General features: G+C 71.6%; 55 protein-coding genes and 1 tRNA gene (2 of these 56 cut by a window edge). 43 read left to right on the top strand and 13 right to left on the bottom strand.

Going from position 1 to position 56,995, the window contains the following annotated elements; translation table 11 throughout:
- The 3 genes in view from HD594_RS11860 to HD594_RS11850 are tightly spaced (each overlapping or abutting the next) and all read left to right on the top strand, a layout consistent with a single transcriptional unit that may run on beyond the window.
- Positions 1-299 carry the 3' end of an ArsR/SmtB family transcription factor gene (locus tag HD594_RS11860; protein ID WP_184752824.1) on the top strand. The gene continues 304 nt to the left of window position 1, outside the view, so only the last 299 of its 603 coding nucleotides appear in the window; the start codon falls outside the window, past its left edge; the stop codon is at positions 297-299.
- Positions 296-505, top strand: coding sequence for a hypothetical protein (locus HD594_RS11855; protein ID WP_184751149.1), 210 nt, complete (start codon positions 296-298; stop codon positions 503-505). Before HD594_RS11860 ends, HD594_RS11855 begins: the two co-directional genes overlap by 4 nt.
- Positions 502-1,833, top strand: coding sequence for an MFS transporter (locus tag HD594_RS11850; RefSeq protein ID WP_184751148.1), 1,332 nt, complete (start codon positions 502-504; stop codon positions 1,831-1,833). The genes HD594_RS11855 and HD594_RS11850 overlap by 4 nt, the downstream gene beginning before the upstream one ends.
- Before the next feature lie 2 nt (positions 1,834-1,835).
- Here the strand turns inward: HD594_RS11850 and HD594_RS11845 are convergent, their stop codons facing one another.
- The 4 genes from HD594_RS11845 to HD594_RS11830 form a co-directional block, all read right to left on the bottom strand.
- The gene (locus tag HD594_RS11845) at positions 1,836-2,084 is read right to left on the bottom strand and encodes a hypothetical protein (protein ID WP_184751147.1); all 249 of its coding nucleotides are present in this window, start codon (positions 2,082-2,084) and stop codon (positions 1,836-1,838) included.
- Position 2,085: 1 nt separating this feature from the next.
- Positions 2,086-4,662: a valine--tRNA ligase gene (gene valS, locus HD594_RS11840; protein ID WP_184751146.1), complete on the bottom strand. Its 2,577-nt coding sequence runs from the start codon at positions 4,660-4,662 to the stop codon at positions 2,086-2,088.
- Between the two features lie 118 nt (positions 4,663-4,780).
- Positions 4,781-5,440 carry a pentapeptide repeat-containing protein gene (locus tag HD594_RS11835; protein WP_184751145.1) on the bottom strand — a complete coding sequence of 220 codons (660 nt, stop codon included), beginning with the start codon at positions 5,438-5,440 and terminating at the stop codon, positions 4,781-4,783.
- A 9-nt stretch (positions 5,441-5,449) separates the two neighbouring features.
- Positions 5,450-6,718, bottom strand: coding sequence for an MFS transporter (locus HD594_RS11830; RefSeq protein ID WP_184751144.1), 1,269 nt, complete (start codon positions 6,716-6,718; stop codon positions 5,450-5,452).
- A 349-nt stretch (positions 6,719-7,067) separates the two neighbouring features.
- Here HD594_RS11830 and ileS point away from each other — a divergent pair, with 349 nt between their 5' ends.
- From ileS to ndk, 4 genes are read left to right on the top strand one after another with little or no spacing between them, the layout of a single operon-like run.
- The gene (gene ileS / locus HD594_RS11825; protein WP_184751143.1) at positions 7,068-10,454 is read left to right on the top strand and encodes an isoleucine--tRNA ligase; all 3,387 of its coding nucleotides are present in this window, start codon (positions 7,068-7,070) and stop codon (positions 10,452-10,454) included.
- On the top strand, positions 10,451-11,809 hold the full coding sequence (locus HD594_RS11820; protein WP_184751142.1) for a bifunctional folylpolyglutamate synthase/dihydrofolate synthase: 1,359 nt from the start codon (positions 10,451-10,453) through the stop codon (positions 11,807-11,809). Before ileS ends, HD594_RS11820 begins: the two co-directional genes overlap by 4 nt.
- Positions 11,806-12,207, top strand: a complete 402-nt coding sequence (locus HD594_RS11815) for a DUF4233 domain-containing protein (RefSeq protein ID WP_184751141.1) — start codon at positions 11,806-11,808, stop codon at positions 12,205-12,207. Before HD594_RS11820 ends, HD594_RS11815 begins: the two co-directional genes overlap by 4 nt.
- Before the next feature lies 1 nt (position 12,208).
- Positions 12,209-12,625, top strand: a complete 417-nt coding sequence (gene ndk / locus HD594_RS11810; protein ID WP_184751140.1) for a nucleoside-diphosphate kinase — start codon at positions 12,209-12,211, stop codon at positions 12,623-12,625.
- Between the two features lie 63 nt (positions 12,626-12,688).
- On the opposite strand, the gene HD594_RS11805 is transcribed toward ndk, so the two are convergent.
- Positions 12,689-13,306, bottom strand: coding sequence for a vitamin K epoxide reductase family protein (locus tag HD594_RS11805; RefSeq protein ID WP_184751139.1), 618 nt, complete (start codon positions 13,304-13,306; stop codon positions 12,689-12,691).
- A gap of 300 nt (positions 13,307-13,606) precedes the next feature.
- Between HD594_RS11805 and HD594_RS11800 the strand changes: the two genes are divergently transcribed.
- Entirely contained in the window at positions 13,607-16,138 is a 2,532-nt protein-coding gene (locus HD594_RS11800; RefSeq protein ID WP_221446615.1) for an Rne/Rng family ribonuclease, read from the top strand.
- A gap of 5 nt (positions 16,139-16,143) precedes the next feature.
- Here the strand turns inward: HD594_RS11800 and HD594_RS11795 are convergent, their stop codons facing one another.
- Positions 16,144-16,428 carry a DUF4031 domain-containing protein gene (locus tag HD594_RS11795; protein ID WP_184751138.1) on the bottom strand — a complete coding sequence of 95 codons (285 nt, stop codon included), beginning with the start codon at positions 16,426-16,428 and terminating at the stop codon, positions 16,144-16,146.
- A 237-nt stretch (positions 16,429-16,665) separates the two neighbouring features.
- Between HD594_RS11795 and rplU the strand changes: the two genes are divergently transcribed.
- The 11 genes from rplU (at position 16,666) to HD594_RS11740 (ending at position 24,749) form a co-directional block, all read left to right on the top strand.
- Positions 16,666-16,974, top strand: a complete 309-nt coding sequence (rplU, locus tag HD594_RS11790) for a 50S ribosomal protein L21 (RefSeq protein ID WP_184751137.1) — start codon at positions 16,666-16,668, stop codon at positions 16,972-16,974.
- Between the two features lie 18 nt (positions 16,975-16,992).
- Positions 16,993-17,250: a 50S ribosomal protein L27 gene (rpmA, locus tag HD594_RS11785; protein WP_184751136.1), complete on the top strand. Its 258-nt coding sequence runs from the start codon at positions 16,993-16,995 to the stop codon at positions 17,248-17,250.
- Positions 17,251-17,358: 108 nt separating this feature from the next.
- Positions 17,359-18,870: a GTPase ObgE gene (gene obgE, locus HD594_RS11780; RefSeq protein ID WP_184751135.1), complete on the top strand. Its 1,512-nt coding sequence runs from the start codon at positions 17,359-17,361 to the stop codon at positions 18,868-18,870.
- Positions 18,867-19,709, top strand: coding sequence for a glutamate 5-kinase (gene proB, locus HD594_RS11775; RefSeq protein WP_184751134.1), 843 nt, complete (start codon positions 18,867-18,869; stop codon positions 19,707-19,709). Before obgE ends, proB begins: the two co-directional genes overlap by 4 nt.
- Entirely contained in the window at positions 19,706-20,965 is a 1,260-nt protein-coding gene (locus tag HD594_RS11770) for a glutamate-5-semialdehyde dehydrogenase (protein ID WP_184751133.1), read from the top strand. The genes proB and HD594_RS11770 overlap by 4 nt, the downstream gene beginning before the upstream one ends.
- Before the next feature lie 54 nt (positions 20,966-21,019).
- Positions 21,020-21,244, top strand: a complete 225-nt coding sequence (locus tag HD594_RS11765) for a hypothetical protein (protein WP_184751132.1) — start codon at positions 21,020-21,022, stop codon at positions 21,242-21,244.
- 8 nt (positions 21,245-21,252) lie between these two features.
- A complete protein-coding gene (gene nadD, locus HD594_RS11760; RefSeq protein WP_184751131.1) occupies positions 21,253-21,849 on the top strand; it encodes a nicotinate-nucleotide adenylyltransferase in 597 nt (198 codons plus the stop codon).
- The gene (locus tag HD594_RS11755; protein WP_184751130.1) at positions 21,846-22,895 is read left to right on the top strand and encodes a hypothetical protein; all 1,050 of its coding nucleotides are present in this window, start codon (positions 21,846-21,848) and stop codon (positions 22,893-22,895) included. Before nadD ends, HD594_RS11755 begins: the two co-directional genes overlap by 4 nt.
- Positions 22,892-23,269: a ribosome silencing factor gene (gene rsfS, locus HD594_RS11750; protein ID WP_184751129.1), complete on the top strand. Its 378-nt coding sequence runs from the start codon at positions 22,892-22,894 to the stop codon at positions 23,267-23,269. Before HD594_RS11755 ends, rsfS begins: the two co-directional genes overlap by 4 nt.
- Positions 23,270-23,356: 87 nt before the next feature.
- Positions 23,357-23,429, top strand: a tRNA-Ala gene (locus HD594_RS11745).
- 114 nt (positions 23,430-23,543) lie between these two features.
- A complete protein-coding gene (locus HD594_RS11740) occupies positions 23,544-24,749 on the top strand; it encodes a glycoside hydrolase family 3 N-terminal domain-containing protein (RefSeq protein WP_184751128.1) in 1,206 nt (401 codons plus the stop codon).
- Here HD594_RS11740 and HD594_RS11735 read toward each other — a convergent pair whose 3' ends face one another.
- The 4 genes from HD594_RS11735 to HD594_RS11720 are packed head-to-tail and all read right to left on the bottom strand — an operon-like array spanning position 24,750 to position 28,124.
- Positions 24,750-25,625 (bottom strand): 3-methyladenine DNA glycosylase, encoded by an 876-nt coding sequence (locus tag HD594_RS11735; protein ID WP_373877197.1) that lies wholly within the window; start codon positions 25,623-25,625, stop codon positions 24,750-24,752.
- A 33-nt stretch (positions 25,626-25,658) separates the two neighbouring features.
- The gene (locus tag HD594_RS11730) at positions 25,659-26,372 is read right to left on the bottom strand and encodes an SOS response-associated peptidase (RefSeq protein ID WP_184751127.1); all 714 of its coding nucleotides are present in this window, start codon (positions 26,370-26,372) and stop codon (positions 25,659-25,661) included.
- Between the two features lie 31 nt (positions 26,373-26,403).
- The gene (locus tag HD594_RS11725; RefSeq protein WP_184751126.1) at positions 26,404-27,438 is read right to left on the bottom strand and encodes an App1 family protein; all 1,035 of its coding nucleotides are present in this window, start codon (positions 27,436-27,438) and stop codon (positions 26,404-26,406) included.
- 5 nt (positions 27,439-27,443) lie between these two features.
- The gene (locus HD594_RS11720; RefSeq protein ID WP_184751125.1) at positions 27,444-28,124 is read right to left on the bottom strand and encodes a DedA family protein; all 681 of its coding nucleotides are present in this window, start codon (positions 28,122-28,124) and stop codon (positions 27,444-27,446) included.
- 42 nt (positions 28,125-28,166) lie between these two features.
- On the opposite strand from HD594_RS11720, the gene HD594_RS11715 reads away from it, so the two are divergent.
- The 6 genes from HD594_RS11715 (at position 28,167) to HD594_RS11690 (ending at position 37,740) form a co-directional block, all read left to right on the top strand.
- Positions 28,167-29,507 (top strand): anthranilate synthase component I family protein, encoded by a 1,341-nt coding sequence (locus HD594_RS11715; RefSeq protein ID WP_184751124.1) that lies wholly within the window; start codon positions 28,167-28,169, stop codon positions 29,505-29,507.
- Positions 29,508-29,574: 67 nt separating this feature from the next.
- A complete protein-coding gene (gene leuS / locus HD594_RS11710; protein WP_184751123.1) occupies positions 29,575-32,142 on the top strand; it encodes a leucine--tRNA ligase in 2,568 nt (855 codons plus the stop codon).
- 90 nt (positions 32,143-32,232) lie between these two features.
- A complete protein-coding gene (locus HD594_RS11705; protein WP_184751122.1) occupies positions 32,233-32,853 on the top strand; it encodes a ComEA family DNA-binding protein in 621 nt (206 codons plus the stop codon).
- 7 nt (positions 32,854-32,860) lie between these two features.
- Entirely contained in the window at positions 32,861-35,197 is a 2,337-nt protein-coding gene (locus HD594_RS11700) for a ComEC/Rec2 family competence protein (protein WP_271171262.1), read from the top strand.
- Between the two features lie 9 nt (positions 35,198-35,206).
- Positions 35,207-36,262, top strand: a complete 1,056-nt coding sequence (gene holA, locus HD594_RS11695) for a DNA polymerase III subunit delta (protein ID WP_184751121.1) — start codon at positions 35,207-35,209, stop codon at positions 36,260-36,262.
- A 299-nt stretch (positions 36,263-36,561) separates the two neighbouring features.
- The gene (locus HD594_RS11690; protein WP_184752777.1) at positions 36,562-37,740 is read left to right on the top strand and encodes an IS30 family transposase; all 1,179 of its coding nucleotides are present in this window, start codon (positions 36,562-36,564) and stop codon (positions 37,738-37,740) included.
- A 68-nt stretch (positions 37,741-37,808) separates the two neighbouring features.
- On the opposite strand, the gene rpsT is transcribed toward HD594_RS11690, so the two are convergent.
- Both rpsT and HD594_RS11680 read right to left on the bottom strand, forming a co-directional pair.
- Positions 37,809-38,069 (bottom strand): 30S ribosomal protein S20, encoded by a 261-nt coding sequence (gene rpsT / locus HD594_RS11685; RefSeq protein WP_184751120.1) that lies wholly within the window; start codon positions 38,067-38,069, stop codon positions 37,809-37,811.
- Between the two features lie 114 nt (positions 38,070-38,183).
- Positions 38,184-38,903, bottom strand: coding sequence for an alpha/beta fold hydrolase (locus HD594_RS11680; protein WP_184751119.1), 720 nt, complete (start codon positions 38,901-38,903; stop codon positions 38,184-38,186).
- Between the two features lie 82 nt (positions 38,904-38,985).
- Here HD594_RS11680 and HD594_RS11675 point away from each other — a divergent pair, with 82 nt between their 5' ends.
- The 15 genes from HD594_RS11675 to era all read left to right on the top strand — a co-directional run bounded on the left by HD594_RS11675 (position 38,986) and on the right by era (position 53,061).
- Entirely contained in the window at positions 38,986-39,657 is a 672-nt protein-coding gene (locus HD594_RS11675; protein ID WP_184751118.1) for an LbetaH domain-containing protein, read from the top strand.
- Positions 39,654-40,064 carry a sugar 3,4-ketoisomerase gene (locus HD594_RS11670; RefSeq protein ID WP_184751117.1) on the top strand — a complete coding sequence of 137 codons (411 nt, stop codon included), beginning with the start codon at positions 39,654-39,656 and terminating at the stop codon, positions 40,062-40,064. The genes HD594_RS11675 and HD594_RS11670 overlap by 4 nt, the downstream gene beginning before the upstream one ends.
- Positions 40,061-41,146: a DegT/DnrJ/EryC1/StrS family aminotransferase gene (locus HD594_RS11665; RefSeq protein WP_221446613.1), complete on the top strand. Its 1,086-nt coding sequence runs from the start codon at positions 40,061-40,063 to the stop codon at positions 41,144-41,146. Before HD594_RS11670 ends, HD594_RS11665 begins: the two co-directional genes overlap by 4 nt.
- Positions 41,133-42,014: a glycosyltransferase family 2 protein gene (locus HD594_RS11660; RefSeq protein WP_184751116.1), complete on the top strand. Its 882-nt coding sequence runs from the start codon at positions 41,133-41,135 to the stop codon at positions 42,012-42,014. The genes HD594_RS11665 and HD594_RS11660 overlap by 14 nt, the downstream gene beginning before the upstream one ends.
- 12 nt (positions 42,015-42,026) lie before the next feature.
- On the top strand, positions 42,027-43,877 hold the full coding sequence (gene lepA, locus HD594_RS11655; RefSeq protein WP_184751115.1) for a translation elongation factor 4: 1,851 nt from the start codon (positions 42,027-42,029) through the stop codon (positions 43,875-43,877).
- Between the two features lie 61 nt (positions 43,878-43,938).
- Positions 43,939-44,589 carry a DUF1990 family protein gene (locus HD594_RS11650; protein WP_184751114.1) on the top strand — a complete coding sequence of 217 codons (651 nt, stop codon included), beginning with the start codon at positions 43,939-43,941 and terminating at the stop codon, positions 44,587-44,589.
- Positions 44,590-44,592: 3 nt separating this feature from the next.
- Positions 44,593-45,810 carry a radical SAM family heme chaperone HemW gene (gene hemW, locus HD594_RS11645; protein WP_184751113.1) on the top strand — a complete coding sequence of 406 codons (1,218 nt, stop codon included), beginning with the start codon at positions 44,593-44,595 and terminating at the stop codon, positions 45,808-45,810.
- A 97-nt stretch (positions 45,811-45,907) separates the two neighbouring features.
- On the top strand, positions 45,908-46,948 hold the full coding sequence (hrcA, locus tag HD594_RS11640) for a heat-inducible transcriptional repressor HrcA (RefSeq protein WP_184751112.1): 1,041 nt from the start codon (positions 45,908-45,910) through the stop codon (positions 46,946-46,948).
- A 51-nt stretch (positions 46,949-46,999) separates the two neighbouring features.
- Positions 47,000-48,121, top strand: a complete 1,122-nt coding sequence (dnaJ, locus tag HD594_RS11635) for a molecular chaperone DnaJ (RefSeq protein WP_184751111.1) — start codon at positions 47,000-47,002, stop codon at positions 48,119-48,121.
- A gap of 1 nt (position 48,122) precedes the next feature.
- Positions 48,123-48,854, top strand: coding sequence for a 16S rRNA (uracil(1498)-N(3))-methyltransferase (locus HD594_RS11630; protein WP_184751110.1), 732 nt, complete (start codon positions 48,123-48,125; stop codon positions 48,852-48,854).
- 24 nt (positions 48,855-48,878) lie between these two features.
- On the top strand, positions 48,879-49,226 hold the full coding sequence (locus HD594_RS11625; RefSeq protein WP_184751109.1) for an HIT domain-containing protein: 348 nt from the start codon (positions 48,879-48,881) through the stop codon (positions 49,224-49,226).
- Positions 49,227-49,269: 43 nt separating this feature from the next.
- Positions 49,270-50,298, top strand: coding sequence for a PhoH family protein (locus tag HD594_RS11620; RefSeq protein WP_221446928.1), 1,029 nt, complete (start codon positions 49,270-49,272; stop codon positions 50,296-50,298).
- Positions 50,295-50,765: an rRNA maturation RNase YbeY gene (gene ybeY, locus HD594_RS11615; RefSeq protein ID WP_184751108.1), complete on the top strand. Its 471-nt coding sequence runs from the start codon at positions 50,295-50,297 to the stop codon at positions 50,763-50,765. Before HD594_RS11620 ends, ybeY begins: the two co-directional genes overlap by 4 nt.
- The gene (locus HD594_RS11610) at positions 50,762-52,144 is read left to right on the top strand and encodes a hemolysin family protein (protein ID WP_184751107.1); all 1,383 of its coding nucleotides are present in this window, start codon (positions 50,762-50,764) and stop codon (positions 52,142-52,144) included. The genes ybeY and HD594_RS11610 overlap by 4 nt, the downstream gene beginning before the upstream one ends.
- On the top strand, positions 52,141-53,061 hold the full coding sequence (gene era / locus HD594_RS11605; protein ID WP_184751106.1) for a GTPase Era: 921 nt from the start codon (positions 52,141-52,143) through the stop codon (positions 53,059-53,061). The genes HD594_RS11610 and era overlap by 4 nt, the downstream gene beginning before the upstream one ends.
- A gap of 7 nt (positions 53,062-53,068) precedes the next feature.
- On the opposite strand, the gene HD594_RS11600 is transcribed toward era, so the two are convergent.
- Positions 53,069-53,707 (bottom strand): hypothetical protein, encoded by a 639-nt coding sequence (locus HD594_RS11600; RefSeq protein WP_184751105.1) that lies wholly within the window; start codon positions 53,705-53,707, stop codon positions 53,069-53,071.
- 213 nt (positions 53,708-53,920) lie between these two features.
- Here HD594_RS11600 and leuA point away from each other — a divergent pair, with 213 nt between their 5' ends.
- The 3 genes from leuA to HD594_RS11585 all read left to right on the top strand — a co-directional run.
- Positions 53,921-55,681 carry a 2-isopropylmalate synthase gene (gene leuA, locus HD594_RS11595; protein WP_184751104.1) on the top strand — a complete coding sequence of 587 codons (1,761 nt, stop codon included), beginning with the start codon at positions 53,921-53,923 and terminating at the stop codon, positions 55,679-55,681.
- A 171-nt stretch (positions 55,682-55,852) separates the two neighbouring features.
- Complete coding sequence (locus HD594_RS11590; protein ID WP_184751103.1) at positions 55,853-56,710, top strand: MTAP family purine nucleoside phosphorylase; 858 nt, start codon at positions 55,853-55,855, stop codon at positions 56,708-56,710.
- A protein-coding gene (locus HD594_RS11585; protein ID WP_184751102.1) for an NAD-dependent epimerase/dehydratase family protein crosses the window boundary here: on the top strand, positions 56,707-56,995 show its 5' portion. Its footprint extends 761 nt past the window's final position; only the first 289 of its 1,050 coding nucleotides appear in the window; it begins with the start codon at positions 56,707-56,709; its stop codon lies beyond the right edge, outside the window. Before HD594_RS11590 ends, HD594_RS11585 begins: the two co-directional genes overlap by 4 nt.

The following is a 56,995-nucleotide window of genomic DNA, read 5'->3' as shown; positions in this document are numbered from 1 at the left end:
CCGGTCGCGCCGCGAGCCAGATGATCATGAGCGAGTTCTTCCGCAACCGCAACGAGCAGCTCATGCGGTTCGTGGGCGCCGGCGTCCGGGATCTCAGCGACGCGTGGACGGAGAGCTCCATGATCTCCACGGCGACGGCCCGGCTCACGCCCGAGCAGACCGCCGAGCTGGCCCATCGCCTCATGGCGATCATCGACGAGACCGTCGACCGGTATCGGGACCAGCAGGGCGACGACGTGCGCCCCGTCACGATCCGCGGCGACGTCTTCCCGCTTCCAGAGATCGGAGACGAGTCATGAGCACCATCACCGGCACCGGCCACGCCTTCCGCGAGACCTCCCTCGACCGCGCTCTCCTGCGCGCCGCCGCCGCCGTCGACGCCTTCGTCGTCGCGCGCATCGCGCGGCGCGAGCGCTCCGTCGCGCGCACGCGCGCGCAGGAGCGGGCCGTCGCCCTGCGGCGCAGCGCAGAATCCCTCGGCGCGCTGGGCGTGATGCCGCGATGACCGGCACCGCCCAGCAGCCGGCGACCGAGACCGCCAAGCGGCCTCCGCTGGGCCCGGACTTCGGCAGACTCTGGACCGCCGCGGCGTTCAGCAACCTCGCGGACGGGATCGGCCGCACCGCCGTGCCGCTCATCGCGGCGACGCTCACGCGGGATCCGCTCGCGATCGCGGCGATCGGGGCTCTCGCATTCCTGCCGTGGCTGGTGTTCGGCCTGCCCGCCGGCATGCTGGTCGACCGCTTCGACCGGCGCCTGCTCATGGCGATCGCCAACACGCTGCGCGCCGGTGTCGCGCTGCTGCTGGCGGCTCTGACGGTGCTCGACGCCCTCACGATCTGGTGGCTGTTCGCCGCCGTCGTGGTCTTCGGCATCGGCGAGACCCTGTTCGACAACGCCACGAACGCGATCGTCCCCGCGCTCGTGGAACGCCGGTCGCTGGACCGCGCGAACGGGCGCCTCCAGGCGGCCCAGGTCACGGTCGACAACTTCATCGCCACCCCGATCGGCGGCGTGCTCTTCGCCGTCTCCCTCGCGCTGCCGCTGTGGGTGGGGGCGGCCGGCTACCTGATCCCCATCGGGCTCGCCGTGCTGCTTCCGCTGGCGGCCGCCCGGCCGCTGCGCGATCGGACGATGGATGCGGCCTCTGCACCGACCGCCGCGGGCGCCGTGACCGAGCCCGCGGGCAACATCGACGAGCCGGCCCCGGCGGCGCCCGCGCGAGCGTCGGCGCGCGAAGCGGCGGCGTACCTGTGGCGGCACCGGTTCCTGCGGTCGATGGTCGTGTTCACGGTGGTCGTCGGCTCGGCATTCGCGTTCGCGCAGGCGCCGACGATCCTGTACTTCCTCGACGAGCTCGAGGTCGTGCCGGCCGCGATCGGCGTCGTCACGGCGGGCATCGGGCTCGGGGCCCTCGTCGGCTCGATCATCGCGTCGAAGCTCGTCGAGCGGTTCGGCCGCGGCGCGGTCATGCTGGGCGCGAACATCGTCGCCGCGGCGGGGCTGGTCGGCGTGTGGGCCGCGCCCGGGATCGTCACGGGCATCGTCGCCTACGCGGTGCTCGCCGCCGCCGTGTCGTGCTGGAACGTCCCGTGGGGCGCGCTCCGCCAGGCGATCGTGCCGAACGAGCTGTTCGGACGCGTGCTCGGGATCATGCGCACCGTCACGTGGGGTCTGTTCCCCTTCGCGACGATGATCGGCGGGCTCGTGGCCCGCATCGATCTGCGCCTGCCGTTCGTGATCGCCGGAGGCATCACCCTCGCCGCCGCGCTGGTGGCCGCGCCGCTCCTGCTCGAAGCGAGCCGGCACACCGAGCAGGGCGACGTGGACTGAGGCTAGGAGAGCCCGGGCTCGCCGTCGTGCGACACGACGGCGGAGCCCTCGTCGCTGAGCGAGACGATCACCCCGTTGTCGAGCTCGGCGATCGGGCGGCCCTCGAGCCACGTCAGCGTCCACCGCGGTCGCGGCTGACCCAGAAGGTCGCCCGGGATGGCGGCATCGACGTCGCGGATGCCGTCGGCGAGGGCGGCGGGCACCGAGCGGGGCGGCTCGTCTCCGGACGTCCAGCGTGTACCGAGCTGCATGTCAGACCTCCTGCGTGGCCAGTTCGATCTCGGCGACGCGGAGGGCGTCGCCCGGGGCGAAGGCGATGTCGGCGATGCGTCCGACGGCCTTCAGGTCTCCTTCGGCGAGGCGCAGCGCCTCGATCGCCGCGGCGGGAGCCTCGATGGCCGCGTGGGCGACCGGCGTCTTCTGCGACGCCTTGGCCTCGGTCTTGGCACGGCGGATGCCGATGAGCGCCTCGCCGACCGTCGCGAGCACCGCCGGGTCGCCCTCGATTCCGAGGGGCTCCGGCCACGCGGCGGCGTGGATCGATCCCTCGTTGAACCACGACCACGCCTCCTCGGCCGCGAAGGCGAGGACCGGGGCCAGCAGCCGCAGCTGCGTCGACAGCGCGATGCGCAGCGCGAGGGCGGCCGAGGCCTGCCCGACGTCCGTGCGGTCGTACGCGCGCTCCTTGACGAGCTCGAGGTAGTCGTCGCAGAACGTCCAGAAGAACGACTCGGTCACCTCGAGCGCGCGGGCGTGGTCGTACGCCTCGAACGCCTTCGTCGCGTCGGCGACCACACGGTCGAGCGTGGCGAGCATCGACGCATCGAGGGCGTGGGTCACCTCGGCGCCCTCGGGCACCGGGAACGACAGCACGAACTTCGCGGCGTTGAGCACCTTGATCGCCAGGCGCCGGCCGATCTTGACCTGCGTCGGGTTCTGCGGATCGAACGCGGCGTCGGCGCCCAGCCGGCTCGAGGCCGACCAGTAGCGGACGGCATCCGTGCCGTGCTGCGCGAGGATGTCGGCGGGCGTGACGACATTGCCCTTGGACTTCGACATCTTCTTGCGGTCGGGGTCGACGATGAAGCCCGAGATGGCGGCATCCGTCCACGGCGCACGTCCGTCCTCGAGCGCGCTGCGCAGCATCGTCGAGAACAGCCACGTGCGGATGATGTCCTGGCCCTGCGGGCGCAGGTCGAACGGCGCGACCGTGTTCCACAGCTCGGGGTCGCGCTCCCAGCCGCCCGCGAGCTGCGGGGTCAGCGACGAGGTCGCCCACGTGTCGAAGATGTCCTTCTCGGCGTCGAAGCCGCCGGGGACGCCCCGCTGCTCCTCGGTGTAGCCCGGGGGCACATCCGTCGTGGGGTCGATCGGCAGCGCCGCGAGGTCGGGTGTGATCACGCGGTCGTAGTCGCGCTCGCCGTTTTCGTCCAGGGCGTACCAGACCGGGATCGGGACGCCGAAGAAGCGCTGCCGCGAGACGAGCCAGTCGCCGGTGAGCCCGCCCACCCAGTTCTCGTAGCGGACGCGCATGAAGTCGGGGTGCCAGTCCATGCCCGCACCGAGCGAGATCAGGGTGTCGCGCAGCTCCTCGTCGCGGGCGCCGTTGCGGATGTACCACTGGCGGGTCGACACGATCTCGAGCGGGCGGTCGCCCTTCTCGTAGAACTTCACGGGGTGCGTGAACGGCTTGGGGTCGCCCTCCATCTCGCCCGAGGCGCGCAGCAGCTCGACGACGGCCTTCTTGGCGCTGAACACGGTCTTGCCGGCGATCTCCGCATACGCGGCCTTGGCGGCATCCGTCACGATCACGTCGGGCGCCTCGGCCATCACACGGCCGTCCTTGCCCAGGATCGTGCGGTTGGGCAGCTGCAGCTCGCGCCACCACACGACGTCGGTCACGTCGCCGAAGGTGCAGATCATCGCGATGCCCGAGCCCTTGTCCTGCTGCGCGAGCGGGTGCGCGAGGACCGGAACCTCGACGTCGAACAGCGGCGTGCGCACGGTCGAGCCGAACAGGGGCTGGTAGCGCTCGTCGTCGGGGTGGGCGACGAGGGCCACGCACGCGGCGAGCAGTTCGGGGCGCGTGGTCTCGATGTGGATGTCGCCCGAGCCGTCGCTCTTGTGGAAGGCGATGCGGTGATAGGAGGCGGGCTGGTCGCGGTCCTCGAGCTCGGCCTGGGCCACGGCGGTGCGGAAGTCGATGTCCCACAGCGTGGGCGCGAGGTCCTGGAAGGCCTCGCCGCGCTCGATGTTGCGCAGGAACGCCAGCTGCGAGGTGCGGATCGTCTCATCCGAGATGGTGCGGTACGTCTGCGTCCAGTCGACGCTGAGACCGAGCTGACGGAACAGCGCCTCGAAGTGCTTCTCGTCCTCTTCGGTGAGGCTCTCGCACAGCTCGATGAAGTTGCGGCGGCTGATCGGCACCTGGTCGGCGGGCTTGAGGTTCTTGGTCGTGCCCTGGAACGGCGGCGTGAAGCCGGCCTCGTAGGGCAGCGACGGGTCGCAGCGCACACCGTAGTAGTTCTGCACGCGACGCTCGGTGGGCAGGCCGTTGTCGTCCCAGCCCATGGGGTAGAACACCGTCTTGCCGCGCATGCGCTCGAAGCGCACCTTCACGTCGGTGTGGGTGTAGCTGAAGACGTGACCGATGTGGAGGCTGCCGGACGCGGTCGGCGGGGGAGTGTCGACGGAGTAGACGCCTTCGCGGCCGACCTCGGCGGCGCGGGCGCGGTCGAACAGGTAGGTTCCCTGCTCGCTCCAGCGCTCATCCCACTTGGGCTCGAGACCCTCGAGAGCGGGCTTGTCGGGAATGTGCGCGTCTGACATGGGGGTCTCCTCCGTCGATATGTGCGGCACCGTGTGTGCGTGCCTGAGTGTGGGATGTGCGTCGATTGTACCGGCCTCGACCTCGGAGCCCGGTGAACGGCCGGTGACCGCCGGCTGTTCAGTCCTGGATGCGGATGCCGAGCCCCGCGGCCAGGGCCGCCGCGATCCGCTCGACCTGGTCGCCAGACATCGTCGCGGCGCGCAGCCCCGTCACATCGAGGTACGCGAGCGCCTCGAGGCCGCGCAGATCGAGATCCGTGCTGCGCAGGTCGCGGGTGTCGACCTCGTCGGCGCGCGTCGACGCGAAGGCGACGCGCGTGAGCCGTGCCGCGGGCAGGTCGAGCGCGCCGATCGTGCAGTCCGCGATGACGAGGTCCTCGACGCGGGCGCCCGCGAGCGAGAGGTAGTCGATGCGGACGCCGCGCAGCTCGACCTCGTCCAGCTCGGCGTCGGAGAGGTCGAGGGTGCCGATCCGGCCGCCCTCGACGCGCACGCGCCGCCACCGGGCGCCGCGAGCACGCACGGCCGGCATCCGGACGGCTCGCAGGTCGACGTCGATGAGCGTCGCGTCCGTCAGCACGAGCTCGTCGGCGCTCACCTCGTCGAACACGCACGCCTCGATCGTGGCGCGGGGTGCCTCGATCACGTCCGCCGGCCCGGTCCAGCGGACGTCCTGCGCATCCGCCCCCGCGGTCGGGGCCTCGCCCGCGTCGAGCACCGACGGCAGATCGGGCGGCGACACGCGGGGCGGCGCCGGGGACGGGTTCGCGCGGGCCATGCGCCGAGCCTACGCGGCGGCGGGTTCGCGCTCGTTCTCGGGCTCCGGGGACACCGTCGCCGCCGCCAGGCGCGCCGCGGCCCACGAGGCGACCAGCGTGATGCCCGACAGGATCGCCAGCACGATGCCCGGGTGCCACCACGCGAAGCCGGTCGCCGTGCCCAGGAGCGCCGTGACGAGGGGCACGAAGCCGCTGACCGTCGCGGCGACCGCGTACGAGATCGACAGGGCCGAGTAGCGCACGTGGTCGGGGAACAGGTCGTTCATGAGGCCGCCGAGGGCCGCCCACGACATCGTCGGGAGGATGCCGCCGACGATCATCGTGCCGACCAGGATCGGGAACGTGGCGAACTGCAGCAGGAAGTACATCGGGAACGCGATCAGGAGGGTTCCGAGCGCGCCCCACAGCACGACGCGCGCCGAGCCGATGCGCGTGGCCCACGCCCCGAACAGCGGCACCGTGATCAGCTGGAGGAGCCCCCCGATCGTGGTGGCCACCAGCAGGTCCTGGAAGCTGAAGCCGAGCTGCGAGACGCCGTAGTTGACCGTGTACGTGTTCATCAGGGAGTACGACCCGATCCCGAGCAGGGCCGCGCCGATCGCCACGGCCACCGTGACGGGACGCTCGTGGAACAGTGCGAGGAACGGGATGCGGTCGCGGCGGCGCTCGGCGACGACCGACTCGAACACGGGCGTCTCGGTGATCGACCAGCGCAGGTACAGCGAGACCGCGAGCAGGGGCAGCGCCAGCAGGAACGGGATGCGCCAGCCCCACGCCGCGAGCTCCGCGGCCGGGAGCCAGAGGGTCATGACGATGAACAGCGTCGCCGACAGGATCGAGCCGACGGGGGAGCCGAGCTGCGGGATCGCGGCGTAGAACGCGCGCTTGACCGGCCCCGAGTGCTCGGTCGCGATCAGGATCGACCCGCCCCACTCGCCCCCGAGCGACAGGCCCTGGACGATGCGCAGCGCCACCAGCAGAACGGCTCCGAGCCAGCCGGCCTGCGCGTAGGTGGGCAGGAGTCCGATGAGCCCGGTCGCGATGCCCATGATCGCGATCGTCCACAGCAGCGTCGTGCGGCGGCCGAGTCGGTCGCCCATGTGGCCGAACAGCACGGCGCCGATGGGGCGGACGACGAACGCGAGCGCGATGGTCGAGAACGCCAGCAGCGTGCCGCCGACCTCGCCCAGCGGCTCGAAGAAGAGCGGGCCGACGAAGTAGGCCGAGAAGTAGGCGAAGACGTAGAAGTCGAAGGACTCCAGCGACGTCCCGACCATGGACGCCCAGGCGACGCGAGGGGCGGGGGATGTCGATCGTGTGGTGGGGATGGCGGCAGACACGAGGGACAATCCTGGCACGAGTCCAGAAAGTCCGGCGAATCGAGGCGGGTCCCGAGTCGCCGCGACCGGTAGAATCGACGCACACGCATCGATCCGGCCATCACCGGGGAGCACTCGGAAGAACACCGCGCGGCCCGCCGCACGGTCACTAGAACCGAGCGGGGCAGGCCCGTCACAGCCGCAGTGAGAGAGGCGGCACCCGGAACGGGGTCCGCAAGCAGGGTGGTACCGCGATCCGCGAGGGTCGTCCCGGCAGACGAGCACAATCGAGCATCTGCGAGACGACATGACCTATCCCCGCCCCACCGCCGGAGCCTCCTTCGGCGCGGCCGCCGTCGTTCCGAGCCCGCGCTTCCCCCAGATCGAGCGCGAGACGCTGTCGTTCTGGAAGGACGACGACACCTTCCAGGCGTCGATCGACAACCGCGACGGCGCCGACGAGTGGGTCTTCTACGACGGCCCCCCGTTCGCCAACGGACTGCCCCACTACGGCCACCTGCTGACCGGCTACGCCAAGGACGTCTTTCCGCGCTTCCAGACGATGCGCGGCAGGAAGGTCGACCGCGTGTTCGGCTGGGATACGCACGGCCTGCCCGCCGAACTCGAGGCGATGAAGCAGCTCGGCATCACCGAGAAGGGCGAGATCGAGCAGATGGGCCTGTCGGCGTTCAACGCCAAGGCCCGCGAGTCGGTGCTCGCCTACACGCGCGAGTGGGTCGAGTACGTCACGCGTCAGGCGCGGTGGGTCGATTTCGACAACGGCTACAAGACCCTCGACCTCGGCTACATGGAGTCGGTCCTGTGGGCGTTCAAGACCCTGTGGGACAAGGACCTCGCCTACGAGGGCCACCGCGTCCTGCCGTACTGCTGGCGCGACGAGACGCCGCTGTCCACGCACGAGCTGCGGATGGACGACGACGTCTACAAGATGCGCCAGGACCCGTCGGTCACGGTCACCTTCCCGCTCGTCGGCGCCAAGGCCGAGGCGCTCGGCCTGACGGGCGTGCGCGCCCTCGCGTGGACGACGACCCCGTGGACGCTGCCGACGAACCTCGCCCTCGCGGTCGGCCCCGACATCCGCTACGTCGTGGTCCCCGGCGGTCCCGCGGGCGCCGCCGACGTCCACCACGCCCCCGACGGCACGTCGGACGACCCGGTCGAGGCGGCATCGCACCGCTACCTGCTCGCCGAGGACCTGCTCGCCGGCTACGCCAAGGATCTCGGCTACGCCTCGGCCGACGAGGCGCGCGAGGCCGTCGAGCACACGGTGCTGGGCGCCGAGCTCGCCGACGTCTCCTACGACCGCCTCTTCGACTACTACGCGGATGCCGAGACGTGGGGCACGCACGACGCGTGGCGGATCCTCGTCGACGACTACGTCTCGACCGGCGACGGCACGGGCATCGTCCACCAGGCTCCCGCCTACGGTGAGGACGACAAGCGCCTGAGCGATGCCGCCGGCATCCCGACGATCCTCTCGCTCGACGAAGGCGGCCGGTTCCTGCCGCAGGTCGCCGATGTCGCCGGGCAGCTGTGGATGGACGCCAACACGCCCCTCGTGCGGCTGCTGCGCCAGAACGGGCGCCTGCTGCGCCTGGCCAGCTACGAGCACTCGTACCCGCACTGCTGGCGCTGCCGGAACCCGCTCATCTACAAGGCCGTCTCGAGCTGGTTCATCCGGGTGACCGACATCAAGGACCGGATGCTCGCGAACAACGAGCAGATCACGTGGGTGCCCGACAACGTCAAGCACGGGCAGTTCGGCAAGTGGCTCGAGGGCGCCCGCGACTGGTCGATCAGCCGCAACCGCTACTGGGGGTCGCCGATCCCGGTGTGGAAGAGCGACGACCCCGAGTTCCCCCGCGTCGACGCGTACGGCTCGCTCGAGGACCTCGAGCGGGACTTCGGCACGCTGCCGCGCAACGAGCAGGGCGAGGTCGACCTGCACCGCCCGTACATCGACGAGCTCACGCGACCGAACCCCGACGACCCGAGCGGGAACAGCACCATGCGCCGCATCGAGGACGTCTTCGACGTGTGGTTCGACTCGGGCTCGATGCCCTACGCCCAGGTGCACTACCCGTTCGAGAACCAGGAATGGTTCGACGAGCACGCTCCGGCGGACTTCATCGTCGAGTACATCGGTCAGACGCGCGGCTGGTTCTACGTCATGCACGTGCTCTCGACGGCGCTGTTCGACCGCCCGGCGTTCACCGGCGTGTCGTGCCACGGCATCGTGCTCGGCAGCGACGGGCAGAAGATGTCGAAGTCGCTGCAGAACTACCCGGACGTCACCGAGGTGTTCGACCGCGACGGCTCCGACGCGATGCGCTGGTTCCTCATGTCGAGCTCGGTGCTGCGCGGCGGGAACCTCATCGTGACCGAAGAGGGGATCCGCGCGGGCGTTCGCGAGTTCATGCTGCCGCTGTGGAACGCGTGGTACTTCTTCGCCACGTACGCCAACGCGGCCGGCGGTCCCGCGGGTGCCGACTACGAGGCGACGTGGCGCACCGACTCCACGGACGTGCTCGACCGCTACATCCTCGCTCTCACCGGCGACCTCGTCCGCGACGTCGCCGTCGACCTCGAAGGCCTGGACTCGACGTCCGCGGCCGAGAAGCTGCGCGACTTCGCCGAGGCGCTCACGAACTGGTACATCCGGCGTTCTCGCGACCGGTTCTGGGTGGGCGTGAACGAGGCGGATGCGGCCTCCACCGAGGCCTTCGACACGCTCTACACGGTCCTCGAGACGCTGTGCCGCGTGGCGGCGCCGCTCATCCCGCTGGTCTCCGAGCGGGTGTGGCAGGGCCTGACGGGCGGCCGCAGCGTGCACCTGGCCGACTGGCCCGACGCCGACGTCTTCCCGGCCGCCGCCGACATCCGCGTGGCGATGGACGCCGTCCGCGAGGTGTCGTCGGTCGCCAACGCGCTGCGCAAGAAGGAGGGCAAGCGCGTGCGGCTGCCGCTGGCGCGCCTCACGGTCGTGCTGCCGGAGGCCGCCTCGCTCGCGCAGTTCGACGACATCGTCCGAGACGAACTCAACGTCAAGGCGGTCGAGCTGGTGGAGCTGGGCGAGACCACGGCGGCCGAGTACGGCATCACGCACCGCCTGTCGGTCAACGCGCGCGCGGCGGGGCCCCGCCTGGGCAAGCAGGTGCAGCAGGTGATCCGCGCCGCCAAGGAGGGCGACTGGAGCGAGGACGCCGGCGTCGTCACCGCCGGAGGCATCGCGCTCGAGCCCGCGGAGTACGAGCTCGCGCTGGAGACGTCCGGTCGCCCCGAGGGCGAGGCGCTGGCGCTGCTCCCCGCGGGCGGATTCGTGCTGCTGGACACCGCCACGACGCCGGAGCTGGAAGCCGAGGGGCTCGCGCGCGATGTCATCCGCGCCGTGCAGGACACCCGCAAGGGCGCCGGCTTCGACGTGAGCGACCGCATCCGCCTCTCACTGACGTTCTCGGACGCCGCCGACGCGGCCGCCGTGGCGTCGGCGTTCGAGGCCGCCGACGTGGCGGGCGAGACGCTCGCCCGCGAGTTCTGCGTCCAGGGACCGCTCGGCGTGCTCCTCGGCGCCGACGTCGACGGCGCCGAGCACACCGCGGTCGTCGCCAAGGGCACGTACGCCAACGCCGGCGACGTCACCGTCGCCGTCGCCCGGATCGAGGTGGGCGCATGAGCGACCGTGACACCGCGCGCGCGGACGCCGTCTACGCCGAGCTCCTGCAGCGCCAGGGCGAGCAGTGGGTGCAGCCGCGCGTCGAGCGCACAGCGCGCCTGCTGGAGTTCCTCGACGATCCGCAGCGCACGTACCGCGTCATCCACGTCACCGGCACCAACGGCAAGACCTCCACGAGCCGGATCATCGAGAGCCTCGTGCGCGCGCACGGCCTGCGGACGGGCCTGTTCACCAGCCCCCACCTCGAGCGGTTCACCGAGCGGATCATGATCGACGGCGAGCCGATCGCCGACGTCGCCGTCGCCGACGCCTGGGATGAGATCGCGCCGTTCGTCGAGATCGTCGACGCCGAGCTCGCCGCGGCGGGCGACGCGTCCCTGACGTTCTTCGAACTGCTCACCGCACTCGCCTTCGTCGCGTTCGCGGACGCGCCGATCGACGTGCTCGTGCTCGAGGTCGGCATGGGCGGCTCGTGGGACTCGACGAACACCGCCGACGGCGATGTGGCGGTCTTCGCGCCCATCGCGCTGGACCACCGCGACCGCCTCGGCGACACGATCGCCGAGATCGCCGGCGTGAAGTCCGGGATCATCAAGGACGGCGCGGCCGTCGTCTCGGCCCGGCAGGATCCCGCCGCCGAGGTGGTGCTCCGCGAGGCGGCCGAGCGCCGAGGCGCGACCGTCGCCTTCGAGGGCGAGGCGTTCCGCCTGGCCGAGCAGCGCCTCGCCGTGGGCGGTCAGCTCGTCACGATCGCGGGTCTCGCGGGGACGTACACCGACGAGTACCTGCCGCTGTACGGCGAGCATCAGGGCTTCAACGCCGCCCTCGCGATCGCGGCCGTCGAATCGCTCCTCGGCGGCGCGTCGCAGCCGATCACCGGCGACATCCTCGCCGAGGGCTTCGGGCAGGTCACCTCGCCGGGCCGTATGCAGCTGATCGGCGCGGCGCCGACCGTGATCGTCGACGCCGCGCACAACCCGCACGGCGCACGGGCTCTCGTGGGAGCGCTGCGATCGTCGTTCGACTTCGGCGAGTGGGGCGTCGTGCTCGGCATCCTCGGAGACAAGGACGCGCCCGGGATCGTGGACGAGCTCGTGCCGCTGGCGACCCACGTGTTCGCCACGACGCCGGACTCGGATCGCGCGGCATCCGCCGACGCCGTCGCCGACCTCGTCGAGGCGCGCGGCGGACGCGTGACCGTCCACGACGACCTGCAGGGCGCCGCGGACGCGGCGCGCGAATGGGCCGCGGCCTCCGACCGTCGCGCCGTCGTCATCGCCGGATCGGTCGTGCTGGCGGGCGAGGCGGTCGTCCTGGCCGCCGCCGAGGACTGGAAGTCGGGGTGGGAGCGATGAGCGACGCCGCTGCGCCCCGACGGCGACGGCAGCGCGGCGCGCGCGAGTCGCTCGCCTCGATCGTGCTCGCCTTCGAGTCGGTCATCGCCTTCCTCGGAGGCCTCACCGTGTACGGCCTGCGCGCGCTCCCCGACGGGATCGAACCGTGGTGGGGCATCGTCGCCGGCGCCGTGGTCGGCGCCGCCATGATCATCGTGAGCGGCCTCGTCCGGCACACGTGGGGGATCGTCCTCGGGTGGGTCCTGCAGGCGCTGGTGGCGCTCGGCGGCTTCTTCGTCCCGGCCCTGTTCCTGGTCGCGATCGTGTTCGGCGGCATGTATGCGTATGCGACGATCAAGGGGGCTTCGCTGGACCGACGGAACGCGCAGCTCGCCGCGGACAACCCGAATGGAGAATGACATGGCCATCGAAGAGACCCTCGTCCTGGTGAAGCCGGACGGCGTCGCGCGCGGACTGACCGGCGCGATCCTCGCGCGCATCGAGGCGAAGGGCTACTCGCTCGTCGATCTGCGTCTCGTCGAGCCCGACCGCGATCGCCTGGAGCGTCACTACGCCGAGCACGAGGGCAAGCCCTTCTACGAGCCGCTGCTCGAGTTCATGATGTCGGGCCCGTCGGTGGCCATCCGGCTCGCCGGCAATCGCGTCATCGAGGGCTTCCGCTCGCTCGCCGGCACCACCGACCCGACGACGGCGGCCCCCGGAACCATCCGCGGCGACCTCGGCCGCGACTGGGGCCTGAAGGTTCAGCAGAACCTCGTGCACGGCTCCGACAGCGTCGAGTCGGCCACCCGCGAACTCGAGATCTGGTTCGCCTGACGACACGAAGAGAACCGGCCCGGAGCGCACGAGCGCCCCGGGCCGGTTCTTTGCTGCCAGGGCTCAGCCCGCGATGCTGTTCCAGATGTTGACGATGGCGTCGAGCTGCACCTGGGCGATCAGCAGGATCGTCGCATAGCTGAGGATGGCCATCAGCGGGACCCACGCCATGAGCCGGTCGGCGACCGAGCGCACCGATGCGGGGACGGGCACCTGACCGCTGCGCAGCACATGGAGCGTCACGGCGTAGAAGGACGGGATCGTGACCGCCCACGTCACCATGCACCACGGGCACAGCGTGCCGAGGTTGAAGATGCTCTGGTAGATGAGCCAGCACACGAAGCCGAAGGCGAAGAGGAACCCGCCCCAGAAGAACCACCAGAACCACGGGGCGAATCGGGCGCGCGCCAGGATCGCGAAGCCGACGACGAGGGGCGCCATCCAGCCGGCGAGGCCGAGGACGGGATTCGGGAACCCGAACACGCTGCCCTGCCATGACTCGAGGTTCTTGCCGCACTGCACGAGGACGCTGAAGTCGCACGAGGCGGTCGCCGTGGGGTCGGCGAGCAGCACGAACTTCTCGACGGTGAGTTCGAAGGCGGCGAACCATCCGATCACCCCCGCGATGATCAGCCAGACGGCGAGCGCGATGGGTCGGGTGTGGGATCGGGACGAGGGCATGCGTCCGATTCTTCCATCGCCGACGGCGTCCGAGGCCCCTGCGGCGGCCGGTGAACGACACCGATCGTGGCGCCACGGGCAATCGCCCGCCGAAAGTGCGATAATGGTCGCTGACCGGTGACGGCCGCGCCGCCACCGACCACCCAAGACTTTCGGGCGACGAGCGCCCGCGCAGGTCGGCCCCCCGCCGCATGAGCCGGGACCATCTGCAAACCGAGTGAGTTCGCGGCACCGCAGGTGCGGCGCCGCACGAGATTTCGCCGGGCGACGCGCGGTGCGCCCGCAGGGAGTAAGCCAGTGATGGCCGATGAGCACAATGACAACGACCACCCCGAGAACGCGACCCCGCTGGAGGCTCCCGCTGTAGCGGACGACGCCCCGCAGCAGGACGCTGCGCCGGCGGCAGAGGTCGCTCCTCCCGCGGACGCGGTCGTCACGGAGTCCGCTCCCGACACCGGGGCCGAGCAGCCGCACGCGGCCGAGCAGGCCGTCGTGCCGGACGAGGTCGCCGAGGCGCAGGCCGCGGACGCGGCGGAGACCGCCGAGCCGGCCGCCGCTTCCGCCGAGCCGGCCGCGCCGTCGGGCGACGAGGCCGCGGAGCAGACGGCCCAGGCGGCCGAGGCCGCGGAGCAGACCGCGCAGGCCGCCGAGGTCACGGGGCCGGCCGCGCCGTCCGCGGAGCACGGTGAGAAGCCCGCCGTGGCGGACGAGAAGGATTCCCCCGAGAGCGGGTCGCCCGCCGAGACCGAGACCGAGACCTCGCCTGCCACGGCTGCGAGCCTCGGACTCCTTCCCGAGGTGTTCGTGTCGCAGGTGTCGACGAGTCTGCACTTCTACGCGCCCGAGATCACGGTCCTGCCCGCGCGTCCGGGTGCCGCACGACCGTCCGAGGAGCAGGAGTCGTCCTCGGGATCCGGATCCGGATCGGGCTCGAGCTCGCGCCGGCGCGGACGTCGCCGCGGCGGATCGAACGCGGGGGAGCAGAGCGACAAGGGCGAGGGCCCGTCGCGCCAGCGCGCGGTCGAGGTCATCACCGAGCCGCAGCGCATCAAGGGCTCCACGCGACTCGAGGCGAAGAAGCAGCGTCGCCGCGACGGCCGCGAGGCGGGCCGGCGCCGAACGGTCGTGACCGAGGCCGAGTTCCTCGCGCGCCGCGAGGCGGTCGACCGCGTCATGGTGGTCCGCTCCAAGAACGGGCGCATCCAGATCGCCGTCCTCGAGGACAACGTCCTCGTCGAGCACTACGTCGCGCGCAGCCAGGAGGCCTCCCTCATCGGGAACGTCTACCTCGGTCGCGTGCAGAACGTCCTGCCGAGCATGGAGGCCGCGTTCGTCGACATCGGCCGCGGACGCAACGCCGTGCTGTACTCCGGTGAGGTCGACTGGGACGCCGCCGAGACCGGCAACCAGCCGCGTCGGATCGAACTGGCGCTCAAGAGCGGCGACAAGGTGCTCGTCCAGGTCACGAAGGACCCGGTGGGCCACAAGGGCGCGCGTCTGACCAGCCAGATCTCGCTTCCCGGCCGCTACCTGGTGTACGTGCCGAACGGTTCGATGAACGGGATCTCGCGCAAGCTCCCCGACACCGAGCGTGCACGGCTCAAGAAGATCCTCAAGGAGGTGCTCCCGGAGTCCAGCGGCACCATCGTGCGCACGGCCGCCGAGGGCGCCACCGAGGAGCAGCTGACCCGTGACGTGCAGCGTCTGACGACGCAGTGGGATCACATCGGCAAGCAGGTGCAGTCGATGCAGGCCCCTGCGCTGCTGCACTCCGAGCCCGACCTGCTGGTGAAGATCGTCCGCGACGTCTTCAACGAGGACTTCGCGAAGATGCTGATCCAGGGCGAGGACGCCCACCACACGATCACGAAGTACCTCGAGTCGGTCGCGCCCGACCTGCTCGACCGCGTCGAGGCCTACGAGGGCGACCACGACCCGTTCGACGAGTTCCGCATCACGGAGCAGATCGAGAAGGCGCTCGACCGCAAGGTGTGGCTGCCCTCGGGCGGATCACTCGTCATCGACCGCACCGAGGCGATGACGGTCATCGACGTCAACACCGGCAAGTTCGTCGGCTCGGGCGGCAACCTCGAAGAGACCGTCACGAAGAACAACCTCGAGGCGGCCGAGGAGATCGTCCGTCAGCTCCGCCTGCGCGACATCGGCGGCATCATCGTCGTGGACTTCATCGACATGGTGCTCGAGTCCAACCGGGACCTGGTGCTCCGGCGCCTCGTCGAATGCCTGAGCCGCGACCGCACCAAGCACCAGGTCGCCGAGGTCACCTCGCTCGGCCTGGTGCAGATGACGCGCAAGAAGCTCGGGCTCGGGCTGCTCGAGACCTTCAGCGAGCCCTGCGAGGTGTGTGCGGGGCGCGGCATCATCGTCCACCACGATCCCGTCGTGAAGCACCGTCCCTCCGGCGGGCAGTCCTCGCGCCGCAGCCGCGGATCGTCGAACCAGGCTCCCGCGCCCGCCAACGGCAACGGCGGCGGGACGCATGTGATCACCGAGGGCGTGAAGTCCGCCCTCGCCCAGATCGCCGCGTCGACGATCCACCACCACGACGAGGTCCCGGCCGACGAGCAGGCGGCCGTCGCCCCGGTCGAGGAGACGCCCGCGGAGCCGCGCAAGTCGGACCGGCCCAAGAAGCGCAAGAAGCGTCAGGAGAGCGCGCAGAAGGCGCCGAAGACCGAGACGGACCTGCTGCTGGACTCGGTTCTCAGCTCGCTCCCCGAGCCGAAGGCGCCGGGGCAGGGGCGCTCGCGCCGCCGTGTCACGACCGCCGCGCTCACGGGCACCCCCGTGCCTCCCACGACCGACGAGGACTGAGGTCCTCAGCGGCCCCGGAGGCCCGCGCGCCGCTCGCGCGCGGTCACGCGCAGGCCCGAGGCCAGAAGGCGTCTGACGAGCTCGTGCCCCGACACCGGCTGCGCGCCGGCTGCGATCAGCCGTTCGTAGGCGGTGTCGGGCACGTCGTAGTGGTCGAGGTCGAATCCTCGGCGGGGGATGCCGTTCGCCTCCGCGAACGCGTGCAGCTCGGCGAGGTCGCTGTCGCTGACCAGGTGCGACCACAGCCGGCCGTGCGCCGGCCAGCGCGCTTCGTCGATGAGGATCACCACGTGAGTGATCCTAGAACGACCGATGCGACACGCCGCCCGGACGCTTTTGCCTCTCGTCGCGGCATCCGGTAAACTCGACCTTTGGTGCGTCACGTGTCACAGGCCTGACCGTGTTCCGGCAAGCCCCGCAGCCCGCGGGTTGCATCCGCACCACAAGACTTCCCAGCCTCGCAAGAGCAGAGTCTCGCAAAGACAAACGGAGCCGTGCGCTCCTCCCCAGAAGAAACAAGGTGTGAAGTGGTTTACGCAGTTGTGCGCGCCGGCGGCCGTCAGGAGAAGGTCGAGGTCGGCTCGATCGTCGTCCTCGACCGCCAGCAGGCGAAGATCGGCGACAACATCGAGCTCCCCGCGGTGCTGCTCGTCGACGGCGACGCCGTGACGACCGACGCGGACAAGCTCGCGAAGGTCACCGTCACGGCCGAGGTCCTCGGTGAGGAGCGCGGCCCGAAGATCGTGATCCAGAAGTTCAAGAACAAGACCGGCTACAAGAAGCGCCAGGGCCACCGCCAGGACCTCACGCGCGTCAAGGTCACCGGCATCAAGTAAGCCAGGAGAGACGCAGAGATGGCACACAAGAAGGGCGCAAGCTCCACCCGCAACGGTCGTGACTCCAACGCACAGCGCCTCGGCGTCAAGCGCTTCGGTGGCGAGGTCGTCAACGCCGGCGAGATCATCGTCCGCCAGCGCGGCACCCACTTCCACCCGGGCGCGAACGTCGGCCGCGGTGGCGACGACACGCTGTTCGCCCTCGCGGCGGGCTCGGTCGAGTTCGGCACGAAGGGCGGCCGCAAGGTCGTCAACATCGTGGCGGCGGCGGAGTAATCCACGCAACTCACATAACTCTTCAGGAGGGGGCGGGCTTCGGCCCGCCCCTTCCCTTTACCCCAGGGCCCTTTACCCTGGGGATCACCCAGATCTGAGGGGGATCGAATGGTCACGTTCGTCGATCGCGTGACGCTCCACCTGCGCGCCGGCAAGGGGGGCAACGGCTGCGTGTCGGTCCGTCGCGAGAAGTTCAAGCCCCTGGCCGGCCCCGACGGCGGGAACGGCGGCAACGGCGGCGACATCGTCCTCGTGGCCGATCCCCAGGTGACGACCCTCCTGTCGTATCACCATTCGCCGCACCGCAACGCCGGCAACGGCGGCTTCGGCATGGGCGACAACCGGTCCGGTGCGGCGGGCGAGCCGATCGAGCTTCCGGTGCCGGTCGGCACCGTCGTGAAGGACGGCAGCGGCGACGTGCTCGTCGACATGATCCGCCCCGGCATGCGCTTCGTCGCCGCCCCGGGCGGCCAGGGCGGGCTCGGCAACGCCGCGCTGGCGTCGCCCAAGCGCAAGGCCCCCGGCTTCGCGCTGCTGGGGACGCCCGGCTGGGAGGGCGACGTCCTGCTGGAGCTGAAGACCGTCGCCGACGTGGCGCTCGTCGGATACCCCTCCGCCGGCAAGTCCAGCCTCATCGCCGCGGTCTCGGCGGCGCGCCCGAAGATCGCCGACTATCCGTTCACGACGCTGCACCCCAACCTCGGTGTCGTGCAGGCGGGCGAGGTCCGCTTCACGATCGCGGACGTTCCCGGCCTCATCGAGGGCGCGAGCGAGGGCAAGGGCCTGGGCCTGGAGTTCCTGCGGCACGTCGAACGCTGCACCGCCCTCGTGCACGTCCTCGACTGCGCCACGCTCGAGCCCGGTCGCGACCCGCTGTCGGACCTCGACGTCATCCTCGGCGAGCTGGAGGCCTACCCGGTGCCGGAGGGGCAGATCCCCCTCACCGAGCGGCCGACCCTGGTCGTCCTGAACAAGATCGACGTGCCCGAGGCCCGGGACCTGGCCGAACTCGTCCGCCCCGACCTGGAGGCGCGCGGATTCCGCGTGCTCGAGATCTCCACCGTGAGCCACGAGGGACTGCGCGAGCTGACCTTCGCCCTCGCCGGGATCGTGCAGACGCACCGCACCGCCACCGTCGAGGCCGCCGAGCCTGAGCGCATCGTCATCCGGCCCCAGGGTGCGGATCGGGAGTTCCAGGTGCGCGTCGAAGGCGGCACCTACGGGAACATCTACCGGATCCTCGGCGACAAGCCGGTTCGCTGGGTGCACCAGACCGACTTCCAGAACGACGAGGCCGTCGGATTCCTCGCCGATCGCCTGGAGCGGCTCGGCGTCGAGGACGAGCTCTTCCGCGCCGGCGCGACCCCGGGCGCCACGGTCGTGATCGGCGAGGGCGACGGGATCGTCTTCGACTGGCAGCCTGCGCTCACGTCCGCGGCCGAGCTCATGACGGCGCCGCGCGGAACCGATGCGCGGCTGGATCAGAACACGCGCCGCACGACGGCCGAGCGCCGCGAGCGCTACCACGACCGCATGGGCGCCAAGGCGGAGGCTCGTGCCGAGCTCGAAGCCGAGCGCATCGCCGAGCGCAGCGCGGCCGGCGATGGAGACGAGGAGTGAGCGCGCACACGCGGTCGGACATCCCGGCGGCGCGACGGGTCGTCGTCAAGGTCGGCTCGTCGTCCATCAGCGGCGACAACGCGTCGCGGATCGAATCGCTCGTCGAGGCGCTCGCGACCGCGCACGGGCGCGGCACGGAAGTGGTGCTCGTGTCGTCCGGCGCGATCGCGACCGGCATGCCGTTCCTCTCGCTGGACGAGCGTCCGAGCGACCTCGCGACGCAGCAGGCGGCGGCCGCCGTGGGGCAGAACGTGCTGGTCTACCGCTATCAGCAGGCCCTGCGCTCCTTTCACATCGTGGCCGGGCAGGTGCTGCTGACCGCCGGCGATCTCGAGAACCCCACCCACCGCTCGAACGCGCGACGCGCCATGGAGCGGCTCCTGGGCCTGCGGATCCTCCCGATCGTGAACGAGAACGACACGGTCGCGACCCACGAGATCCGCTTCGGCGACAACGACCGCCTCGCAGCCCTCGTGGCGACGCTGATCGGCGCCGACGCCCTGGTGCTGCTCAGCGACATCGAGTGCCTCTACACGCGCCCGCCGGACGAGCCCGGGGCCGTTCCGATCCCGCACGTGGCCTACGGCGACGACCTGCACGGGTTCGAGTTCGGCTCCGTGGTGGTCAACTCGGTCGGGACGGGCGGTGCGGCGACCAAGGTGTCGGCCGCGCGCCTCGCGGCCGCCGCCGGAACCGGAGTGCTCGTCACGAGCGCGGACCTCGTCCACCACGCCCTGGCCGGGTCCGAGATCGGCACATGGTTCGCGCCGAACCCCGAGCCGTCGGCGCCTCCGGCCACCGGGCCCGTCCGCACCGCCGCCGGTACACTGGGCGGATGATCACGACGGCGACGACCGCGCGCGAGCGCATGCAGCTCGCGAAGGACGCCTCCCGCAGCATCGGGCTGCTCGGCGACGAGGACAAGCGACGGGCGCTGCTGGCGATCGCGGACGCGATCGACGCCGCGTCGGACGACGTCGTCGCCGCGAACGCCGAGGATCTCGCGCGCGGCCGCACGACGGGCCTCTCGGACGCGCTGCTGGACCGACTGCGGCTCGACGCGCCGCGCGTCGCGGGGCTCGCGAGCGCGGTGCGCGATGTCGCGGCGCTGCCCGATCCGGTCGGGCGCGTCCTCGACGAACGCACGCTCGAGAACGGACTCCGGCTGACGAAGGTGGCGGTGCCGTTCGGCGTCATCGGCTCGATCTACGAGGCGCGGCCGAATGTCACGGTCGACATCGCGGCACTCGCGCTGCGCTCGGGCAACGCCGTGGTGCTGCGCGGGGGATCGGCCGCGGAGCGCACGAACGCGGCGCTGATCGAAGCGATGCGCGGCGCTCTGCGCACGCGCGGGATCGATCCCGAAGCGATCCAGACCGTCGACGAGTTCGGCCGTGCCGGAGCGCGTGAGCTGATGCAGGCGCGCGGACTGGTCGACGTCCTCGTGCCGCGCGGCAGCGCCCAGCTGATCGAGACCGTGGTGACCGAGTCCCTCGTCCCCGTCATCGAGACCGGAGCGGGCGTCGTGCACATCGTGCTCGCCGACTCCGCGCCCGTCGACCGGGCGTGCGCCATCGTGACGAACGCCAAGGCCCAGCGGCCGAGCGTGTGCAACGCGGTCGAGACGGTTCTCGTGGTGCGCTCGGCGGCCGAGCGCCTGGTCCGGCCGGTCGTCGAGGCGCTCCACGGAGCAGGCGTCACGGTGCACGGCGACGAGACCGTCGCCGCTCTCGCCGACGGTGTCGTGCCGGCGACCGAGGACGACTGGGCGACGGAGTACCTGAGCCTCGACATCGCGATCCGCGTCGTGGACGACCTCGACGAGGCGCTGGAGCACATCCGGCGGTATTCGACGCACCACACCGAGTCGATCATCACCGAAGACGCGGTCGAGGCCGAGCGCTTCCTCGCCGAGGTCGACTCGGCGGTCGTGATGGCCAACGCTTCGACGCGGTTCACCGACGGCGGCGAGTTCGGCTTCGGCGCCGAGGTCGGCATCTCGACGCAGAAGCTCCACGCGCGCGGGCCCATGGGCCTGGCCGAGCTCACCAGCACGAAGTGGCTCGCCCGGGGTGCCGGGCAGGTCCGCGCCTGACGCAATAGACTGAACCAGCGCCTCCGGCCGGAGGCGGACGGAAACGGAGTTGGAATGACCCTCGCCACGATCATCACCCTCGCTGCGGCCGAGACCGAGCACCACGGCAACGTCGCACTGGAGACCGTGGGATACGGCATCGTGGCGGTCGTCGCTTTCGCGGCCCTCGCACTGGTGACCCTCTCGTACCGCAACGTCGCCAACCGTCACGCCCACAAGGCGGACGCGTACGCGAAGGCGCACGCGAACGACATCGAGAAGGCAGGACACGGCCACTAGGCCGCTGCATGGCCGCGACGCGAGCCCCGAGGGTCGGGGTGATGGGTGGGACGTTCGATCCGATCCATCACGGACACCTCGTCGCGGCCAGTGAAGTCGCGCAGTCGTTCGATCTCGACGAAGTCGTGTTCGTCCCGACCGGCAAGCCGTGGCAGAAGGCGGACGTCTCGCCGAGCGAGGACCGCTATCTCATGACGGTCATCGCGACCGCCTCGAACCCCCGCTTCACCGTCAGCAGAGTGGACATCGACCGTCCCGGCGACACCTACACGATCGACACGCTGCGCGATCTCAAGCGTCGCAGACCCACCGCAGAGCTCTTCTTCATCACCGGTGCAGACGCCATAGCGCAAATTCTCAGTTGGAGAGACCATGATGAACTATGGGATCTCGCCCACTTCGTGGCCGTCTCACGCCCGGGCCACGTGCTCACCACCGAAGGCCTCCCGACCGAGGACGTGAGCCAACTCGAGATCCCCGCACTCGCGATCTCATCGACGGACTGTCGTGACCGTGTGGAACGGGGCCACCCGGTGTGGTACCTGGTTCCCGACGGGGTCGTGCAATACATTGCGAAGCATCACCTCTACCGGAGCAAGGAATGAACACACCCGAGCAGCCGGCGAGCCCTCCGCTCACGCGCAAACAGCTGCGTGAGCTGCGCAACACGGGGGCGACCCCCATCGTGTCGGCGGTCGCCACCGAGGAGCCCGCCGAACCAGAAGCCCCCGCCGCCGAGGCCGCCCCCGCGGCGACCCCGCCGGCAGTGCCCCCGGTGCCGCCCCTGCCGCGCGCGGCGTCCCCGGCGCCGATCGCCGAGCCTCCCGCCCCCGACTCGTCGGTCGATCTCGGCGTCGCGCCCCTCACGCGCCGGCAGGCGCGCCAGCAGGAGCGAATCCGCACCGCCTCGGTCCCGGTGATCACGCCCGAGGTCGCGGCCGCGCACACCGCGGCGAACGCGGCCCCTCCCGCGTCGCAGGCGCCCGCGGCCGAGCCCGCTGCGCCGGCCGTCGCCCCCGAGCAGCCGTTCGCCGTCGCCGAGGAGCCCGCGCCCGAAGCCCCGCCGCAGACCGAGCCGTTCACGGCCCTGGGCATCGGCGAGCCGTCGGAGCCGATCGTGCAGCCCCAGCAGCCTCAGCCGGAGCCGGCGGGCGAGCGGACCGTCAACCCGCGTCTGGGCTCGGCCCTGGCTGCGAGCGGAGCGGCCGCCGACGTGCCGCCGTCGTTCGATCAGCTGCTGTCGCCGTCGTCGTCGGGCTCGTCGAGCACGCCCAACGCGCTGATCCTGTCTCAGACCCCGAGTGCGGCGCCGCTGTCCGCCCCGGTGACCGCGGCCGGCGATGTCATCGTCACCGGCACGTTCAACCTGCCCGACGGCCTGGGCTCCACCGGTCACGCGACCGGCACCGCGGATGGCAAGGAGGTCGACGCGGTTCTCGTCGACGGCGAGATCCCCGCGCACTCGTCCCCGACCCCGATCGCGGCGAGTTCGGCCGTGAGCACGTCCAAGGCGGCCGGCGAGGTCATCAGCCCGCCGACGCCCGAGCAGGGCAGCCGCCTCATGATGGTGCTCGCCATCACGGCCGGCGTGCTGGCCCTCGCGCTCGTCGGCGTTCTCATCCTGGCGTTCGTCACGGGAGTGTTCTCGTGACGGCGAGCCCCCAGGGTCTCGAGATGCTCGACATCGCCGTCGCGGCGGCCGACGCGAAGGGCGGCGAAGACCTCGTCGCCCTGGACGTGTCGGAGCCGCTGCCGCTCGTCGACGTGTTCCTGGTCGTCACCGGACGCAGCGAGCGCAACGTGGCCGCGATCGCGGACGAGGTCGAGGACCGCCTGCTCGCGGCCGGGCACAAGCGCCTTCGCCGAGAGGGCCGCGAGGAGTCGCGCTGGATCCTGCTGGACTTCGGCGACCTCGTGGTGCACGTGTTCCACGAGCAGGAGCGCATGTACTACGGCCTGGAGCGGCTCTGGAAGGACTGCCCGACGGTGCCGTTCGAACTGCCTGCGCACACGTCCGCGGACTGACACGCGCGGGCACGGCGCCGATTCGGCGCGGTGCCCGTCATGTAGTAAGCTGATGGGGTTGCCCCGCGAGGGGTGAGAACAGAATACGGGCCTGTGGCGCAGCTGGTAGCGCACCTGCATGGCATGCAGGGGGTCAGGGGTTCGAGTCCCCTCAGGTCCACCCATCGTGAAGCGCCCCGATCCGTCGGGGCGCTTCGTCGTTTCCGCCCGTCGTTCCGGTCGAGCCCGACCGGCCCGTCCCCTGCGGGGCACGGCCGCCTAGGGTGGGAATGTGATGCCCCGCCGCCGAATGCTCGCCGCCGTGTCGGCGCTGACGGCCGTCGTCGGCCTGGCGGGCGGCGCAGCGGCGGGCCCCGCGCAGGCCGAGGCGACGCCCGCGCCCGTGGTGGACCCGGTCAGCGTCATCGCCGCGCCGCAGGGGAGCGTCGAAACGGATGCGGCCGCCGTCGTCGCGGCGATGAGCACCCGCGAGAAGGCCGCCGCCGTCGTCATGGGCCACATTCCGACCACCGACACGGCGGTGCTGCGGGACTACATGAAGAAGACCGGGATCGGCGGCTTCATCCTCATGGGTGCGAACGTGCCCGGGAGCGAGGCGGGGCTGCGCGCGGTCACGCGGGCCCTGACGCTGGATGACGCGCTGCCGCCCCTCATCGCGATCGACCAGGAGGGCGGCGACGTCTCACGCCTGGCGTGGGACTCGTTCGAGGCGGCGACCACGCTCAAGTCCGAGCCCGCAGAGCAGACCCGCTCCGCCTTCGCCGGGCGCGCCGCGCTGGTGCTCCGCGCCGGCATCGGCGTGAACTTCGGAATCGTCGCCGACGTCACCGCCGATCCGGGGTCGTTCATCTACCGCCGCGCGCTGGGCACGAGTCCTCAGGCGGGCGCGGACCGCGTCTCGGCCGCCGTGAGCGCGGAGACGGGCTCGGCACTGTCGACCCTCAAGCACTTCCCGGGGCACGGCGCCGCCCCCGGCGACTCCCACGCCGGCATTCCGTCGACGCCAATGGCGCGGTCGGCGTGGGCATCGGGCGACGCCGAGCCGTTCCGCGCGGGAATCGAGGCGGGTGCGCCGCTGCTGATGTTCGGGCACCTCGCATACACGGCGGTCGACGCCGAGCCGGCGTCCCTGTCGGCCGCGTGGCACCGCATCGCCCGCGAGGATCTCGGGTTCGACGGCGTCGCCATCACGGATGACCTGGGCATGCTCGAGGCATCGGGCATGGCGAAGTACGGCGATCCGGTCGCGAACGCCGTGGACGCCCTGGCGGCCGGCAACGACATGGTCCTCACCGTGCTGTACTCGAATGCCGAGACGGCGCCGCGCATCGTCGACGGCATCGTGGCGGCGGTCGAGGACGGCACGCTGCCGGCCTCCCGTCTCGACGAGGCGGCGACGCGGGTCATGACGCTGCGGCTCGGCCTCGCCGCGGCGGGCGCATCGCTGCTGCCGTGCGCGGACTGCGCTCCGGCGGGCTGATCACCCCGTGCCGGCGGCCGCGAGCAGTGCGGCGCGCAGCGGCCGCGCGCGCTCGGCGAACGCGCGCTGGCGGCGCACGTACTCGGACTTGCCGTCCGGTGTCTCGACGGCGATCGGGTCGTAGCCCCAGTCCCGCAGGTCGTAGGGAGAGGCCCGCATGTCGATCTCGCGGATGTCGCGCGCCAGCTCGAACGCATCCAGAAGCACGGAGCCGGGAACCACGGGCCCGAGCTTGACGGCCCACTTGTACAGGTCCATGCCCGCGTGCAGGCACCCCGGCTGCTCGGCGGCCGGCTGGTCCGCGCGCGTGAGACGGGTGCGATTGCGCGGCGCGGCGTCGGGCGTGAAGAACCGGAAGGCGTCGAAGTGGGTGCAGCGCAGGTCGTGCGCCTCGACGACGGCGTCGGTGCCGCCCTGACCGAGCCGGAGCGGGACGTCGTGGCGATGCTCGCGGTCGCGGTAGACCATCGCCCACTCGTGCAGTCCGAAGCATCCGAAGCCCGGCGTGCGCGACGCCGTCGCGCGCAGCAGCCGGGCGATCGCGTCCACCATCGCCGACCGCTCGCGCCGGAACGCGGCGGCGTCGACGACGAGGGACCGCGGCTGATCGCCGGGCGCGTACCACCGCCAGCCCGCGCGCTCCGTCGAGGACGCGTCGCGCAGCGCGACGGCCGCTCCCGGGTGCCAGCGCCGCAGGATCGCCGGCCTGTACGAGTAGTACGTGAACAGGAAGTCCTCGACCGGATGCCTCTCGCCGCGCGCCGCACGCAGGCGATGCCCGTGGGTGAGGGCGTCTGCGCGCTCGCGATGGGCTGCTTCGGCCGCGCGCCACTCATCCGCGTCGAGGGCGACGGGGGAGGCGATCACAGCGGGCACCGGTCGAGGATACGCGGCGCGGCTGGGAGGCGGTCAGGAGTCGACGGGCTCGATGAGCGACGGGTCGTTGTTGCGCACGTTGCCGACCGCTCGCGAGACCTCGTGGTGCGCGAGAGTGCCGGCCACCTCGGGGGCGGCGTCGATGGCGGCGTCGAGGACGTCGCGGACGTTGTCGGTCGTCGGATCCAGCCACGCATCCGCGTGGTCGGCGTCCATGAACAGCGGCATGCGGTCGTGGATCGAGCCGAGGTCGCCGATCGCGTCGCGCGTGAGGATCGTGAAGCTGAGCACCCAGCGCTGCGGATCCTCGTCGGCGCGCTGGGGGTCGCGCCACCATTCGTAGAGACCCCCGAACAGCAGCGGGGAGCCGTCCGCGGGGTGGATGTAGTGCGGGACCTTCTGCCCGTCGACCACGGTCCACTCGTAGTACCCGGAAGCCGGGACCACGGCGCGGCGCCTGTGCAGCGCCGATCGGAACATCGGCTTGTCCTCGAGCTCCTCCGAGCGCGCGTTGAACGCCCGCGCGCCGATGCGGGGATCCTTCGCCCACGGCGGGACGAGTCCCCACCGCGCCGACTCGAGGCGGCGGGTCGGGGGCTCGGTCTTGGCCGAGTCCAGGACGATCGCCGCGCGGTCGGTGGGAGCGACGTTGAAGGACGGCGACGGCAGGTCGTCGGCTTCGACGTCGACCCGCAGGACGCCGACGAGCTCCGAGCCGACCTGGGCCACGACGAAACGTCCGCACACGCCGCCAGCATAGGGCGTGGGTCCGACAGCGTCAGGTGGCGAGGATCCCGACGTCCTCGAGCCGGTCCAGGAGGCCCGCCCCGTCCGAGTCGGTCACCCACGGCACCGTCGCCGCGGTGTGGTCGTTCACGGCCGTGCGGCCGCCGGCGAGCACGGCCTCCGCGGGCGACAGGCGGCGGATGGCGACGCCGGCGACGTTGGCGGGGTGCTCGCTGGCGAACGTGGTGTACAGATCGTCGTCGTGCTGCCCGTCGTCGCCGACCAGAAGCCACGTGACGTCGGGGAACTCCCGGGCCAGGCGGCGCAGGTTCGTCGCCTTGTGGATCCGGCCGCTCCGGAACCACCGCTCGTGCGTGGGGCCCCAGTCGGTCAGCAGCATCGCGCCGGGAGGGAACAGGTGACGCCGCAGGAACCGGACGAGCGTCGGGGCGACGTTCCAGGCGCCCGTCGACAGGTAGACCACGGGACAGCCGGGGTTCTCGCGCACGATCCGCTCGAGCAGCACCGCCATTCCGGGAACCGGCTGCCGCGCGTGCTCGTTGACCACGAAGGAGTTCCAGGCGGCGAGGAGCGGGCGCGGCAGCGCCGTCACCATCACGGTGTCGTCGACGTCCGAGATGACTCCGAGGCGCTTGCCCGGGGGGACGACGAACGTGCGCGACACGACCTCGGCGCCGCCTTCGACGGACATCGTGAATGTCTGCCAGCCCGGCGCGAGCCGCGCGGGGAGGACCGCGTCGATCACGCCGCCGCGGTCGGCGACGACATCATGCGTGACACCGGCGATCGTCACCGACACCTGCGCGTATCCGATCGGGATCGCGGCGAAGCTGCGCCAGCCGCGCACGCCGGCGTACTCGCCGGAGCCGTTGCGACGGCGGGGCGGGACGATGAGGACGCGTCCGAGCACCCGGACCCAGTCGGCACCGGCGTACCCGGCGAAGGGCGTGATGGTGGGGACGAGTCCGCGCGCTCGCGCGCCGCGCTCGCGCCACGCATGGAAGTGCCGTTCCAGGCGGGCCAGCCACAGCACTTTCGGGGGTTCGGAGATGTCGGATTCGGGCATCCGTCTCAGTCTTTCATGTCCTCCGCGCGGCCCTGGCCCGGACGGTCCTGCGCATCGAAGTGCTTGCGCTCGATCCGCTCGATGACCTTCTTGGCCGCCCACACGAGCACGAGGAAGGCGATGATGACGCCCACGAAGATGTAGCCGGCGAAGTGGAGCCGGTCGGCGAGTTCGCGGTACGTCTCGGCCGCGGCCGCCGCCACCGACACGTAGACCGCCGCCCACAGCACGCACGCCGGCAGGGTCCATGCCAGGAATCGGCGGTAGCGATAGTGGCTCATGCCCACCGTGAGGGGGACCAGCGAGTGCAGCACGGGCAGGAAGCGCGACAGGAAGATCGCGATGCCGCCGCGACGCTCGAGGTAGCGCTCGGCGCGCAGCCACGTCGGCTCGCCGATCCGCCGGCCGAGCGCGGAGCGGCGGATGGCGGGGCCGAGCATCCGGCCGAGCCAGAAGCCGATCGACTCGCCGATCAGCGAGCCGACGACCACGACCGCGCCGAGCACGAAGCCTTCGAGGGGCGAGGCGACCGCGGTTCCCGCGACGATGACGATCGTGTCGCCGGGGACGATGAGCCCGATGAGCACGCTCGTCTCGAGCATCATGGCGATCCCCGCCAGGACGGTCCTCAGCACGGGGTCGACGCTCTGCACGGCGTCGAGCAGCCACGTGAGGATCTCGTTCACGTCACGAGCCTAGATCGCCCCGGCAGATCGTAGCCTGGGAAGATGGCGGATGCGACGGTGGCGGACGCGACGGTGGCGATGCGGCTGCCCGCATGGGTCGATCCCGCCCTCGTGCACGCCCGGCTGTTCGCCCGCCGTCCCCACGTGTTCTGGCTCGACAGCGGGCCGGATGCGGCGCACGGATGGACGTACGTGGGTGCGGGCAGCGAGGAGCCGGATGCCGACGCCGTCCGATCCGTCGCGCTCGGCGGCGCCGCCTCGGGAGACCGGGATGCCGGTCCGTTCAGCGGCGGATGGGTGGGATGGATCCCCTACGAGGACGGGGCCGCCGCGGCCGGCGCCGCTGTCGCCGAAGGTGGGCGGATCCCGGCCGCGCGATGGATCCGGGCGGAGGAGTGGCTCGCCTTCGACCACGCCCGGCGTGCGGTGTGGGCGGTGGCCCGGGCCGAGCGCGTCGACGACCTCGCCGCTGCCGCCGCGGCGTGCACGGACGGCACGGAGCAGGAGCCGGCGGAGCCCGTCGCCGAGCGCACGGCATCCGCGCGGCATGCCCCGGGGGAATACGCCGAGCTGATCGAGTCGTGCCGCGCCGCGATCCGCGAGGGGGATGCGTACCAGCTGTGTCTCACGACCCGCTTCGCGGTCCCGGGGGCGCACGATCCGGCCACGGTGTTCGCGCGCCTGCGCGCGGCGCATCCGGCGCCGTACGGGGCGCTCATCCGCAGCGGAGACGCCGCGCTCGCCAGCGCGAGCCCCGAGAGCTTCCTGCGGGTGCGCGACGGCATCGTCTCGACGTCGCCCATCAAGGGCACGCGACGCCGCGGCGCGACCGACGCGGAGGACGCCCGGCTGGTCGCCGATCTCCTGTCGGACCCGAAGGAGCTGGCCGAGAACGTCATGATCGTCGACCTCATGCGCAACGACCTCTCGCGCGTGTGCCGTCCCGGCAGCGTCGCGGTGGAGAGGCTGTTCGAGGTTCAGACGCATCCCGCCGTCCATCAGCTCGTCAGCGTCGTCACGGGGGCCCTGGAGCCGGCGATCACGTTCGGCGAGCTGATGGACGCCGCCTTCCCCGCCGGAAGCATGACGGGGGCCCCGAAGCTCGCGGCGATGAACCTGCTGAACGGGTTCGAGGGCGCCGCCCGCGGGGTGTACTCCGGATGCTTCGGCTGGGTGGGCGATGACGGCGCACTGGACCTCGGGATGGTCATCCGGTCGATCGTCTTCGACGCCGGCGGCGCCTCGGTCGGGGCGGGCGGCGGCATCACGTGGCGGTCGGTCGCGCGCGCCGAAGTGGCCGAAGTCGCGCTGAAGGCGCGCGGCCCTCTGGCGGCGCTCGGAGCGCGTCTTCCGGACGACTGGCGCCAGGTGGGTGTCGGGTAACCTGGAAGACGCGCTTTCGCGCATTCCGTGCACCCCACGATTGGTACCCCGCCCCGTGAGCCAGACCATGCCTGAGACCACCGCGCCCACCGACAGCGGATACGACCCGTACGCCGTCCAGCAGAAATGGCAGGCGCGCTGGGCCGAGGCCGACCCGTTCCGTGCCGGCGGAGAGGCCGACACGCGGCCTCGCAAGTACGTGCTCGGCATGTTCCCGTACCCGTCGGGCGACCTCCACATGGGCCACGCCGAGAGCTACGCGTACGTCGACATCGTCGCGCGGTTCTGGCGGCACCGCGGCTACAACGTGCTCAACCCCATCGGCTGGGACTCGTTCGGCCTCCCCGCCGAGAACGCGGCGATCCAGCGCGGCGCCGACCCGCGCGAGTGGACGTACGCGAACATCGAGCAGCACAAGAAGAGCTTCCGCGAGTACGGCTCGTCCTATGACTGGTCTCGCATCCTGCACACGAGCGACCCCGAGTACTACCGGTGGAACCAGTGGCTGTTCCAGCGCCTGTACGAGCGCGGGCTGGCGTACCGCAAGGAGAGCCCGGTCAACTGGTGCCCGAACGACCAGACGGTGCTCGCCAACGAGCAGGTCGTCGACGGGCACTGCGAGCGGTGCGGCGCCGAGGTCGTCAAGAAGAAGCTCACGCAGTGGTACTTCAAGATCACGGAGTACGCGGACCGGCTGCTCGACGACCTGAACCAGCTCGAGGGCTTCTGGCCGCAGAAGGTCATCCGCATGCAGCGGAACTGGATCGGCCGCTCGGTGGGCGCCGACATCGACTTCGAGATCGAGGGACGTGACGAGAAGGTCACGGTCTTCTCGACCCGCCCCGACACGCTCCACGGCGCGACCTTCATGGTCGTCGCTCCCGACAGCGACCTGGCGGCGGAGCTGGCGGCGGGCTCGTCGGCCGAGGTGCGGATGCGCTTCCAGGACTACCTCGAGGCGGTGCAGCGAGAGAGCGACATCGAGCGCCAGAGCACCGACCGCCCGAAGACGGGTGTGTTCCTCGACCGCTATGCCGTGAACCCCGTCAACGGCGAGCGTCTGCCGATCTGGGCGGCCGACTACGTCCTCGCCGACTACGGCCACGGCGCCGTCATGGCGGTTCCCGCGCACGACCAGCGCGACCTCGACTTCGCCCGCGCGTTCGACCTGCCCATCAGGGTCGTCGTCGACACGACCGCGCCGATCACCGGTGCGATCCCGGTCATCGAGCTGGACGAGCACGGCGACCCGATCCTCCCCGAGGACGAGTCGCTCGATTCGATCGACCCCGCCAAGACGGGCACGGCCCTCGCCGGCGAGGGCCGCATGATCAACTCGGGCTCGCTCGACGGCCTGTCCAAGCGGAACGCCATCGCGCGCATCATCGAGCAGCTCGAGGCGGCGGGCACGGGCCGCGCCGCGAAGTCCTACCGCCTGCGCGACTGGCTGATCTCGCGCCAGCGCTTCTGGGGAACGCCGATCCCGATGATCCACACGCAGGACGGTCGCATCGTGCCGGTGCCGGACGAGCAGCTGCCGCTGCGCCTCCCCGACGCCGCCGGCCTCGACCTCGCTCCGAAGGGCACGTCGCCGCTGGGCGGAGCCGCCGAGTGGATGCAGACGGTCGATCCCGAGACCGGCGAGGCGGCGCTGCGGGATCCCGACACCATGGACACGTTCGTCGACAGCTCGTGGTACTTCCTGCGCTTCCTGTCGGCGCAGGACGACACGCAGCCGTTCCCGACCCGCGAAGCCGACCGCTGGGCGCCCGTGGACGAGTACATCGGCGGCGTGGAGCACGCGATCCTGCACCTGCTGTACGCACGCTTCATCACCAAGGTGCTCTACGACATGGGCCTGGTCGACTTCACCGAGCCCTTCTCGAGCCTCATCAACCAGGGCATGGTGCTGCTGGACGGCTCGAAGATGTCCAAGAGCAAGGGCAACCTCGTCGAGTTCGCCTCCAGCATGATCGATCCGGGAGCTGACGCCGTGCGCGTCGCGATCGCCTTCGCCGGTCCGGTCGAGGACGACATCAACTGGGAGGACGTCTCGACCACGGGCGCCCAGAAGTTCCTCGCCCGCGCCTGGCGCGTCGCGAAGGACGTCACCAGCGCTCCCGACGTGGTGTGGGCCGAGGGCGACGAGTCGCTGCGCCGGGTCACGCACCGCCTGCTCGCGGACGCGCCGGGCCTGGTCGAGCAGACGAAGTTCAACGTCGTCGTGGCGCGCCTGATGGAGCTGGTCAACGCGACGCGCAAGGCCATCGACTCCGGGGCGGGGGCGGCCGATCCCGCGGTCCGCGAGGCCGCGGAGGCGACCGCGATGGTCCTCGACCTGTTCGCTCCCCACACCGCCGAGGAGATGTGGGAGACGCTCGGGTACGAGCCCTTCGTCGGCCTCGTGCCGTGGCGCAATCCCGACCCGACGCTCCTGGTCGAGGAGAGCGTGACCGCGGTCGTTCAGATCGACGGAAAGGTGCGCGCGACGCTGAACGTCCCCGCGCGCATCGACGCCGCCGACCTCGAGGCGCTGGCCCGCGCCGACGAGCGCGTGCTGCGGTCGCTCGGCGATCGTCCGATCGTCCGCGCGATCGTCCGCCCGCCCAAGGTCGTGAGCTTCAGCACCCGCTGAGTCTCCTCCCCAGGGGGTGGCTCCGGGGCCGCCTCCACGGATCGCCCCCGGGCGAGCGTGCGCCACGCGGGCTCGCCGTAGCGTGCGTGCGTGGGAACCGGAGAAACTGTCGAGCCCGAGCCCGAGCCCGAGCCCGAGCACGGGCGACGGCGCCTGGGTGCCGGGGCCGCGGTGGTGCTCGTGGTCGTCGCGCTGGCGGTCACGGTCGGCATCGGCGTCGTGCGGTCGGCCACGGCGCCGGTCGTGGAGATCGACGGACCGGCGAGCCCGACCGCGACCGGCGCCGCGCCCGCCGGCGTCTACGTCCATGTGGCGGGTGCGGTCCGCGCCCCGGGCCTGTACGTGCTCGCCCCGGGCTCGCGCGTCGTGGACGCGGTCGCCGCCGCGGGCGGCTTCTCGCCCGAAGCCGACCCGGGCGGGGTCAATCTCGCACGGTCGGTGTCGGACGGCGAACAGCTGCACGTGCCCCGCGAGGGCGAGACGGCGCCCGACGGCGGGTCCGCCGGGGTGGGCTCCGACGGCCGCGTGAACCTCAACACCGCCGACCTCGCGGCGCTGGAGACGCTCCCGCGCGTGGGCCCGACGCTCGCGCAGCGGATCATCGACTGGCGTGACGCGAACGGCGCCTTCGCCGCCGTCGACGACCTGCTCGCCGTGGCCGGCTTCGGCGAGAAGATGGTGGCCGCGCTGCGCGATCTCGTGACGGTGTGAGGTGGGCGTGCGCGCGTACCGGCTGGTCCCCGCGGCGGCCGCGGCGTGGATCGCCGCCGGGATCTGCATCGCCGGGAGCGCGTGGGCCCTCCCGATGGCGACGGGTCTGTGGTGCGCGGCCGCGGCGGCCCTCGGCGCGGCGGTTCTCGCGCGGCGACCGCGTGCCCGCGCGGCGCTCGTGGTCGCGACGCTGTCGTGCGCGCTGGCGGCCGCATCCGCGTCGCACGTCGCCGCCACGGCGGACGCACGCCGCGAGGCCGCGGCGCTGCCCGTCCTGGACGGGCGCACGCTGCAGATCACGGCGACCGTCACCGGCAAGGTCGAGCCGCGCTCAGGCGGTGCCCTCGCCTTCGACGCGGTGGTGACCGGCGTCGCCGCGGGCGGCGCGTCGTTCGAGCTCGGCGCGGACGCGATCGTGGTGGTCCGCGGCGCGGACGCCGAACGGCCTCCGGACGGCCTCGACGTGGGTGCCGTGGTGAGCATCGCGGGGACGGCGCGCCCGCTGACGGGCGCGGACCGCGCGGTGCTCGCGGTGGCGGCGACGCAGGCGATCACCGTGGTTCGCGAGCCGCACGGGCTTCTCGCCGTCGCGTCGGACCTGCGCCGCGACCTCGGCGTTCGCGCCGCGGGTCTTCCCGGCCCAGGAGCCGAGCTCATCCCGGGGCTGGCCGTCGGCGATACGGCGGCGGTGAGTGCGCAGCTGGACGCGGCGATGAAGCAGTCGTCGCTGTCGCACCTGACCGCGGTGTCGGGTGCCAACTGCGCTCTCGTGGTCGGGATCGCGTATGTGCTGCTGGCGGGGGCGGGAGCACCGCGCGCGGGGCGCGTCGCGGGCGGGGCGGCGGCGCTCGGCGGGTTCGTGCTGCTCGTCACGCCCGAGCCCAGTGTCGTCCGGGCGGCCGCGATGGCGGCCATCGCCATGCTGTCGCTGCTGCTCGGGCGGCGGGCGGCGGGCGTGTCGATCCTGTCGCTGGCCGTCGCCGTCCTGCTCGTGCTCGATCCGTGGCTCGCCGGTTCGCTCGGGTTCGCCCTCTCGGCGGCGGCGACAGCCGCTCTGCTCGTCCTCGCGCGGCCGCTGGGTCGCGCGCTCGAGCGTGCGCTGCCGCGAGCGCTGGCGTGGACGCTCGCCGTGCCGCTGGCCGCCCAGCTGGCGTGCGGCCCGCTGATCGTCCTCATCGATCCGACCGTTCCGGTGTACGGCGTGGCGGCGAACCTGATCGCGGCCCCGGCCGCGCCGGCCGCGACCGTTCTCGGTCTGCTGGCGTGTCTGGCGGCGCCGGTCGCCGTGCTCGCCGACGGGCTGGTGGCGCTCGCGTGGGTGCCGGCGTCCTGGGTCGCCAGCACGGCGGAGACGTTCGCGGCGCTTCCGGGCAGCGGCCTGCCCTGGATCGAGGGCGCGGCGGGGGCCGCCGCCCTCGCGCTCGCGGGCGCGGTGCTCGTGACGGCGCTCGTGCCGCTCGGCGTCTCATCGCCCGCTCGCGCGGTGCGGGCGGTGGCGGTCGCGCTGGTCGCGTGCCTGTCGGGCGCCGGTGCGGGTGCCGGGGTCCTGGCGTCGTGGGGCGCCTCGCTCGGCGTTCCCGCGGCATGGACCGTCTTCGTGTGCGACGTGGGCCAGGGCGACGCGATCCTCGTGAGATCGGCCGGATCGGTGGCGCTCGTCGACACCGGCGAGGACGCCGGCCCGCTCGACGCGTGTCTGCGTCGGGCCGGCATCGGCTGGATCGACGTGCTGGTCCTGACGCACTTCGACGTCGACCACGCCGGCGCCGCCCCGGGGCTGGCCGGACGCGTCGGCCTCGTGCTGCACGGCCCGCGCGCGGGCCCCGCCGACGAGCTCCTGGGCGCGCTGACGGCAGGGGGTGCCGAGACCGCGGAAGCGGCGGCGGGGATGTCGGGCTCACTGGGCGAGGCGCGCTGGCGCGTGCTGTGGCCCGTCGCGGGCTCGAAGGCCTTCGCCGCCGGCAACGACGCGAGCGTGGTCCTCGACATCTCGGGCGGCGGCATCCCGAGGATCCTCCTGCTCGGGGACCTGTCGGCGGCGGCGCAGGCGGCTCTGGCGCGCGGGGGAGAGCTCGCCGGTGCGTACTCCGTGGTCAAGGTGGCCCATCACGGCAGCGCCGACCAGGACCCGGGGCTGTACGAGCGCGCCGCCCCGCTCGTCGCGCTGGTGTCCGCCGGGACGGGCAATCCGTACGGCCACCCCCGGGCCGCCGCGATCGAGCTGCTGCGGGCGCTCGGGATACGCGTGCACCGCACCGACCGGCACGGCGCCATCGCCGTCTGGGAGGAGGCCGGACGCCTCCGGGTGTGGTGGGAGCGCGGCGAGGTCGATGCCCCTCGCTAGGCTTGTGGCATGCCCTCCTCCGCGCGTCGACCCTCCGCGCGGGGTCGCGGTCAGGCCGCGTCGCGAGCCGCCATCCCGCAGCTGTCGTGGCGGTCGCCGCAGCCCGCCCCGATCGTGCTCGTGTCGGGGCCCGAGGAGGTCTGCGCCGAGCGCGCGATCGTGGGCGTCCGCGACTACCTCCGCGCCGAGGACGCCAGCCTCGAGGTGTCGGACCTGCGCGCCGACGACTACGCGCCGGGTTCGCTGCTGTCGCTGACGTCGCCCAGTCTGTTCGGGGAGCCGAGACTGGTGCGGGTCTCGGGCGTCGAGAAGTGCTCCGACGCCTTCCTGGCCGAGGCGCTGGCCTACCTCGAGGCTCCGCAGGAGGGTGCCACGGTGGTCCTCCGTCACACCGGTGCGAGCGTGCGCGGCAAGAAGCTCCTCGAGGCCGTCCGTGCCGGCACCGGCGGCGGCGTCGAAGTGCCGTGCCCCGCCGTCAAGCGCGACAGCGACCGCTACGACTTCGCGGCCGAGGAGTTCACGTCCGCCGGCCGGCGGATCGCGCCGGCTGCGCTGCGCGCGCTCGTCTCGGCGTTCTCCGACGACCTGACCGAGCTGGCCGCGGCCTGCCAGCAGCTCATCGCGGACGTGCCCGGTGACATCGGCGAGCCGATCGTGCAGCGCTACTACGGCGGGCGCGTCGAGACATCGGCGTTCACGGTCGCCGACACCGCCATAGCGGGCCGCTACGGCGACGCTCTGGTCGCGCTGCGCCACGCCCTCGCGTCGGGGGCCGATCCGGTCCCGATGGTCGCGGCGATCGCCTCGAAGCTGCGCACGATGGCGCGCGTGGCCGGCAGCCGCGAACCCTCGCGTGCTCTCGCAGGGCGCCTGGGGCTGAAGGACTGGCAGGTCGATCGCGCGCGCCGCGATCTGTCGGGCTGGTCCGACGCCACACTCGGGGCGGCGATTCAAGCGGCGGCTCGAGCGGATGCCGAGGTCAAGGGCGCGTCACGCGACGCGGTCTTCTCGCTCGAGCGGCTGGTGACGGTCGTGGCGACCCGCGCGCCCTACGGCGGGCGCTGACGCGCGGCAGCGCCCGGGAACGACGAAGGCCCGCCCCGGAGGGCGAGTTCTAGCGATCCCCGCAACACCCTGGATTTCAGGGAGTTGCGGGGATCGTGGATTTCGGGGAGTTGAAGGAGCGCTTCTTCGAGGCGTTGGATCGTGAGCTGGGCAATATCACGGAGGCCGCGCGAGCGGTCGGGGTGAACCGGAACACCGCGTATGGCTGGGCGCGGACGGCGGGGATTCGCGGGCGTGGCAAGCCCGGCAGGTTGGGGCATCCAGGGCGGGCGGTGTACGAGCAGCTCCGCGCCAACGGGGTGCGACGGCGCGATGCCGCCGCCCGGGTCGGGGTGCATGAGCGGACCGCGGAGGACTGGGACAAAGGGATCCGGAGCATCAACCACACGCGCCTCTACCCTGATGGGCGGCGCATCGACTACAAGACGGGTGTGACCAGTTTCAACACATCCGGTTCGATGCCCTCGCTGGCTGCGGTGGAGGCGGAGTTGCACCCGCGGTTCCTGACGATCGTGGAGCGGGAGACGATCGCGGATCTACACCGGCAGCACCTGTCGTTGCGAGCGATCGGCAGGCAGCTGGGCCGGCCGGCGTCGACGATCAAACGGGAGCTCGACGCCTACTCGGTGGGCGGCGTCTACCGACCGCACGCCGCGCACCGGACCTGGGTCAAGCGTCGCGGTCGCCCCAAGCGCTCCAAGCTCGCCGCACCCGGTCCGCTGCGCGAGTACGTCTCCGGCAAGCTCGGAGTGCACTGGTCGCCGGAGCAAATCTGCCACGCTCTGGTCAAGGAGTTCCCCGACGACGAGAGCATGCGCGTGAGCACCGAGACGATCTACCAGGCGATCTACGTCCAAGCCCGAGGCGGTCTGCGCCGCGAGATCGCCGACGCGCTGCGCACCGGCCGCACCCGCCGCAAACCACACCGTCACCCGGAGCAGCGCACGCCGCGGTTCACGGACCCGATGGTGATGATCTCCGACCGTCCCGCCGAGGTCGAAGACCGCGCCGTTCCCGGACACTGGGAAGGAGACCTGATCGTCGGCACCGGATCGCAATCCGCGATCGTGACCCTCGTCGAACGCACCACGAGATACGTCCTGCTCGGCCACCTGCCCGCCGGTCACACCGCCGAACAAGTCCGAGACGTGCTCGTCCCGCTGATCGGCACCCTGCCCCCTCATCTGCGGGGGTCGCTGACCTGGGATCAGGGCAGCGAGATGGCCGCGCACAAGCAGTTCACCGTCGCGACCGATGTCCCGGTCTACTTCTGCGACCCGCACTCGCCCTGGCAGCGCGGATCGAACGAGAACACCAACGGCCTGCTGCGGCAGTACTTCCCCAAGGGCACCGACCTGACCGTCTACGGACCCGAAGACCTCGAACACGTCGCCCAGGAACTCAACGGCCGGCCACGCAAAACGCTCGGCTGGGATACCCCAGCCGAGCGTCTGCGTGATCTACTGACAACCACATAGGCCATCAGGTGTTGCGAGGACTCCTAGAATCCGCCGAGTGGGACGGGCCTTCGGCAGAAGACGGCGGCTCAGAGAGCGGAGACCTGCTTGGCGATGGCCGACTTGCGGTTCGCTGCCTGGTTCTTGTGGATGACGCCCTTGCTCACGGCCTTGTCGAGCTTCTTGGTGGCCGAGGTGAGAGCCTTCTCGGCGGCGGCCTTGTCGCCGCTGGCGACGGCCTCGCGCGTGCGGCGCACGGCGGTCTTCAGCTCGCTCTTGACGGCCTTGTTGCGCTCGTGCGCCTTCTCGTTGGTCTTGATGCGCTTGATCTGCGACTTGATGTTCGCCACGTGTCGACGTTCTTTCGTTCGGAGATGATCGATGGAAGGTGCCGGGTGGCAGGAGAGGGATGCCGCACGGCGGTCGTGAGGGAAAACCCACACGCAAGCCAAACAAGGATTCTATCAGGTCTCGGAGATGGTCGCGATCGCGAGGTCGAGGAGCGCGTTGAACACCCGCGGGCGCATCGCGGTGACGAGGTGCGTCGTGCGGGGGACGACGATGAGTTCGGCGTGCGGAACCTCGCGTGCGAACAGTCGCTCGTTGAGGCGGAGCTGATCGTACTGCCCGTTGACGAACCACGTCGGCACCTCGATCCGGGTCAGCGCCGCGAGCAGGTCCAGGACCGACAGACTCCGCAGGGCGTCGTCCTGCGCGTCGTACGCGTAGCCTCCCGCGCCGAAGTCGGCGCGGGTCTCGGGCGGGAGGGTGCGGTCCAGGACGCGCTCGGTCATCCACTGCCCGCGCCCGGGGAGCGCGTCGTAGCCGCGTGCCAGCAGCCGATAGGCGGCGAGGCCGGTGCCGCGCGGGATCGCGGTGCACGATGCGGCGATGAATCCGGCGACCGGCGGCGGGTCCTCGGAGCCCACGTATTCCACCGACAGCAGTCCGCCCATCGAATGCCCCGCCAGCAGCACCGGCCCGCGGTGCGCCGCCTCGCGCACCGCATCGTCGATCGTCGCGAACGCGCCCTCGAGCGTGAATGACTCGCTCCGTCTGGCGCCGTGGCCGGGCAGGTCCACGGCCACCGCGGCGTGCCCGCGCGCGCGGACATGCTCGATCTGCGACCGCCACATCGTCGCCGACGTGCGGATGCCGTGTACGAACACGACCTGCACCGCCATTCCTCCACAGTAGGCGGGTGCACCCGGCGGGGCCGATATGGTGGGCGCGAACAGCCCGCGGACGTCCGAAGAGGGAACGCCCATGATCGATGTCGTCATCAACGGAACCGGGTCGCTGGGGCGGATGGTGTTCCATCTGCTCGACGGCGACGAGCGGTACCGCGTGCGCGCGTTCACGGCCGCCCCGCGGTGGTGCGAGGCGGAATCGCTCCTCGGCGTCCCGGTGGTCGCGCACGACGACGTCGTCGGCCGGTATCCGCCCGACGACGTCGTGTGCCTGTCGGTCCTCGGCGGTCTCGGAGGGTGGACCGCGCGGCGCGACCACCTGGAGGTCATGCGCGAGCGCGGCTATCGTCACGCCAACTACGTCCATCCGTCGGCGGTGGTCCAGGGCCGGCAGGAGTGGGGTGCGAACAACATCGTCTTCCCGTTCTGCACGGTCGGCTTCGGCGGACGGATGGGCGACGACAACATCCTCCGCGAGAAGGTCTACCTCGGTCACGATCACCGCGTCGGCGACCACGCGTTCTTCGGGGTGGACTGCACCGTGGGCGGCGGGCTGTCCCTCGGCACCGGGGCGTATCTGGCCATGTCCACGACCGTGACGAACGACATCGCGATCGGAGAGGGCGCGTTCGTCGGCATCGGATCGCTCGTGCTGGCCGACCTCGAACCGGACGGCCGGTACTTCGGCCGCCCCGCCGTGCACCGCGGCGCCGCGCCGGGCGTCGGCGTCGGAGCGGGGGCGTCGTGACGCACTCGCGACCCGGCCCTCTCGAGCTGACCCGCCACAGCGACGACCGCGGTCACCTCGTCGCGGTGACCGGCGGACTGGACGTGCCCTTCGAGGTGCGCCGGGTGTTCTGGATCTTCGGAAACGACCGCGGGCTGCCGCGCGCCGCGCACGCGCATCCCGAGACCACCGAGCTGCTGGTGTGCGTCGCAGGCTCGTGCCGCGTCGGCCTGGAGTGGGACGGGGGGCGTCTGGACGCCGTCCTCGACCGGCCGGATGCGTCGCTCGTGGTGCCGCCGATGACGTGGGTCGACCTGTCGGACTTCACCGCCGACTGCGTCCTGCTCGTGCTCGCCGACACCCCCTACGATCCGGGCGCGGTCATCACCGACCGCTCGGCCGTCGTGGGTCTGGGAGCGCGGCCGTGATCCCGTTCATGGACATGTGCGCGGTGGGCGAGCGGCATCGCTCCGCGACGGACCGCGCGATCGCGCGCGTGCTGGATTCCGGGCGGCTGATCCTCGGGCCGGAGTCCGAGGCGTTCGAGCGCGAGTTCGCGGCCGCCTGCGGCGTGCGGCACGCGATCGGCGTGGGCAACGGGCTGGATGCGCTCACGCTGATCCTGAAGGCGTCGGGGATCGGGCCCGGGGACGAGGTGCTGGTGCCGGCCAACACGTTCATCGCGACGGCGCTGGCCGTCACCGCCACCGGAGCGACGCCCGTATGGGTCGAGCCCGATCCGGTGACGTACACGATCGACGTCGCCGCGGCGCAGCGGAGCATCGGTCCGCGGACGCGCGCCATCATCGCGGTCCACCTGTTCGGGCTGCTGTGCGACATGGATGCCCTGCAGGAGCTGGCGGATCGGCACGGGCTGATCCTCGTCGAGGATGCGGCGCAGGCGCACGGCGCACGCCGCGATGCACGCGCGGCAGGCGCGTTCGGCCACGCCGCGGGCTTCTCGTTCTATCCCACCAAGAACCTCGGTGCGATCGGCGATGCCGGCGCCGTGACGACGGACGACGACGAACTCGCCGACCGGGTCCGGATGCTGCGCAACTACGGTTCGAGGCGCAAGAGCGTGCACGAGGTGGCCGGCGTCAATTCGCGACTCGACGAGCTCCAGGCCGCGGTGCTGCGTGAGAAGCTGCCGGCCCTGGAGGGTGAGAACCGGCGTCGCCGGGCGATCGCAGACCACTACCGTCGGGAGCTCGCGCAGTCGCGCGTGCTCCTTCCGGCGCCGGCCGGCGACGACCACGTGCACCACCTGTTCGTGATCCGCGTCGCGGACCGGCCGTCGGTGGTCGCGGCGCTGGCGGAGCGCGGGGTCGGCACCGCCGTCCACTACCCGACGCCGGTGCATCGCCATCCCGCGTACGCCGACTCCGGCGCGCCCGCCCTGCCGGTGGCCGAGACGCTGGCGGACGAGATCCTGAGCATCCCGATGCATCCCGCGCTGAGCGATGCCGAGGTGGAGCACGTCGCGGAGGCCGTGCGTGCCGTCGCGTGAACTCGTCTCCGTGCTCGTGCCGGCGTACGACCACGGCGCGTACGTGGGGGAGTGCATCGCGGCGCTGGCGGCGCAGACGCACGAGCGCCTCGAGCTGCTGATCGCCGACGACGCCTCCACGGACGACACCGTCCAGCGCGTCGAGGAGGCGATCGCCGTGCACGCCGGCCGCTTCGAGCGCGTGCGGTTCGAGCGCCACGAGACCAATCGCGGCACCGCCGCCACGCTGAACGGCCTGCTCGGGCACGCGACCGGGCGATACCTGTTCCTCAACGCCTCCGACGACCGCGCAGCGCCACACGCGATCTCCCGGCTCGTGTCCGTGCTGGAGCAGAACCCGCGCGCAGCGCTCGCGGTGGGCGACAGCATCCTCATCGACGAGGCCGGCCGGCGCGTGTACTGGGCGGCGGGACGCGCGACGGTGGACGATCCCGACGCGGCCCTGTACCTGACCTGGGTGGAGCACCTGCGCGCCATGCATCGGCCGGGGGTGTTCGAGCCGCGCCTGTTCGGCCGTGCGGGCACGCTGCACCGCGTCAACTACATCCCGAACGGCAAGCTGATGCGCCGCGACGCGGTCCTGGCCGCGGGCGGGTGGACGCCGGGCACGCTCGAGGACTGGGACCTGAACTTCCGGCTCGCGCTCCGGCACCGCATGGTCTACGTCGACGACGTGCTGTTCGCCTACCGCTGGCATGCGGGCAACACCGTGCGGGATCACGAGCGGATGGCGCGGCTGCAGGCGGGCACCGTGTCCGCCATCCGGCGCCGGCTGCGCGACCCGCGTGTCTGGGTGAGGTCGCTGGACGGCCGCGATGCGGGGTCGCGCCTCCGGCACTGGAGGGGGCTGCTCAGCCGGCACCGGTAGACTTCTGCGGACATGTCACCGCGCGCCCTCACCTCGCTCGAGCCCGCAGCCACGCCCCCCGAGCGCATCCGCAACTTCTGCATCATCGCCCACATCGACCACGGCAAATCGACCCTGGCCGACCGCATGCTGCAGATCACCGGCGTGGTCTCCGACCGCGACATGCGCGCGCAGTACCTCGACCGCATGGACATCGAGCGCGAGCGCGGCATCACGATCAAGTCGCAGGCGGTGCGCATGCCGTGGGCGACCGACGAGGGCACGTTCGCGCTGAACATGATCGACACTCCCGGCCACGTCGACTTCACCTACGAGGTGAGCCGGTCGCTGGCGGCGTGCGAGGGCGCGATCCTGCTCGTCGACGCCGCGCAGGGGATCGAGGCGCAGACGCTCGCGAACCTGTACCTCGCGCTCGAGAACGACCTGCAGATCATCCCCGTCCTCAACAAGATCGACCTGCCGGCCGCGGACCCCGAGAAGTACGCCGCCGAGCTGGCCAACCTCATCGGCGGCTCGCCGGACGACGTGCTGCGCGTCAGCGGCAAGACCGGCCTCGGCGTCGAGGAGCTGCTCGACCGTCTGGTGCGCGACATCCCGGCGCCCACCGGCGACGCCGACGCTCCCGCCCGCGCGATGATCTTCGACTCCGTCTACGACTCGTACCGCGGCGTGGTGACCTACGTCCGCATGGTCGACGGCAAGCTCGAGCCGCGCGAGCGCATCCAGATGATGTCGACCAGGGCGACGCACGATCTGCTCGAGATCGGCGTCTCGAGCCCCGAGCCGATCCCCACCAAGGGCCTCGGCGTCGGCGAGGTCGGCTACCTGATCACCGGCGTGAAGGACGTTCGCCAGTCCAAGGTCGGCGACACGGTGACCAACGCCCGCAAGCCCGCCGGGGCGCCGCTGGCCGGCTACACCGATCCGAAGCCCATGGTGTTCTCGGGCATCTACCCGATCGACGGCAGCGACTACGCGGATCTGCGCGAGGCACTGGACAAGCTCAAGCTCTCGGATGCGTCGCTGCAGTACGAGCCCGAGACCTCGGTAGCCCTCGGCTTCGGCTTCCGCTGCGGGTTCCTGGGGCTGCTGCACCTCGAGATCGTCACCGAACGGCTCTCGCGGGAGTTCGATCTCGACCTGATCACCACGGCGCCGTCGGTCACCTACGAGGTCACCACAGACACCGGTGATTCGGTGACCGTGACCAACCCGAGCGAGTACCCCGACGGTCGCGTCGCCGAGGTCTCGGAGCCCGTCGTCAAGGTCGGGGTCCTCCTGCCCAAGGACTACGTCGGCACGGTCATGGAGCTCTGCCAGTCGCGCCGCGGATCCCTGCTGGGCATGGACTACCTGTCCGAGGAGCGCGTCGAGCTGCGCTACAACATGCCGCTCGGCGAGATCGTGTTCGACTTCTTCGACCAGCTGAAGTCGAAGACGCAGGGCTACGCGAGCCTGGACTACGAGCCGGCCGGCTCGCAGACGGCCGACCTGGTGAAGGTCGACATCCTGCTCCAGGGCGAGAAGGTGGACGCCTTCAGCTCGATCGTCCACCGCGACAAGGCGTACTCGTACGGCACGATGATGGCCGAGCGGCTCCGCAAGCTGATTCCCCGTCAGCAGTTCGAGGTCCCGATCCAGGCGGCGATCGGCGCGCGCATCATCGCCCGCGAGAACATCCGCGCGATCCGCAAGGACGTGCTCGCCAAGTGCTACGGCGGTGACATCACGCGAAAGCGCAAGCTGCTCGAGAAGCAGAAGGAGGGCAAGAAGCGCATGAAGATGGTCGGCCGCGTCGAGGTGCCCCAGGAGGCGTTCATCGCCGCGCTGTCGGGCGACGTCGAAGGCAAGGACAAGAAGTAGGACCACAGCGGCACCACGCGCTCACACCGGGCGTGCAGGGGCCGCCGATAGGGTGGAGATCATGCGTCGCGGGACCTTCAAGGACGAGACGGTCGACTACGCCGCCGTCGGGGCGACCCAGGCGCCCGACCTGATGCAGTATCCCCCCGAGCGCAGCATCCCCGCGCAGGAGTCCTGGCGCATCGGAAGCGGCGAGGCCCGCTTCCACACCGCCTCCGAATCGCTGCTGTCGTGGGGCGCCCAGCGCGGCGCGGGCCTGACGATCCGGGACGTGCGCCCGGCCTCCGGCCCGATGTACTCGGGCGTGAGCTTCGACGCGGACGGCACGCCCATCGCGCCCAGCCGCAGCGATGCCGACCTGCGCTACGACGAGAACGGTACGCCTTACGTCGGCGCGGGCGCCACGGTCTCGCTCGAGGGGCGCGTGCGCGGTCATCGGGCGGATGCCGACCTCCGGGTGATCTTCGCGATCGAGGAGCCCCGCCGCGTCGGGTTCGCCCTCGGCACCGTCTCGGGCTCGGTCGTCAGCGGCGAGGAGTCCTTCATGCTCGAGTGGTACGACAACGACGAGGTTTGGTTCACGGTGCGGGCCTTCGACGCGCCGACGGGGCTGTTCTACCGGCTGCTGCCGGGCCTGGTCCGCCGCCGCCGTCGCGAGCTGTTCACCGGATACCTCCGGGCGATCTCGCCGCTGTACGCGACCCCCTCCTGATCCGTGGGCTCGGCACTCCCGCTCGGCGAGCCGGCGCCCGCGGACGGCTCGCTGCCCGCCGGGACCCGCATCGACCCGGCGGCGTCCTTCGGCGTGTACCTGCACGTCCCGTTCTGCCGCGTGCGGTGCGGCTACTGCGATTTCAACACGTACACCTCCAGCGAGCTGCGCGGCGCCCGGCAGGAGGACTACGCCTCCGAGGTGCTGCGCGAGATCGCTCTGGCGCGCACCGTCCTCGGCGATGCGGGCCCGATCCGCCCGGCGGCGACGGTGTTCTTCGGCGGAGGCACGCCGACCCTGCTCCCGCCCGGCGATCTGGCGCGCATGCTCGACGGCGTCCGGGACGCCTTCGGGATCGAGCCGGATGCCGAGATCACGGTGGAGGCCAATCCCGACACGGTGACCGACGAGGTGGCCCGGATCCTCGCCGACGCCGGCGTGACGCGGATGTCGATCGGCATGCAGTCGGCCGTGCCGCACGTGCTGCGGGCCCTCGATCGCACCCACCGCCCGGAGTCCATCGGCACCGCGGTCGGCGCGGCGCGCCGTGCCGGGCTGGCCGTGAGCCTCGACCTCATCTACGGGGCGCCGGGGGAGTCGCTGGAGGACTGGCGGAGCTCTCTCGCGGGTGCGCTGGAGCACGCGCCCGACCATGTCTCCGCGTACGCGCTCATCATCGAGGAGGGCACGAGTCTGGCGCGGCGCATCCGGCGCGGAGAGGTGACGGCGCCCGACGACGACCTGCAGGCCGACATGTACGAACTGGCCGATGCGCTGCTCGGCGACGCCGGCTACGGGTGGTACGAGGTCTCGAACTGGGCTCGCACCCCGCAGGCGCGCTCTCGCCACAACCTCGCGTACTGGCGGGGCGGGGACTGGTGGGGCTTCGGCCCGGGCGCCCACAGCCACGTCGCCGGGGTCCGGTTCTGGAACGTCAAGCATCCCGCCGCGTACGCCGCGCGGCTCGCGAGCGGCCAGTCGCCCGCGGCCGGCCGAGAGCGTCCCGACGCGGACGCCCGCCTGCTCGAGCGGGTCCTGCTGGGCACGCGCATCCGCGAGGGCTTCGCGATCGACGACCTGCCCGAGGCCTCCCGCCGCGGCGTCGCCGGTCTCATCGCCGACGGGCTGATCGACGGTGCGGCCGCGGTGGGCGGGAGGATCGTGCCGACGCTGCGCGGCAGGCTGCTCGCGGACGTGATCGCGCGCACGCTCACGGAGTGACCCCACGAGCGGACTCGCCATCGCCCGCGCGGGACGAGCGCGGCGGCGGGCGGGTAGGATTGGCACTCACGACAGACGAGTGCCAGCAAGGGGGATGATGGTCAGCGAACGGGGACTCCAGGTGCTGCGGGCGATCGTCCAGGACTACGTGGACACCCGCGAGCCGGTCGGCAGCAAGTCGATCGTCGACCGCCACGCGTTCGGCGTGTCCGCGGCCACGATCCGCAACGACATGGCTCTGCTCGAGGAGGAGGAGCTCATCGAGGCTCCCCACACCTCGTCGGGCCGCGTGCCCACCGACAAGGGCTACCGCGTGTTCGTGGACCACCTCGCCGAGATCCGGCCCCTGAGCACCGCCCAGCGGCAGGCGATCGCATCGTTCCTCGAGGCGCCCGGCGATCTGGACGACACCCTGGTGCGGACGGTGCGCGTGCTCTCGCAGCTGACCGGGCAGGTCGCGCTGGTGCAGTACCCGTCGTTCGCGCGGGCGACGGTGACGCATGTCGAGCTGGTTCAGCTGGGCGGCGGCCGCATGCTCGTGATCGTCGTCACCGACACCGGCCGCGTCTCGCAGCGCCTGGCGCTCGTGGGAGACGAGTTCGACGAGACCGAGCTCGGCCGCATCCGCGCCGAGCTCGGCACCCTGCTGGTCGGGCGCGCGGTCCGCGACGGGCTGGCGCGCATCTCCGACCACCTGTCGGCGGATTCCCGCGTGCCGGCCCCGCTCGAGGAGGCGACGGCGGCGGTGCTGCGCGTCGTCGCCGAGGAGCTGGACGAGTTCCGGCAGGACCGGCTGGTGATGGCCGGCAGCGCCAACCTCGCCCGCCGCGAAGCGGACTTCCGGGGCAGCATCTCGCCGCTCCTGGAGGCGATCGAGGAGCAGGTCACCCTGCTGCGGCTGATGGGCGAGATGGTCGCCGACGAGCAGGGGCTGGCGGCCAGCATCGGACGCGAGAACGAGGCGTTCGGCCTGACCGAGGCGTCGGTGCTCGCCAGCGACTACGACTCGACGGTGGCGCGGGCCCGCATCGGCGTGCTCGGCCCCACACGGATGGACTATCCGACCAACCTCGCCTCGGTGCGCGCGGTGGCGCGCTACCTGAGCCGGTTGCTCGAAGAGGATGAGGCCGCCCGCTGAGCGGGCGGACCGACCGACGGATGCCGCCTGCGGGCGGCCGGGAAGGCGACAGTGGCTGACCACTACGAAGTGCTCGGGGTCTCGCGCGATGCGAGCCCGGACGAGATCAAGAAGGCGTACCGGCGACTCGCGCGCCAGCTGCATCCGGACGTGAATCCCGGTGAGGACGCGGCCGAGCGGTTCAAGCTCGTGACCCACGCCTACGACGTCCTCAGCGACCCCGATCAGCGCGCCCGCTACGACATGGGCGGCGACTCGCCGTTCGGCGGGGGCGCCGCGGGCTTCGGCGGCTTCAGCGACATCTTCGAGACGTTCTTCGGGGCCGCGGCCGGTGGTGCCGGCGGCCGCGGGGGTCGTCCCCGGTCCCGCCGCGACCGCGGGCAGGACGCACTCGTGCGCGTCACGCTCGACCTCGGCGACGTCGTCTTCGGCGTGCACCGCGACATCGAGGTCGACACCGCGGTGGTGTGCGAGACCTGCGAGGGATCGTGCTGCCAGCCCGGCACGTCGCCGGTCACGTGCGACATCTGCCACGGCACGGGGCACGTGCAGCGTCAGGTGCGCAGCCTCCTCGGCAACGTCGTGACGTCGCAGCCCTGCGGCGTGTGCCAGGGGTACGGCACGACGATCCCGTACCCGTGCGCGACGTGTCAGGGCCAGGGCCGTGTGCGCGCCCGCCGGACGGTGTCGCTGGACATCCCCGCCGGCGTCGAGAGCGGCCTGCGCCTGCAGCTGCCCGGTTCGGGCGAGGTGGGACCGGCGGGCGGGCCCAACGGCGACCTCTACGTCGAGATCACGGTCTCTCCCCACGACGTGTTCAGCCGCGACGGCGACGATCTGCTGGCGACGCTGGAGGTCTCGATGCCCGACGCGATCCTGGGCACCACGACCACCATCGAATCGCTCGACGGCCCCGTCGACCTCGAGGTGCGCCCCGGCGTCCAGTCCGGCGACGTGCTGACGATCAAGGGCCGCGGCATCACACCGCTGCGGTCGACGCAGCGCGGCGACCTGCGTGTGGGCGTGCACGTGGTGACGCCCACGCGCCTGGACGCGAAGGAGCGCGCCCTCATCGAGGACTTCGCCCGGCGCACGAAGGCGCCCGCTCCGCGTCTCGGCGAGTTCCAGCAGGGGCTGTTCGCGAAGCTCCGCGACCGGTTCCGCCACAGCTGACATGGCCCTGCACTTCCTCGCCGACGAGGCGGCGACCGCTCGCCCCGGCGACACGCTGGTCCTCACGGGCGCGGAGGCGCACCACGCCGCCACGGTCCGGCGCGTCCGGCCGGGCGAGCAGGTGACCGTCGGCGACGGCCGCGGGACGTGGCTGACGGGGGTGTGCGCCTCGGCGGCGCCGCGCGAGGTGATCGTCGAGGTCACGGCCCGGCGCGACGAGCCGGCGCCGCAGACCCGGCTGGTGCTCGTGCAGGCGCTGGCCAAGGGCGATCGCGACGAGCTCGCGATCCAGGCGGCGACCGAACTCGGCGTCGACGGCATCGTGCCGTGGCAGGCGGCACGGAGCGTGTCGCGGTGGGACGGGCCCAAGCGCGACAAGGGACTCGCCCGCTGGCGGATGATCGCGCGGGAGGCTGCGAAGCAGGCTCATCGCGCGTGGCTGCCCGAGGTCGAACCGGTCGTCGGCACGGCCGACCTGGTGCGCCGCGCCGCCTCGACGCGCGTCCTCGTGCTCGAGCCCACCGCCGCGGACGCGCTCACCGGGATCGAGCAGACCGACGATGCCGAATGCCTGCTCGTGGTGGGCCCCGAGGGCGGCATCGCCGCCGAGGAGCTCGCGTCGCTGACCGCCGCCGGCGCGCGCGCCGTGCGCCTCGGGGACACGGTGCTGCGCACCTCGACCGCGGGCCCCGCGGCCGTCGCGGTGATGAGCGCCCGCCTCGGACGCTGGTGACACCCCCTCGGTAGACTGGTGGACATGAGCGAGCCTTCGATCTTCACGCGCATCCTGAGGGGCGAGATCCCTTCCGAGATCATCGCGCAGACCGACAACGTGTTCGCGATCCGCGACATCGCGCCGAAGGCTCCGGTGCATCTGCTGGTGATCCCGAAGACGCAGGAGTACCGCGACGTCGTCGAGCTCGCCGCCGGCGACCCGGCGCTGCTGACGGAGATGATCGGCCTGGCGAACTCGCTCGCCGCCGACCACGCCGACGGCGACTTCCGTCTCATCTTCAACACCGGTCCGAACGCGGGGCAGACGGTGTTCCACGTCCACGCCCACGTGCTGGCCGGATCCCTCGAGGAGAATTCACTCGGTGACTGACGATTCACCCGCCGTCGAGCGCATCTACGCGGACGGCGTCGCCATGGTCCAGCTGCTCGGGCCGCAGGACCGGCTGCTCCGCGTCATCGAGCGCGAGCACCCCGATGTCGACGTCCACGTGCGCGGCAACGAGATCACGCTGACCGGCGAGCAGGACGCCGTGCGCGCCGCACGGGACCTCGTCGACGAGCTGCTCGCGATGACCCGCTCGGGCCACGGCCTCGAGCCGACGGACGTCGCCAGCTCCAGCCGCATCCTGCGCACCGAAGGGGGTCCGCGGCCGTCCGAGGTGCTCGGCGAGGCGATCCTCTCGTCGCGCGGCAAGGTCATCCGTCCCAAGACCCTGGGCCAGAAGGGCTACGTCGACGCCATCGACGAGAGCACGGTCGTCTTCGGCATCGGCCCCGCCGGCACCGGCAAGACCTACCTCGCGATGGCGAAGGCCGTTCAGGCGCTGCAGCGCAAAGAGGTCAGCCGCATCATCCTGACCCGTCCCGCGGTCGAGGCGGGGGAGCGGCTCGGATTCCTCCCCGGAACCCTCACCGACAAGATCGACCCGTATCTGCGTCCGCTCTACGACGCCCTCAACGAGATGATGGACCCCGAGCTCGTGCCCAAGCTCATCGCCACGGGCACGATCGAGGTCGCGCCGCTGGCGTACATGCGCGGACGCACGCTCAACGACTCGTTCGTCGTGCTCGACGAGGCGCAGAACACCACGCCGGAGCAGATGAAGATGTTCCTGACCCGGCTCGGCTTCGGCACGCGCATGGTGGTCACCGGCGACATCACGCAGGTCGACCTGCCGCAGGGTGCGTCGGGCCTCCGCCTGGTCACCCGCGTGCTCAGCGACATCGACGACATCCACTTCGCATACCTGACCAGCGACGACGTCGTGCGCCACACGCTGGTGGGACGCATCGTCGACGCCTACAGCGAATACGATGAGCGGCGACTCGCCGCGCGCCGCGAGCGCGACGAGGCGACCGAGTTCGCGAACCGCGCCGAGCGCCGCGGGCACTCCCGGCCGGGCGGACCCCGCGACCACCTTCCGAAGCGAGGACGCTCATGACCATCGAGATCAGCAACGAGTCCGGGGTGCCGGTCGACGAGGCGGCCCTGCTGCGGCTGACGGAGCACAACCTGGCGGAGCTGCACGTCAGCCCCGACGCGGACGTCGCGATCCTCGCGGTCGACGAAGGCGCCATGGAGGCGCTCCACGTGCAGTGGATGGACGAGCCGGGCCCGACGGACGTTCTCAGCTTCCCGATGGACGAGCTGCGTCCCGGAACCGAGGACCAGCCCACACCGCCCGGGCTCCTGGGCGACATCGTGCTGTGCCCGCAGGTCGCCGAGACCCAGGCGGTCGCCGCGAAGCACTCCACGATGGACGAGCTGATCATGCTCACCACGCACGGGCTGCTGCACCTGCTCGGCTTCGACCACGCCGAGCCCGAGGAGGAGCGCGAGATGTTCGCCCTGCAGCGCGACCTCATCGTGTCGTTCATGATGGCCGAGAGGCGGCGCGGCCGTTCATGACCGCAGCTCTCCTGCTCACCGTCGCAGCCGTCCTCCTCGCCTTCGGTGCGCTCATGGTCGCCCTGGACGCCGCGCTCTCGGTGACCTCGCGCGCCGACCTGATCGACATGGGATCGTCGGGCCGCAACGCGCGCAGCCTGAATCGGATCGCGCACGATCCCGATGCGCACACCAACGCCGTCTCCTTCATCCGCGTGCTCGCCGAGACCACGGCGGCCGTGCTCGTCACCGTCGCGTTCACCCTGATCTTCGACAGCATCTGGTGGGCGATGTTCGCCGCGGCGCTGATCATGACCGCCGTCTCGTACGTCGTGGTCGGGGTCAGCCCGCGCAATGTCGGGCGCCAGCACGCGCGCGGACTGCTGCGCGCCGGCGCTCCGGTCGTGCGCGGTGCGCGCATCCTGCTCGGTCCCCTCGCCCACGGCCTGGCCGCCGTGGGCACCACGCTCACACCCGGCGTCTCGCGGGGCGGCGCGTTCGCCTCGGAGGAGCAGCTGCTCAGCATCATCGACGACGCCGCCGAGAACGAGCTGATCGAAGAGGACGACCGCGAGCTCATCCACTCGGTGTTCGACTTCACCGACGCATTCGTGCGCGAGGTGATGGTGCCCCGCACCGACATGGTCACCGTCGATGCGACGGCGACCACGCGCGACGCGATGGCGATCTTCCTCGAGAAGGGCGTCTCGCGCATGCCGATCGTGGACGCCGACGCCGACGACGTCGTGGGACTGCTCTACCTGAAGGACCTCGTGCAGTTCGGGTTCCAGGACGAAGCGGGGTGGCGCGACAAGCCGATCCTGCGGATCGCGCGCTCGGCGGTGTTCGTGCCCGAGTCGATGAAGGCCGAGACGCTGCTGCAGCAGATGAAGCGCGACGCGGTGCACGTGTGCATGGTGATCGACGAGTACGGCGCGGTGTCGGGCCTGGTCACCCTCGAGGACCTCATCGAGGAGATCGTCGGCGAGATCGTCGACGAGTACGATCCCCGCGGCGACGAGGTGGTCGAGCTCGGCGACGGCCGCTTCCGCGTCAGCGCGCGCATGAGCCTGGACGAGGTCGGCGACCTGTTCGATCTCGAGCTCGAGGACGAGGACGTCGACTCGGTCGGCGGTCTCCTCGGCAAGGCGCTCGGCCGCGTCCCGCAGCCGGGCGCGACCGGCGAGCTGTCGGGGCTGATCATGACCGGGGGCGCATCGCGCGGCCGCGGGCGCCTGGCCACGGTGATCGTCGAGCGCGCGCCCACGGTCGAGGACGGCGATGCGGAGGCCGGTGCCGGGCCGGATGCCGCCGTGACGCGCCCGCGCACGGCCGAGATCCGCGTCGTGAAGAACGGCAAGAGCAAGAGCAAGGCCAAGCAGAAGGGCGGCATGCCGTGAGCGATGAGGACAGCCGGGCGGCGTCCGCCGACCTCCGGTCCGGGTTCGTGACGTTCGTGGGCCGGCCGAACGTCGGCAAGTCGACGCTCATGAACGCCCTGGTCGGCGAGAAGATCGCGATCACCAGCGACAAGCCGCAGACGACGCGGCGGGCGATCCGCGGCATCCTCAACCGCCCGGCCGGTCAGCTCGTGGTGGTCGACACGCCGGGCCTGCACAAGCCCCGCACGCTGCTGGGGCAGCGCCTGAACGACCTCGTCGAGCAGGTTCTCGGCGACGTGGACGTGATCGGCTTCTGCGTTCCCGCGACGGAGAAGGTCGGCCCGGGCGACCGCCGCATCGCCGAGTCGCTCGACGGGTACGCGCGGGCGAAGAAGGTCGCGATCGTCACGAAGACCGATTCGGCGACGCGCGAGCAGATCACCGACCGGCTCATGGAGGTCGACTCGCTGCGCGAGGACTGGTCCGCCGTGATCCCGATCTCGTCGCTGACGCGCGATCAGCTCGACGTCCTCACCGACGAGCTTCTCTCGCTGATGCCCGCAGGCCCCGCCCTCTATCCCGAGGGCATCGTGACCGACGAGTCCGAGGACGACCGGATCGCGGAGATCATCCGCGAAGCCGCGCTCGAGGGCGTCCGCGACGAGCTCCCGCACTCGATTGCGGTGGTCGTGCAGGATGTCGAGCCCCGCGAGGACTCCGACCTCACCGACGTGTACGCCGACATCGTGGTCGAGCGCGACAGCCAGAAGGCGATCATCATCGGGCGCAAGGGCGCGCGGCTCAAGGACGTCGGGGCGCGGGCGCGCGCCGGAATCGAGCCGCTGCTGGGCACGCGCGTCTATCTGTCGCTGCATGTCCGTGTCGCCAAGGAATGGCAGCGCGACCCCAAGCAGCTCGGCCGTCTCGGGTTCTGAGCGCGCCTCAGCCCTCGACGGCCTGCAGCGCCGAGACGATCACGACGACACCGTCGCCGTACAGCTCGTCCACCACCCGCTGCCACGAACCGTCGTCCCACACGACCTGCACCCACAGCCACCCGTCGCGGGTCCAGGAAGAGAGGAAGTCCTCGCCGAAGACGGCGATGCTCTCGTCCTGAATCGTCGCCAGCGTCGCTTCGTCGCTCGTGCCGGGCTCACCTCCGGTCGGGTCCGCGGGTGCCATCGGGTCGTACAGCGCCAGGACGATGGGGTGCTCCCTGACGGTGAACGACTCGCCGTCATAGAGGCCCTGCACCGCGTACGCGCCCCAGGTGACCTCGCCCGCGGTCTCGGCTCCGTCGACACCCTCCCACGACCATCCCGTCATCGGGAGCCCGCTGCACTGCGGCGGGTACGACTCGGCCACACCGGCCAGGCACAGTTCGACGTCGCCGCCGACGTCCATCACGGTGCCCTGCGCGATCACCTCGCCCGCGGGCGGGGCGGGGGGAGTCGCGGCGCCGGCGGGCGCGTCTCCCGCCGTCCCCGTACCCGGGGTGGCGCAGCCGGTCAGCAGGGCGAGGGCGGCGACGCCCGTCCCGGCCGCGGAGAGGATGCGATGGCGACGACTCACAGGTCTCATACTGGAGCAGTGTCGGGTCGGACCGCATCGTCTCAGCCCGGCGGCGGAGGGTCCGCGTTCGCCCTGGGTGGCCGCGCGGGTGTACCCTTGCGCTATGCGTGTCGACTCGCTGCTTCTTCTTAGCCGCCGCGACGGGGCCTCGATCTAGGGCCATCCTCGTCGCGGAGCTTGTCGTCGGCCCCCATCTTCGAAGACGAGAGTAGAAGCGACATCATGCAGAACTTCCAGCAGCCCTCGGGCATGCCGGTCCACAAGTACCGTCCGTATCACGAGCAGATCTCGGTCGAGCTGCCCGACCGCACGTGGCCCGCGCGCCGCATCACCCAGGCGCCGCGCTGGTGCGCCGTCGACCTGCGCGACGGCAACCAGGCGCTCATCGATCCGATGAGCCCCGAGCGCAAGCGGGTCATGTTCGATCTGCTGGTGAGCATGGGCTACAAGGAGATCGAGGTCGGGTTCCCCTCGGCGAGCCAGACGGACTTCGATTTCGTCCGTCAGCTCATCGAGGACGACGTCATCCCCGACGACGTCACGATCCAGGTGCTGACGCAGTCGCGCGAGCACCTGATCGAGCGCACGTACGAGTCGATCCGCGGCGCCAAGCGTGCGATCGTCCACCTGTACAACTCCACGAGCATCCTGCAGCGCGACGTCGTGTTCCGCACCGACAAGCAGGGCATCATCGACATCGCGCTCGAGGGCGCCCGCCTGTGCCGCCGGTTCGAGACGCGCGTGCCCGAGACGAAGGTCTTCTACGAGTACTCGCCCGAGAGCTACACCGGCACCGAGCTGGAGTTCGCCGTCGACGTGTGCAACCAGGTGCTGGACATCCTGGAGCCCACGCCCGACCGCAAGGTGATCATCAACCTGCCGGCGACGGTCGAGATGGCGACGCCGAACGTGTACGCCGATTCGATCGAGTGGATGAACCGGCACCTGAACCACCGCGAGAACGTCATCCTGTCGCTGCATCCGCACAACGACCGCGGCACCGCGGTCGCTGCCGCCGAGCTCGGCTACATGGCCGGCGCCGACCGCATCGAGGGATGCCTGTTCGGCAACGGCGAGCGCACCGGCAACGTCGACCTGGTCGCCCTGGGCGTGAACCTGCTGACGCAGGGGATCGACCCGCAGGTCGACTTCAGCGACATCGACCAGATCAAGCGCACCGTCGAGTACTGCAACCAGCTGCCGGTCCCCGAGCGCAGCCCGTGGGCGGGCGACCTCGTCTTCACGGCGTTCAGCGGCTCGCACCAGGACGCCATCAAGAAGGGCTTCGAGTCGATGGAGGCCCGGGCCGCCGTCGAGGGCGTCTCGGTCGACGAGCTCGAGTGGGCCGTGCCGTACCTGCCGATCGACCCCAAGGACCTGGGGCGCTCGTACGAGGCGGTCATCCGGGTCAACTCGCAGTCCGGCAAGGGCGGCGTCGCCTACCTGCTGAAGACCGACCACGCGCTGGACCTGCCGCGGAAGCTCCAGATCGAGTTCTCGGGCGTCGTGCAGGCCAAGACGGATGCCGACGGCGGCGAGGTCACGAGCGACCAGATCTGGTCGATCTTCACCGACGAGTACCTGCCGTCGCAGGTCGACGACGACCGCTGGGGCCGGTTCGAGCTGCTGTCGACGCGCACGCAGAGCGACATGTCCGGCGACGTGCAGCTGGACGTCGCGCTGCGCGACGGGGACGACCGCGTCTCGGCGTCCGGGCACGGCAACGGCCCGGTGGCGGCCTTCCTCGAAGTCCTCCGCGCGCACGGGTTCGACGTGACGGTGTACGACTACGTCGAGCACGCGCTCAGCGCCGGCGGCGACGCCCAGGCGGCCGCGTACGTCGAACTGCAGGTCGACGGCGAGCGCCTGTGGGGCGTGGGCATCGACGGCGACATCTCGACCGCGTCGCTCAAGGCGATCGTGTCGGGCGTCAACCGCGCGATCCGCACGCGCGAGCGCACGCCCGAGCTGGCCGCCGTCTGACCGACGTCGTGGCGACCGCGAGCACCCCTCGGGGGCCTGCTCGCGGTCGCTGCGCGCTCTCGTGCGGGTGCCGGGGATGACGAACCGGGGACACATGGCGATCGCGCTGACGCGAGAGCGTCGCCGCGTTCTATCGTGAGGCAACGCATCCCACGATCGGAGGACCCGTCCATGCCCGAGGCGCACGAGGCATCCATCGCCGTGATCGGCGGCACCGGTCTGGAAGACGCGTTCGACTCGCTCGATCGCCGCGAGACGGTCCCCACCCCGTACGGTCCGACGTCCGCGCCGATCGCGCTCGGGATGCTCGGCGGGCGGCGCGTGGCGTTCGTGCCGCGGCACGGGGCGGGGCACGCGCTGCCGCCGTCGTCGGTGCCCGCCCGCGCGAACCTGTGGGCGCTGGCACGGCTGGGCGTGCGGGCGGTGGTGTCCTCGGCGGCGGTCGGGTCGCTCGACTCGGCGTTCGCGCCCGGTTCGCTCGCGGTGCCCGATCAGCTGCTGGATCGCACGCACGGGCGCGCGGATTCGTACTTCGACGCAGAGCCGGGGATCGACTCCGGTCCGGTGCGGCATCTGCCGTTCGCCGACCCCTTCTGCCCGGTGGTGCGCGCCGCGGTGTGCGACGGTCTGCCGGATGCCGCGGACGGGGCGACCGTCGCGGTCATCCCCGGTCCCCGCTTCTCGACGCGCGCCGAGTCGCGCGCGCTGCGCGCCGCCGGCGCGGACCTGGTCAACATGACGCTCCTGCCCGAGGTGGCGCTCGCGGGCGAACTGGGGATCGGCTCCGCCACGGTGTGCGTTGTCACCGACATGGATGCCGGCGCGCACGCGGAGGATGCCGAGCTGGTGAGCGCCGACATCGTGTACGCGCGATTCGCCGAGGCGCTGCCGCGTGTGGTCGCCGGCATCGAGCGCGCCGTGGCGGCGATTCCTCCCGACTACCCGGGGCGCACGCTCCTGGACGACGCCGCCCGCGCCGACGTGCTCGCCCGCCCGGCCCGCGCAGCCGATCCGAGGCTCGCACGGTGACGCGGATCCTCGTCACCGGGGGCGCGGGGTTCATCGGGTCGCGGGTCGTCCACGCCGCGCTCGCGCGGGGATGGGACGTCCGCGTGCTCGACGCGCTGCGTGTGGACGTCCACCCGCAGGCCCCCGTCCTCGCAGACGCGGTCGAATTCGTCCGCGCCGACGTGCGCGATCGGGAGGCGATGGAGGACGCCCTCGCGGGGGTCGACGTCGTGTGCCACCAGGCGGCGAAGGTGGGGCTCGGCGTGGACTTCGACGATGCTCCCGACTACTCCGAGGTCAACGTCG

Source organism: Microbacterium thalassium (genome assembly GCF_014208045.1).
GTDB classification, from domain to species: domain Bacteria; phylum Actinomycetota; class Actinomycetes; order Actinomycetales; family Microbacteriaceae; genus Microbacterium; species Microbacterium thalassium.
Note: the sequence above shows the minus strand (reverse complement) of the source record. Positions and strands in the feature narration are given on the sequence as shown.

Bases quoted from the DNA above. Each gene is read 5' to 3' on its own strand.
- HD594_RS11855 (WP_184751149.1), top strand. From the start codon at position 296: ATGAGCACCATCACCGGCACCGGCCACGCCTTCCGCGAGACCTCCCTC.
- HD594_RS11850 (WP_184751148.1), top strand. From the start codon at position 502: ATGACCGGCACCGCCCAGCAGCCGGCGACCGAGACCGCCAAGCGGCCT.
- HD594_RS11845 (WP_184751147.1), bottom strand. From the start codon at position 2,084: ATGCAGCTCGGTACACGCTGGACGTCCGGAGACGAGCCGCCCCGCTCG.
- valS (WP_184751146.1), bottom strand. From the start codon at position 4,662: ATGTCAGACGCGCACATTCCCGACAAGCCCGCTCTCGAGGGTCTCGAG.
- HD594_RS11835 (WP_184751145.1), bottom strand. From the start codon at position 5,440: ATGGCCCGCGCGAACCCGTCCCCGGCGCCGCCCCGCGTGTCGCCGCCC.
- HD594_RS11830 (WP_184751144.1), bottom strand. From the start codon at position 6,718: ATGGTCGGGACGTCGCTGGAGTCCTTCGACTTCTACGTCTTCGCCTAC.
- ileS (WP_184751143.1), top strand. From the start codon at position 7,068: ATGACCTATCCCCGCCCCACCGCCGGAGCCTCCTTCGGCGCGGCCGCC.
- HD594_RS11820 (WP_184751142.1), top strand. From the start codon at position 10,451: ATGAGCGACCGTGACACCGCGCGCGCGGACGCCGTCTACGCCGAGCTC.
- HD594_RS11815 (WP_184751141.1), top strand. From the start codon at position 11,806: ATGAGCGACGCCGCTGCGCCCCGACGGCGACGGCAGCGCGGCGCGCGC.
- ndk (WP_184751140.1), top strand. From the start codon at position 12,209: ATGGCCATCGAAGAGACCCTCGTCCTGGTGAAGCCGGACGGCGTCGCG.
- HD594_RS11805 (WP_184751139.1), bottom strand. From the start codon at position 13,306: ATGCCCTCGTCCCGATCCCACACCCGACCCATCGCGCTCGCCGTCTGG.
- HD594_RS11800 (WP_221446615.1), top strand. From the start codon at position 13,607: ATGGCCGATGAGCACAATGACAACGACCACCCCGAGAACGCGACCCCG.
- rpmA (WP_184751136.1), top strand. From the start codon at position 16,993: ATGGCACACAAGAAGGGCGCAAGCTCCACCCGCAACGGTCGTGACTCC.
- obgE (WP_184751135.1), top strand. From the start codon at position 17,359: ATGGTCACGTTCGTCGATCGCGTGACGCTCCACCTGCGCGCCGGCAAG.
- HD594_RS11770 (WP_184751133.1), top strand. From the start codon at position 19,706: ATGATCACGACGGCGACGACCGCGCGCGAGCGCATGCAGCTCGCGAAG.
- HD594_RS11765 (WP_184751132.1), top strand. From the start codon at position 21,020: ATGACCCTCGCCACGATCATCACCCTCGCTGCGGCCGAGACCGAGCAC.
- nadD (WP_184751131.1), top strand. From the start codon at position 21,253: ATGGCCGCGACGCGAGCCCCGAGGGTCGGGGTGATGGGTGGGACGTTC.
- HD594_RS11755 (WP_184751130.1), top strand. From the start codon at position 21,846: ATGAACACACCCGAGCAGCCGGCGAGCCCTCCGCTCACGCGCAAACAG.
- HD594_RS11740 (WP_184751128.1), top strand. From the start codon at position 23,544: ATGCCCCGCCGCCGAATGCTCGCCGCCGTGTCGGCGCTGACGGCCGTC.
- HD594_RS11725 (WP_184751126.1), bottom strand. From the start codon at position 27,438: ATGCCCGAATCCGACATCTCCGAACCCCCGAAAGTGCTGTGGCTGGCC.
- HD594_RS11715 (WP_184751124.1), top strand. From the start codon at position 28,167: ATGGCGGATGCGACGGTGGCGGACGCGACGGTGGCGATGCGGCTGCCC.
- leuS (WP_184751123.1), top strand. From the start codon at position 29,575: ATGCCTGAGACCACCGCGCCCACCGACAGCGGATACGACCCGTACGCC.
- holA (WP_184751121.1), top strand. From the start codon at position 35,207: ATGCCCTCCTCCGCGCGTCGACCCTCCGCGCGGGGTCGCGGTCAGGCC.
- HD594_RS11680 (WP_184751119.1), bottom strand. From the start codon at position 38,903: ATGGCGGTGCAGGTCGTGTTCGTACACGGCATCCGCACGTCGGCGACG.
- HD594_RS11675 (WP_184751118.1), top strand. From the start codon at position 38,986: ATGATCGATGTCGTCATCAACGGAACCGGGTCGCTGGGGCGGATGGTG.
- lepA (WP_184751115.1), top strand. From the start codon at position 42,027: ATGTCACCGCGCGCCCTCACCTCGCTCGAGCCCGCAGCCACGCCCCCC.
- HD594_RS11650 (WP_184751114.1), top strand. From the start codon at position 43,939: ATGCGTCGCGGGACCTTCAAGGACGAGACGGTCGACTACGCCGCCGTC.
- hrcA (WP_184751112.1), top strand. From the start codon at position 45,908: ATGGTCAGCGAACGGGGACTCCAGGTGCTGCGGGCGATCGTCCAGGAC.
- HD594_RS11630 (WP_184751110.1), top strand. From the start codon at position 48,123: ATGGCCCTGCACTTCCTCGCCGACGAGGCGGCGACCGCTCGCCCCGGC.
- HD594_RS11625 (WP_184751109.1), top strand. From the start codon at position 48,879: ATGAGCGAGCCTTCGATCTTCACGCGCATCCTGAGGGGCGAGATCCCT.
- HD594_RS11620 (WP_221446928.1), top strand. From the start codon at position 49,270: ATGGTCCAGCTGCTCGGGCCGCAGGACCGGCTGCTCCGCGTCATCGAG.
- ybeY (WP_184751108.1), top strand. From the start codon at position 50,295: ATGACCATCGAGATCAGCAACGAGTCCGGGGTGCCGGTCGACGAGGCG.
- HD594_RS11610 (WP_184751107.1), top strand. From the start codon at position 50,762: ATGACCGCAGCTCTCCTGCTCACCGTCGCAGCCGTCCTCCTCGCCTTC.
- HD594_RS11600 (WP_184751105.1), bottom strand. From the start codon at position 53,707: ATGAGACCTGTGAGTCGTCGCCATCGCATCCTCTCCGCGGCCGGGACG.
- leuA (WP_184751104.1), top strand. From the start codon at position 53,921: ATGCAGAACTTCCAGCAGCCCTCGGGCATGCCGGTCCACAAGTACCGT.
- HD594_RS11590 (WP_184751103.1), top strand. From the start codon at position 55,853: ATGCCCGAGGCGCACGAGGCATCCATCGCCGTGATCGGCGGCACCGGT.